Source organism: Planococcus sp. RAB007_Raresut, from assembly GCF_057369535.1.
Window position 1 is genome coordinate 461,187 of the sequence record NZ_JBXYIF010000001.1, and the last position, 57,671, is coordinate 518,857.

At 44.2% G+C, this 57,671-nt stretch carries 56 protein-coding genes and 1 other annotated feature (2 of these 57 cut by a window edge); of the genes, 9 read left to right on the forward strand and 47 right to left on the reverse strand.

The features are described 5' to 3' along the window. The 3 genes in view from AC2Q9J_RS02265 to AC2Q9J_RS02275 are tightly spaced (at most 41 nt apart) and all read right to left on the reverse strand, a layout consistent with a single transcriptional unit that may run on beyond the window. Positions 1 to 228, reverse strand: partial view of a heavy metal translocating P-type ATPase gene (locus tag AC2Q9J_RS02265; protein WP_499036870.1) — the 5' end (the start) only. Its footprint begins 2,232 nt before the window's first position; the window shows 228 of its 2,460 coding nt (coding positions 1–228); it begins with the start codon at positions 226 to 228; its stop codon lies beyond the left edge, outside the window. Positions 229 to 246: 18 nt separating this feature from the next. Further along, complete coding sequence (copZ, locus tag AC2Q9J_RS02270) at positions 247 to 462, reverse strand: copper chaperone CopZ (protein ID WP_101803400.1); 216 nt, start codon at positions 460 to 462, stop codon at positions 247 to 249. A 41-nt stretch (positions 463 to 503) separates the two neighbouring features. Next, positions 504 to 962, reverse strand: a complete 459-nt coding sequence (locus AC2Q9J_RS02275; RefSeq protein ID WP_101803399.1) for a CopY/TcrY family copper transport repressor — start codon at positions 960 to 962, stop codon at positions 504 to 506. Between the two features lie 833 nt (positions 963 to 1,795). Between AC2Q9J_RS02275 and AC2Q9J_RS02280 the strand changes: the two genes are divergently transcribed. After that, entirely contained in the window at positions 1,796 to 2,005 is a 210-nt protein-coding gene (locus AC2Q9J_RS02280) for a YbbN family protein (RefSeq protein ID WP_233208658.1), read from the forward strand. A 496-nt stretch (positions 2,006 to 2,501) separates the two neighbouring features. Beyond that, complete coding sequence (locus tag AC2Q9J_RS02285; RefSeq protein ID WP_101803398.1) at positions 2,502 to 3,995, forward strand: multicopper oxidase family protein; 1,494 nt, start codon at positions 2,502 to 2,504, stop codon at positions 3,993 to 3,995. Between the two features lie 294 nt (positions 3,996 to 4,289). Here AC2Q9J_RS02285 and AC2Q9J_RS02290 read toward each other — a convergent pair whose 3' ends face one another. Together AC2Q9J_RS02290 and AC2Q9J_RS02295 are read right to left on the reverse strand one after the other, a co-directional pair. Continuing rightward, on the reverse strand, positions 4,290 to 4,724 hold the full coding sequence (locus tag AC2Q9J_RS02290; protein ID WP_282019650.1) for a GNAT family N-acetyltransferase: 435 nt from the start codon (positions 4,722 to 4,724) through the stop codon (positions 4,290 to 4,292). A 1-nt stretch (position 4,725) separates the two neighbouring features. After that, positions 4,726 to 5,388, reverse strand: a complete 663-nt coding sequence (locus tag AC2Q9J_RS02295) for a tetratricopeptide repeat protein (RefSeq protein ID WP_281863759.1) — start codon at positions 5,386 to 5,388, stop codon at positions 4,726 to 4,728. Between the two features lie 513 nt (positions 5,389 to 5,901). On the opposite strand from AC2Q9J_RS02295, the gene AC2Q9J_RS02300 reads away from it, so the two are divergent. Next, positions 5,902 to 7,788: an LTA synthase family protein gene (locus AC2Q9J_RS02300; RefSeq protein ID WP_499036874.1), complete on the forward strand. Its 1,887-nt coding sequence runs from the start codon at positions 5,902 to 5,904 to the stop codon at positions 7,786 to 7,788. A 97-nt stretch (positions 7,789 to 7,885) separates the two neighbouring features. Here AC2Q9J_RS02300 and AC2Q9J_RS02305 read toward each other — a convergent pair whose 3' ends face one another. From AC2Q9J_RS02305 to AC2Q9J_RS02340, 8 genes are all read right to left on the reverse strand, one after another. Next, positions 7,886 to 8,401, reverse strand: coding sequence for a lytic transglycosylase domain-containing protein (locus AC2Q9J_RS02305; RefSeq protein ID WP_282019864.1), 516 nt, complete (start codon positions 8,399 to 8,401; stop codon positions 7,886 to 7,888). Between the two features lie 239 nt (positions 8,402 to 8,640). Next, positions 8,641 to 9,177, reverse strand: a complete 537-nt coding sequence (gene resA / locus AC2Q9J_RS02310; RefSeq protein ID WP_282019648.1) for a thiol-disulfide oxidoreductase ResA — start codon at positions 9,175 to 9,177, stop codon at positions 8,641 to 8,643. Positions 9,178 to 9,219: 42 nt separating this feature from the next. Beyond that, positions 9,220 to 9,927: a cytochrome c biogenesis CcdA family protein gene (locus AC2Q9J_RS02315; protein WP_101803391.1), complete on the reverse strand. Its 708-nt coding sequence runs from the start codon at positions 9,925 to 9,927 to the stop codon at positions 9,220 to 9,222. 119 nt (positions 9,928 to 10,046) lie between these two features. After that, positions 10,047 to 10,961 carry a COX15/CtaA family protein gene (locus AC2Q9J_RS02320; RefSeq protein ID WP_499036876.1) on the reverse strand — a complete coding sequence of 305 codons (915 nt, stop codon included), beginning with the start codon at positions 10,959 to 10,961 and terminating at the stop codon, positions 10,047 to 10,049. Between the two features lie 144 nt (positions 10,962 to 11,105). Beyond that, positions 11,106 to 11,546 (reverse strand): disulfide oxidoreductase, encoded by a 441-nt coding sequence (locus AC2Q9J_RS02325; protein WP_282019646.1) that lies wholly within the window; start codon positions 11,544 to 11,546, stop codon positions 11,106 to 11,108. Continuing rightward, positions 11,546 to 12,229: a DsbA family protein gene (locus AC2Q9J_RS02330; protein ID WP_282019645.1), complete on the reverse strand. Its 684-nt coding sequence runs from the start codon at positions 12,227 to 12,229 to the stop codon at positions 11,546 to 11,548. Before AC2Q9J_RS02330 ends, AC2Q9J_RS02325 begins: the two co-directional genes overlap by 1 nt. A 28-nt stretch (positions 12,230 to 12,257) precedes the next feature. After that, a complete protein-coding gene (locus AC2Q9J_RS02335) occupies positions 12,258 to 13,352 on the reverse strand; it encodes a CopD family protein (protein WP_282019644.1) in 1,095 nt (364 codons plus the stop codon). Continuing rightward, positions 13,353 to 13,910 (reverse strand): copper resistance CopC family protein, encoded by a 558-nt coding sequence (locus AC2Q9J_RS02340; RefSeq protein WP_282019643.1) that lies wholly within the window; start codon positions 13,908 to 13,910, stop codon positions 13,353 to 13,355. A 196-nt stretch (positions 13,911 to 14,106) separates the two neighbouring features. On the opposite strand from AC2Q9J_RS02340, the gene AC2Q9J_RS02345 reads away from it, so the two are divergent. Both AC2Q9J_RS02345 and AC2Q9J_RS02350 read left to right on the forward strand, forming a co-directional pair. Then, positions 14,107 to 14,484 (forward strand): ArsR/SmtB family transcription factor, encoded by a 378-nt coding sequence (locus AC2Q9J_RS02345; RefSeq protein WP_282019642.1) that lies wholly within the window; start codon positions 14,107 to 14,109, stop codon positions 14,482 to 14,484. Beyond that, on the forward strand, positions 14,481 to 16,589 hold the full coding sequence (locus AC2Q9J_RS02350) for a heavy metal translocating P-type ATPase (RefSeq protein ID WP_282019641.1): 2,109 nt from the start codon (positions 14,481 to 14,483) through the stop codon (positions 16,587 to 16,589). Before AC2Q9J_RS02345 ends, AC2Q9J_RS02350 begins: the two co-directional genes overlap by 4 nt. Before the next feature lie 89 nt (positions 16,590 to 16,678). Here AC2Q9J_RS02350 and AC2Q9J_RS02355 read toward each other — a convergent pair whose 3' ends face one another. The 5 genes from AC2Q9J_RS02355 to AC2Q9J_RS02375 all read right to left on the reverse strand — a co-directional run bounded on the left by AC2Q9J_RS02355 (position 16,679) and on the right by AC2Q9J_RS02375 (position 23,276). Further along, a complete protein-coding gene (locus AC2Q9J_RS02355) occupies positions 16,679 to 17,269 on the reverse strand; it encodes an SCO family protein (protein WP_345740452.1) in 591 nt (196 codons plus the stop codon). A 255-nt stretch (positions 17,270 to 17,524) separates the two neighbouring features. Continuing rightward, positions 17,525 to 18,952, reverse strand: coding sequence for a murein hydrolase activator EnvC family protein (locus AC2Q9J_RS02360; RefSeq protein WP_282019639.1), 1,428 nt, complete (start codon positions 18,950 to 18,952; stop codon positions 17,525 to 17,527). A 414-nt stretch (positions 18,953 to 19,366) separates the two neighbouring features. Further along, positions 19,367 to 20,812 (reverse strand): alpha-amylase family glycosyl hydrolase, encoded by a 1,446-nt coding sequence (locus AC2Q9J_RS02365; protein ID WP_499036881.1) that lies wholly within the window; start codon positions 20,810 to 20,812, stop codon positions 19,367 to 19,369. Positions 20,813 to 21,468: 656 nt separating this feature from the next. Further along, the gene (locus AC2Q9J_RS02370) at positions 21,469 to 22,413 is read right to left on the reverse strand and encodes a cation diffusion facilitator family transporter (RefSeq protein ID WP_282019637.1); all 945 of its coding nucleotides are present in this window, start codon (positions 22,411 to 22,413) and stop codon (positions 21,469 to 21,471) included. 26 nt (positions 22,414 to 22,439) lie between these two features. Further along, positions 22,440 to 23,276, reverse strand: a complete 837-nt coding sequence (locus AC2Q9J_RS02375; RefSeq protein WP_282019636.1) for a cation diffusion facilitator family transporter — start codon at positions 23,274 to 23,276, stop codon at positions 22,440 to 22,442. Positions 23,277 to 23,671: 395 nt separating this feature from the next. Here AC2Q9J_RS02375 and AC2Q9J_RS02380 point away from each other — a divergent pair, with 395 nt between their 5' ends. Further along, complete coding sequence (locus AC2Q9J_RS02380; RefSeq protein WP_101803378.1) at positions 23,672 to 24,091, forward strand: VanZ family protein; 420 nt, start codon at positions 23,672 to 23,674, stop codon at positions 24,089 to 24,091. A gap of 213 nt (positions 24,092 to 24,304) precedes the next feature. Here AC2Q9J_RS02380 and AC2Q9J_RS02385 read toward each other — a convergent pair whose 3' ends face one another. From AC2Q9J_RS02385 to AC2Q9J_RS02395, 3 genes are read right to left on the reverse strand one after another with little or no spacing between them, the layout of a single operon-like run. Continuing rightward, complete coding sequence (locus AC2Q9J_RS02385) at positions 24,305 to 24,478, reverse strand: hypothetical protein (protein WP_282019635.1); 174 nt, start codon at positions 24,476 to 24,478, stop codon at positions 24,305 to 24,307. A gap of 2 nt (positions 24,479 to 24,480) precedes the next feature. Next, the gene (locus AC2Q9J_RS02390) at positions 24,481 to 24,726 is read right to left on the reverse strand and encodes a hypothetical protein (protein WP_282019634.1); all 246 of its coding nucleotides are present in this window, start codon (positions 24,724 to 24,726) and stop codon (positions 24,481 to 24,483) included. After that, positions 24,714 to 25,013 carry a hypothetical protein gene (locus AC2Q9J_RS02395; protein WP_499037335.1) on the reverse strand — a complete coding sequence of 100 codons (300 nt, stop codon included), beginning with the start codon at positions 25,011 to 25,013 and terminating at the stop codon, positions 24,714 to 24,716. The genes AC2Q9J_RS02390 and AC2Q9J_RS02395 overlap by 13 nt, the downstream gene beginning before the upstream one ends. A gap of 463 nt (positions 25,014 to 25,476) precedes the next feature. On the opposite strand from AC2Q9J_RS02395, the gene AC2Q9J_RS02400 reads away from it, so the two are divergent. The 3 genes from AC2Q9J_RS02400 to AC2Q9J_RS02410 all read left to right on the forward strand — a co-directional run bounded on the left by AC2Q9J_RS02400 (position 25,477) and on the right by AC2Q9J_RS02410 (position 29,208). Then, positions 25,477 to 26,856 (forward strand): N-acetylmuramoyl-L-alanine amidase, encoded by a 1,380-nt coding sequence (locus AC2Q9J_RS02400; protein ID WP_282019633.1) that lies wholly within the window; start codon positions 25,477 to 25,479, stop codon positions 26,854 to 26,856. Positions 26,857 to 27,373: 517 nt separating this feature from the next. After that, positions 27,374 to 28,258, forward strand: coding sequence for a cation diffusion facilitator family transporter (locus tag AC2Q9J_RS02405; RefSeq protein ID WP_499036884.1), 885 nt, complete (start codon positions 27,374 to 27,376; stop codon positions 28,256 to 28,258). Positions 28,259 to 28,392: 134 nt separating this feature from the next. Then, complete coding sequence (locus AC2Q9J_RS02410; protein ID WP_499036886.1) at positions 28,393 to 29,208, forward strand: ZIP family metal transporter; 816 nt, start codon at positions 28,393 to 28,395, stop codon at positions 29,206 to 29,208. Between the two features lie 134 nt (positions 29,209 to 29,342). On the opposite strand, the gene AC2Q9J_RS02415 is transcribed toward AC2Q9J_RS02410, so the two are convergent. From AC2Q9J_RS02415 to AC2Q9J_RS02540, 26 genes are all read right to left on the reverse strand, one after another. Further along, complete coding sequence (locus tag AC2Q9J_RS02415) at positions 29,343 to 30,305, reverse strand: arsenic resistance protein (RefSeq protein WP_117314052.1); 963 nt, start codon at positions 30,303 to 30,305, stop codon at positions 29,343 to 29,345. Positions 30,306 to 30,597: 292 nt separating this feature from the next. Next, complete coding sequence (merA, locus tag AC2Q9J_RS02420) at positions 30,598 to 32,238, reverse strand: mercury(II) reductase (RefSeq protein WP_282019631.1); 1,641 nt, start codon at positions 32,236 to 32,238, stop codon at positions 30,598 to 30,600. Between the two features lie 3 nt (positions 32,239 to 32,241). Then, entirely contained in the window at positions 32,242 to 32,643 is a 402-nt protein-coding gene (gene merR / locus AC2Q9J_RS02425; protein WP_117314050.1) for a mercury resistance transcriptional regulator MerR, read from the reverse strand. Positions 32,644 to 33,126: 483 nt separating this feature from the next. Further along, positions 33,127 to 33,906: an acetoin reductase gene (locus AC2Q9J_RS02430; protein WP_341201916.1), complete on the reverse strand. Its 780-nt coding sequence runs from the start codon at positions 33,904 to 33,906 to the stop codon at positions 33,127 to 33,129. A 367-nt stretch (positions 33,907 to 34,273) separates the two neighbouring features. Beyond that, positions 34,274 to 34,951: a leucine-rich repeat domain-containing protein gene (locus AC2Q9J_RS02435; protein ID WP_341201917.1), complete on the reverse strand. Its 678-nt coding sequence runs from the start codon at positions 34,949 to 34,951 to the stop codon at positions 34,274 to 34,276. Positions 34,952 to 35,304: 353 nt separating this feature from the next. After that, positions 35,305 to 35,934, reverse strand: a complete 630-nt coding sequence (pyrE, locus tag AC2Q9J_RS02440; protein WP_282020751.1) for an orotate phosphoribosyltransferase — start codon at positions 35,932 to 35,934, stop codon at positions 35,305 to 35,307. Continuing rightward, on the reverse strand, positions 35,934 to 36,626 hold the full coding sequence (gene pyrF / locus AC2Q9J_RS02445; RefSeq protein WP_282020752.1) for an orotidine-5'-phosphate decarboxylase: 693 nt from the start codon (positions 36,624 to 36,626) through the stop codon (positions 35,934 to 35,936). The genes pyrE and pyrF overlap by 1 nt, the downstream gene beginning before the upstream one ends. Beyond that, the gene (locus AC2Q9J_RS02450; protein WP_282020753.1) at positions 36,623 to 37,537 is read right to left on the reverse strand and encodes a dihydroorotate dehydrogenase; all 915 of its coding nucleotides are present in this window, start codon (positions 37,535 to 37,537) and stop codon (positions 36,623 to 36,625) included. The genes pyrF and AC2Q9J_RS02450 overlap by 4 nt, the downstream gene beginning before the upstream one ends. Beyond that, positions 37,534 to 38,301 (reverse strand): dihydroorotate dehydrogenase electron transfer subunit, encoded by a 768-nt coding sequence (locus AC2Q9J_RS02455; RefSeq protein WP_282020754.1) that lies wholly within the window; start codon positions 38,299 to 38,301, stop codon positions 37,534 to 37,536. The genes AC2Q9J_RS02450 and AC2Q9J_RS02455 overlap by 4 nt, the downstream gene beginning before the upstream one ends. Continuing rightward, positions 38,298 to 41,486, reverse strand: a complete 3,189-nt coding sequence (gene carB / locus AC2Q9J_RS02460; protein ID WP_499036890.1) for a carbamoyl-phosphate synthase large subunit — start codon at positions 41,484 to 41,486, stop codon at positions 38,298 to 38,300. The genes AC2Q9J_RS02455 and carB overlap by 4 nt, the downstream gene beginning before the upstream one ends. Then, a complete protein-coding gene (locus tag AC2Q9J_RS02465; protein ID WP_499036892.1) occupies positions 41,479 to 42,573 on the reverse strand; it encodes a carbamoyl phosphate synthase small subunit in 1,095 nt (364 codons plus the stop codon). Before AC2Q9J_RS02465 ends, carB begins: the two co-directional genes overlap by 8 nt. Beyond that, positions 42,570 to 43,850 carry a dihydroorotase gene (gene pyrC / locus AC2Q9J_RS02470; RefSeq protein ID WP_499036894.1) on the reverse strand — a complete coding sequence of 427 codons (1,281 nt, stop codon included), beginning with the start codon at positions 43,848 to 43,850 and terminating at the stop codon, positions 42,570 to 42,572. Before pyrC ends, AC2Q9J_RS02465 begins: the two co-directional genes overlap by 4 nt. A gap of 3 nt (positions 43,851 to 43,853) precedes the next feature. Beyond that, positions 43,854 to 44,723, reverse strand: coding sequence for an aspartate carbamoyltransferase catalytic subunit (locus AC2Q9J_RS02475; protein WP_499036895.1), 870 nt, complete (start codon positions 44,721 to 44,723; stop codon positions 43,854 to 43,856). A gap of 124 nt (positions 44,724 to 44,847) precedes the next feature. Continuing rightward, positions 44,848 to 46,137, reverse strand: coding sequence for a solute carrier family 23 protein (locus AC2Q9J_RS02480; protein ID WP_341201763.1), 1,290 nt, complete (start codon positions 46,135 to 46,137; stop codon positions 44,848 to 44,850). Positions 46,138 to 46,161: 24 nt separating this feature from the next. After that, the gene (gene pyrR, locus AC2Q9J_RS02485; RefSeq protein WP_499037336.1) at positions 46,162 to 46,698 is read right to left on the reverse strand and encodes a bifunctional pyr operon transcriptional regulator/uracil phosphoribosyltransferase PyrR; all 537 of its coding nucleotides are present in this window, start codon (positions 46,696 to 46,698) and stop codon (positions 46,162 to 46,164) included. A 192-nt stretch (positions 46,699 to 46,890) separates the two neighbouring features. Continuing rightward, positions 46,891 to 47,802: an RluA family pseudouridine synthase gene (locus AC2Q9J_RS02490; protein ID WP_499036897.1), complete on the reverse strand. Its 912-nt coding sequence runs from the start codon at positions 47,800 to 47,802 to the stop codon at positions 46,891 to 46,893. After that, positions 47,802 to 48,278, reverse strand: a complete 477-nt coding sequence (gene lspA, locus AC2Q9J_RS02495) for a signal peptidase II (protein ID WP_341201761.1) — start codon at positions 48,276 to 48,278, stop codon at positions 47,802 to 47,804. The genes AC2Q9J_RS02490 and lspA overlap by 1 nt, the downstream gene beginning before the upstream one ends. A 399-nt stretch (positions 48,279 to 48,677) precedes the next feature. Then, positions 48,678 to 51,440, reverse strand: coding sequence for an isoleucine--tRNA ligase (gene ileS, locus AC2Q9J_RS02500; RefSeq protein WP_499036899.1), 2,763 nt, complete (start codon positions 51,438 to 51,440; stop codon positions 48,678 to 48,680). A gap of 43 nt (positions 51,441 to 51,483) precedes the next feature. Continuing rightward, positions 51,484 to 51,700, reverse strand: a binding site (T-box leader). A 55-nt stretch (positions 51,701 to 51,755) separates the two neighbouring features. Further along, positions 51,756 to 52,277: a DivIVA domain-containing protein gene (locus AC2Q9J_RS02505; RefSeq protein ID WP_112222926.1), complete on the reverse strand. Its 522-nt coding sequence runs from the start codon at positions 52,275 to 52,277 to the stop codon at positions 51,756 to 51,758. Between the two features lie 93 nt (positions 52,278 to 52,370). Then, complete coding sequence (locus AC2Q9J_RS02510; RefSeq protein ID WP_499036901.1) at positions 52,371 to 53,156, reverse strand: YlmH family RNA-binding protein; 786 nt, start codon at positions 53,154 to 53,156, stop codon at positions 52,371 to 52,373. Positions 53,157 to 53,222: 66 nt separating this feature from the next. Then, on the reverse strand, positions 53,223 to 53,483 hold the full coding sequence (locus AC2Q9J_RS02515) for a YggT family protein (protein ID WP_341201758.1): 261 nt from the start codon (positions 53,481 to 53,483) through the stop codon (positions 53,223 to 53,225). A gap of 20 nt (positions 53,484 to 53,503) precedes the next feature. Further along, positions 53,504 to 53,971, reverse strand: a complete 468-nt coding sequence (locus tag AC2Q9J_RS02520; protein ID WP_499036903.1) for a cell division protein SepF — start codon at positions 53,969 to 53,971, stop codon at positions 53,504 to 53,506. Further along, a complete protein-coding gene (locus tag AC2Q9J_RS02525) occupies positions 53,971 to 54,639 on the reverse strand; it encodes a YggS family pyridoxal phosphate-dependent enzyme (protein ID WP_281862904.1) in 669 nt (222 codons plus the stop codon). The genes AC2Q9J_RS02520 and AC2Q9J_RS02525 overlap by 1 nt, the downstream gene beginning before the upstream one ends. 110 nt (positions 54,640 to 54,749) lie before the next feature. After that, a complete protein-coding gene (gene ftsZ / locus AC2Q9J_RS02530; RefSeq protein WP_499036905.1) occupies positions 54,750 to 55,931 on the reverse strand; it encodes a cell division protein FtsZ in 1,182 nt (393 codons plus the stop codon). Between the two features lie 126 nt (positions 55,932 to 56,057). Next, the gene (gene ftsA, locus AC2Q9J_RS02535) at positions 56,058 to 57,344 is read right to left on the reverse strand and encodes a cell division protein FtsA (protein ID WP_499036907.1); all 1,287 of its coding nucleotides are present in this window, start codon (positions 57,342 to 57,344) and stop codon (positions 56,058 to 56,060) included. A 104-nt stretch (positions 57,345 to 57,448) separates the two neighbouring features. Further along, positions 57,449 to 57,671: the 3' portion of a small basic family protein gene (locus AC2Q9J_RS02540; protein WP_084244998.1), read on the reverse strand. It continues 140 nt past the right edge of the window; 223 of the gene's 363 nt are visible here — the last part of the coding sequence; the start codon falls outside the window, past its right edge; the stop codon is at positions 57,449 to 57,451.

Consider the following 57,671-nt stretch of genomic DNA (forward strand, 5'->3'; position numbering starts at 1 on the left):
AAATGACTTCTGCTCAGTCACTGTTAATGCCTTATACCCGGCCTTATCAACAGCCGCTTGGATATCCGGTACGGATACCTCGCTCTCGTCAAAACTGACATTCAATTTTTCAGTAGCCAAGTTTACATTGGCTTCTTGTACACCCGGCAATTTCCGGGTTGCTTTTTCTACTGTCTGCACACAAGAGGCACACGTCATGCCTTCTATTGTCAATGTTTCTGTTGTCATTCTTTTTCAACTCCTTTTCTAAAGAACCGGTTCAGCTTCATATCCGGCTTCCTTTACGGCAGCCGTCAAGTTGTCCACCCCTTGGACTTTATCATCATATTTAACCTTGGCAGTCCCTTTTTTCAGGTTGACTTTCGCTTTTTCAACGCCTTGAAGGTCTTGCAATGCCGTTTCAATTTTATTCACACAATGAGCACAGCTCATTCCGGTAATTTCCAGAGTAATTTTCTTCATGATTCTCTCTCCTTTTTCACCTTTTTCTTTTCGGTGCCAGTTTAGTGCCTCGATGAACAAGTATGACCCTTGCATTTACACTGTCCGGGAACACAACTGCACGGGACTTCTTCAACGGCCTCTTTTTTCTTCAATTCAAGTGCCTTTTCCAATTTTTCGATATCCTGAAAACTCAACGTTGCTTTTGAAATTAAGTCAACGATTGTATTGCCTACGTCTCTATTGCAGATATTCTCGAATGTTTCATAGAGGGTACTCTTGATAAAGTCTCTTTCACTGACCGTAGCGGAATAGATAAACTTCTTTCCGTCTATTTCGGTATGAAGCATGCCTTTAGTTACAAGCCTTCCAATGAACGTTTTAGTCGTCGCCGGCTTCCAGTCCCTTTTTTGCTGCAACACTTCCCTGACTTCTTTGCTGGTAACGGTCTCTTGCGCCCAAACGACACGCATGATTTCCCATTCGGAATCGGTAATTTTAAAATCGGCTTCAGTATGCATGATTTCACTCCCTTTCTTCTTTAGCAGTTGTAATCCGGCAGGTGGTCATAATTTCCATCTGTCATCACTATTTGTAAAAGCCTCATAAAAGCTTACATTTGTAATCGACTTCATGTTATTAGTTTACATTTGTAATCGGTTGTTGTCAAGTCTTTTAATTACCTTTGTCAAAAACCATAAAAGCACCTTGAAAATAAGGGTTATTTAAATCTATACTTTCTTTTTTACTATGCAAATTGTCAACTCAAGTCGAACGAATTAAACAAAAATCGGCTGGCATGAGCCAGGTGCCATACCGGACTCGTGCCAGCCGATTAGCTGCACGACTCAAACTTTAACTTTAAGGATCACTACCGTCCCTGCTTCTCCTATAAGTCGGATGTTAACAGAGTACTGAACTCCTGAATTTTTCTTCTTTCATTTATTTATGAAATCATTGGCCTCTAAAGTTTGATGAATCAAATACATCTGGCAAAGCGAATAGAATCCGGAGCATATAAAGTAAGTTAATTATATCCAGACAAATTTGAAACCCATTTGATAACCTTTCGCCCATCTGGGGATCGCATATTCAAAGCCTGCTCTCAATTGTCTTCCTACTTTGAAGGGTATAAATGAGCCTCCACGGATAAAACCTTCCGCTCTCCTTAGTCGCTTTACCTTCTCCAAAGAGGGTATATAAGTAAAAAGAATTTAGGAGTGAAAAAATGAAAGAACTTGCCTCAATGGAAGAAGTGAAGTCTTTTAGTGAAGAACCGGGATTGCAGTTTCTCTATGTCTTAACAACTCATTGAAGTGTCTGCCACGGTTTACTTCCTCAGGTGGAGGAAGTTATGCATGACTTTCCGCGTATCCAAACAAGTCTTGCAAATGCCGAGGACATTCCCGAACTTGTCGGTTTTCTCTCTATTTTCACAGTACCGGTCCTCATTTTATTTGCTGATGGAAAAGAGATGCTAAGAGAAGCTAGAATTGTTCATGTAGAGGAATTTAAACGAAAAATCGGCAAAATATATGAGGCGTTCTACTCTTCGGATCAATGAAAAATACCAGAGACGAACGGTTTTTCTGAAATCGTTTGCTTTTTTATGCACATATTATCGATTGATTGTTACAATTTCTGTTCAACAAATGTGGCTCATCATATTGCTGGTTTGTTTGAATCTCATTCTTGATGCTTACTCGATTGATAAAAATATTCTTTTCACTTATTTCTCCATACTTTTTCAACAAATTGCGCGTATACTGCATTAATAAAATCATAGAATGGAGGATAAGCGAGAAAATTTTAAATCTCTCACCCGATTATCGAACAGAAAATGCTGAGAGAGCCCAGATTTACGTGAAAGTAGATAAATCCTTTTTGTATGTATCGTATCTACTAGACTTCATTAAACATCACAATCAGCTCTGCGCGAGCTTGCTCGGTTCCTCAATGCCAGCAGTATCCCTACATGCCGCCGGCAAATGAATAAGCTTCCTGCAAACAAAGCTTAAAGATTCACCTAAAAATACTTGCAATGAAAGGAAATCAAAGAAATGAGAAAAATGATTTTAGGTTCAGTCGCCCTCAGTTTCATCTTAATGGGCTGCAGCGACAATGAAAGTTCTAAACAATCACAGGAGTCACCGATGAGCAATGGAAATATGGATGGTCAGAGCATGGGCGGCATGAATCAAGAAGGCGCGATGGACCATGGGAATGTGCCGTCCCTCGAATCCTCCGAAGGGATTAACGAGCTGCTTATCCCCCCTGTCTTGGAAAAGCAACAAGGCCAAGAATTCGATTATGAAGTTACCGCCCAGGAAGGCGCCACTGAATTTTTCGAGGGCGTCTCGACTGACACCTACGGGTATAACGGCAATCTGCTGGGTCCCACGCTTAGGCTGGAAGAAGGCGAACGTGTAACTGTCAAAATCACAAATGAATTGGATGAGCCGACAACATTCCATTGGCACGGTCTTGAAGTTCCTGGTGAAATAGATGGCGGCCCACGCGGTGATATCCAGCCGGGTGACAGCCAAATCATCACTTTAGAAGCGGATCAGCCGGCTGCCACCCTGTGGTACCATCCCCATGTCCATGGCTCAACAGCTGAACAAGTTTTCAAAGGCCTTTCCGGGATGCTGCTCATTGATGAGGCATCTGGCTCTGAGCCCGAGCTTCCTAATGAGTACGGAGTTGATGATATCCCCCTCATTTTCCAGGACCGCTTGTTTGATGAAAACAAGCAATTGAACTACGATAGCCTCATGGATGTTGACGGAACCTTAGGCGATACCTCTATCGTCAATGGAACCGTTAATCCCAAACTGACCGTCACTAAACCCGTCATGCGCTTTCGGCTTTTGAACGGAGCGAATGCGCGAAATTACACATTCCGCTTGAGCAACGGCGCCAGCTTCACGCAAATTGCTTCTGATGGTAGCTTGCTGGATGAACCGGTTGAAACCGAGACGCTGACACTAGCCGCTTCGGAGCGCGCTGAGATTCTGATCGACTTTTCATCCATGACTGATGAGGAGTCCCTGGCCATCATCAATGAGGAAGGCGCAGAATTACTGCCGTTTGATGTAGCTCTCGATGATTCTCCGGCTGGTTCGGCTGAAACGTGGACAGCGGATGAGCCATTCCTGAGCGAACAGGAAAAGGCGATGCCTGTCGCGAAGGAAATTGAGTTGTTCGGAATGATGGATATGGTGACGATCAACGGCAAGAAATTTGATCCGGACCGCATCGATCTGCGCCAGGAACAAGGCGTTACGGAAGTATGGGAAGTTTACAATAAGCCGGATATGATGGGCGGCATGATCCACCCCTTCCATATTCACGGCACTCAATTCAAAATCATTTCCCGTGATGGCAAGGAACCCCAGCCGAACGAACAAGGGTTAAAAGATAGCGTGCTGGTCGAGCCTGGTGAAAGGGTGAAATTACTTGTCACGTTCCCTGAAGAAGGTATTTTCGTTTTCCATTGCCATATTTTGGAACATGAAGATAATGGCATGATGGGGCAAGTTGAAGTGTATTAGCCATTTAAAGGACAGATGGAGAAATTGAGCGACAGGATAAAGTGTGCAAGGAAAAAACGTCCCGATTGTTATATGCAGTAACCAGGGGCACGGACCTAAAAACATAAAACAACTAAAAACGCCTTGCATTGAAAAAGGGGATGGAAATACCCAAAGTTCAATACATGGCGTTTTTTTGTATGGATTCAAAAAAGGGTCAAAAAAAGGATCAACGAAAAGGGCTTTGATTCTTTCCTCATATTATATTTAAACAACTTACGGTAACCTCATGAAATGTTAACTAATATAGTATTATTATTTATTAAATTCAATCTCAAACTCGGGTGTTTCTTCATCGTACCCTAAGCTCTTGCATCCAATCCTTTCATAGAAGTGAACCGATTCCTTGCTGGCATTCCATTGGAGCCACGTTGCATTGACCGATTTGCACCAATCACACGTCGCTTCCATCAGCTGACGTGCAAGTCCTTCCCTCCTGTGTTCAGGCAAGATATATAAATCATGCAATCGACAAGTTTTTTTTCCAAGGCGCAGGTGGAAGCCATAATCTTGCGCTATCGCATAACCTACCGCTTGTCCTCCGCGAAATACACCAATAAACATATAGTTTGGGTTCTGCACAGTTTCTTTAAATCGTTCTTGCAAACCTCGTGTTTCCACTTTTCCCATGTTCATTAACAGCCCCGATATAATCTCGAATTCTTCTTCCTGAACGCTTCTAATGGTCATTCTATGCTTCTCCCTCTTTCGATACCTCATCTCCATGCAGTTCCAATAAACCTTGAATTTCCTCTACAGCTACACGATCTTCAGCTTCTTTAAATGCTGAGAGGGCTTTTTGGAAAGCATTTTCTGCTTCATTAAACTGGGATGTAACTACTCCTAATTCCCCCATCCCTCTATACGCACAGCCTTGGGCTACCAAACTTTCCGCCAAGACCGCATATTCCAGCGATTGATTCAATAGGATGGTTGCTTCCGTGTACTTTTTCTCTTTTATGGCGATGGAACCCCGTTCATAAAAGTTGGCAGCAAAGCCAACGTAGAAGTCGGGGAAATGACGAGCCCAAATTTCACCTTCAGTAGCAAAAAAGTCCGCGGCCAGTTGATAATTTCCAGCCATTCGCTCCACCATTCCCAATTGATGCAGAGCCATCGCTTCTTCTTTCAAGTTGGATTCCCTCTTAGAAATCTCCAGTAGTTCCTGATAGTATACAGTGGCTTTTCCAAACTGCCCTTGAAAGCTTTTGACATAGCCAAGTCCATTTAAAGCCGCCTTATAGGACGTTGAGGTTTTATCGGGTATGCTTCTCAAACATGAAAGATAGATCTCTTCGGCTTGCTGAAATTCTCCTTTATCGAAAAGGTCGAATGCCACATCGAGTTCCTGCATCTACTTCACTCCAATCCTTGAACCCAACCTGTTCTTTGTTTGGTTCCAATCTTTAACAAAAACAGTGGATACTACTTAAATAGATTCGAGGTATTACTAAATATTTCCTTTATTGATCAATAAATTAGTGTTAGAAAAAATTTTGTAAAACTACACTTTCATAGACAAAAAATATGAGACTGGTACTTGAGCCTCTTTTCTTCCGATAAGCGATCATATGTTAACTTTGGATGCTATAAGAACTCCTTGTTTAGTCATCTACACAAGATACTTCACGCTTTCTTCTTTTTACAATTAATCACATAAAAACATATACTATTGAAGGACTGAACTGAACCTGCTGGAAACGATTTTTCGTTGTACTTATGTTACGCTAAAGACAATTTATTAAACACAGAATGTTACCTTGAGTTACTAGGCTGGCGCAAAATGCCTGCCAGAAGTCTCAAGACTTTCATCATTAACTGAAAATCGAGAAACTCTTTCCCGACAGAATTACAAAGGAGAATTTTCATGTTAAAAAAAGAATGGCCAAAGCATTCAATCTTGGCACTCGCTATCGTTGCAACCTGGCTCAAAACTTATACAGTTTATAAAACCAGTTTTTCAATTCCAATCGATAATCCCCTTCAGGAACTCATCCTTTTTTTGAGTCCTTTAAGTTTATTGTTATTTTTTTATGGACTGTCCCTGTTTTTAAAAAGTGTGAAAAATCAAAACCGTTATTTATTCATTGCATCTCTTCTTACTTCCGGTATTTTGTATGGAAATGTCGTCTTCTATCGATTTTTCACTGACTTTATTACATTGCCTGTTCTCTTTCAGACAGATAACTTCGGTGATCTTGGTGCAAGTACAGTAGCCAGCATTTACATTACCGATGTATTTTATTTCATCGATGTTATTGTATTGTTGCTGGCCATCAAATTTATTCGAATAAAAACCCGGGAGACAACATCCTCTGCGGTTCAGCGTAAGGTCTATTTCATCTTATCTGCCGCTGTGCTTTTCTTGAACTTGGGCCTGGCTGAAACGGAAAGACCTCAACTTCTGACACGCAGTTTTGACCGGGAAATGCTGGTGAAGAATTTAGGGATGTACAACTATCACCTCTACGATCTTTTTATCCAGTCCCGTTCTCAGGTACAGCGAACATTCGCTGAGAGTTCGGATCTGGTGGAGGTGAATAATTATATACGCAGCAATCAAATAGCTCCGTCAGCTGAAATGTCGGGTATAGCCGAAGGAAAAAACCTGATTATAGTAGCCTTGGAATCCATGCAGTCGTTTCCGATCAATAATGAAATGAACGGACAAACCATCACACCTTTCTTGAATGAATTGACCGAAGATGAAGACACTATTTATTTCCCAAACTTCTATCATCAAACTGGGCTTGGGAAAACTTCAGATTCCGAATTTCTGCTGGAAACGTCCTTGTATCCTCGAAGCGGCGGTGCCGTATTCTTCACTCATAGTGGAAATACATTTAATTCCATGGCTGAAAAGCTTGGAAGCAAGGGCTATTCCACCAGTGTGCAACACGCGAATACGAAAAGTTTCTGGAATCGTGACATGATGTATGACTCACTGAGCATCGATGAATTTTTAGATTTGGACAGCTTTACTGTAGAAAAAGGCCAAGCCGTCAACTGGGGCTTGAAGGATATTCCTTTCTTTGAACAATCTGTTGCGAATATGACTGAAATGCAGGAGCCTTTCTACAGCCGCTTAATTACCTTGACTAACCATTACCCATTTACGCTGGACGAAGAAGATAAGATGATTGATGCGTTTGACTCGAATTCGGGGACGTTGAACCGCTATTTCCAAACAGTTCGTTACTTGGATGAGGCTGTTAAGTCCTTGTTCGAGGAGTTGAAAGAAAATGGGCTTTATGAAAATTCCGTCATTGTAATGTATGGTGACCATTATGGGATTTCAGAAAATCATAACGAAGCCATGGCCCAATACATGGGCAAGGAAATTACACCTTATGAGTCTGCCAAGCTGCAACGGGTACCATTTTTCGTCCACATTCCCGGTTCAGGGAAAGGCGGTATCAATGAAGAAATTGGCGGTCAAATCGATATGCGTCCGACAATCCTTAGCTTGATGGGCATCGATACTTCGACAGATTTGCAGTTCGGCGATGATTTGTTTTCAGAAGAGCGAGAGGAATTTGTTATCTTTCGCGATGGACGCTTTGTAACTGATCAATACGTCTTTGCAGAAAATATTTGTTATGAGAATGGTACTGCTGAAGAGGTTGATAAACAGTTATGTGCGCCTTACATCGAACAGGCTCTTACAGAACTGCAGTACTCGGAATCGATTATTGCGGGAGATTTATTGCGGTTCTATGATAAAGAAAACGGTGAACTTTTGCTTGGCGATTAATATTAGCAATACAAAGAGGACAGATGGCTGGCTCCAGCACATCTGCCCTTTTTGTATTGTCCTGCATTTAACATAATTGTGAAGCTGTTTATTCTTTTTAATACTGTTCTTCGTATTTATAGTAATAGAAGAGTACGTCTTTCAAATACTCATCACTGTGATTATAGGTGGAGATCGCCTGCTCCAGATCCCCTTCAGAGGCGCCATGCTGGGATAAATAATTAGCTGCACTGTATAATGCATCTTGCAGATCATACGGATCTGCTATCCCGTCCTTATTGCCATCCACTCCGTACCCGCCATATTCCTGAATGATAGCAGGATCCGTTTTTTCACTTTCGCTTATGTTGCCCTTCCCCAAATCCTTGCAGGTCGGATGACTCCATCCGACAAATGTACATGGCATAAATTGCATATGCCCTTCCGCACCGACTGGTGACAAAAGAGGATCCATGGCAGAGAATTTGGTTTCCACGCGATGGTGTGCAGCCAATAAGGTCCAAGGGATATCGTATGCATTCGCAGCTTCCTTATAAAGTGGAATGTTTTCCTTTGGCATTTCCGGCTCGAACATTTGTTGAGCAAAGTTTTTAACCGGATTATCACTTGTTATGCTGAAGAAGAGAACCGATGAAAAAATTATTATTATAAACAGGACAGCGGTAAAACGACTAAGATTGCCAAACCATCTACTTTTCGTGGCTTCTGGTCTTTTTGTTACTTTTGACTTCCTTTTCCTCAAACTTGCCACCACTTTTTCTGTTAGTCTATTCAGTCTGAAAATCCTGCAACTTTTATTTGCATCGCTTTGATAATTCGGTCCTCACGCTGGTTCTAAGATTTCAACTTGAATTAGCTGGGTTTGATTAGTTCCATATAGTTTATAATATCCTCCTCAGACATCTCACCAGTTATGATTTTCACGATTGCTCCTTCTGGATTCACCAGGATCGTCGTTGGAAGTGGCCGAATATTGTAAGCTTGCATTACGCTTTTATCTTTGTCGATGACAATTGGAAATGTTAAGTTTTTCCGTTCAGCATATTGTTCCACTTCATAATCGGACTGGGCAATGTTGACGGCCAGTATCTGCACACCTTGATCTTTGTAAACTTGATACTGTCTGTCCATCAGTGGAAACTCTTTCTCACACGGTTTGCACCAAGTCCCCCAAAAGTTCACAAACACCCCTTGGCCTTTATAATCAGACAGCTGATGCCGATCCCCGTTCAAATCAGTCAGTGCAAAATCTGGTGCCTGATCGCCAACCTGCAGCAATTCATTTTTCTCCTTTATCACCCCGTTATAGATGGTAAAAGCAATAGCGCCTACCATGACAAGCAGAATGGCTGTCCTCATGAATAAACGATTCTTCTTTTTTGTAGCCATGTATTCGAAACCTCCTTTTTCTTAATTAATCTTGCTGATTTATTAGAACCCAGTGAATCCACCCGTAAACTGCGATAGGAAATTAATAATTTCAGTCATCATATCAAAGTAGAGTAAAACACCCATTAGAATCATCAGTGCCCCGCCAACTGACATGAAAAGAGCACTTCTTTTCTTTAAGAAGCTCATTTTCTCAATAAATAATGACATCAGGAGAAAAGGGATCGAAAACCCGAGGACATAAAATAGCATGTAGAGAAGTCCCCGGTCCGGATCTGCGACACCTAGCGCAATCACGCCCGCCAGTATGGGACCGGTACACGGCGTCCATCCAGCTGCGAAACCGATGCCGATCAAGACAGAACCCACGTATCCGGATGGCCTTTTCTGAAATTGAAACTTCTTATCCGAAAGCAGAAAATCGAATTTTAAAATCCCGGTTAAGACCAAACCGAAAAACACCATCAAAATGGCGCCAAGCTGTCGTAAAAGGACTTGATATTCCAAGAAAAAGTTTCCAATAAGTGACGTTGACAAGCCCAATGCTAAAAAAATGATGGAAAACCCGAATAAAAATAAAATAGTGTGAATCAAAGCCGTGCTCCTCATCATTCCCTTTCCAGCTTTTAGGTCATTGACTGACACCCCGGTAATATAGGATAGAAAAGCCGGGTACAAGGGAAGGGAACAAGGAGAGATGAACGATAAAAGTCCTGCGCCGAAAGCGAGGAGTAAACTGACTTCTGCCATGCGGACACCTCCAGTGTATTAATTGTGCCTATCGTTCCACATTGAGCTGGATAGGATTGATGACGGTGCCGAAACGTATGCTCTACTGTTACTTGCAAATAAATATGTTAATTGCACTCTTAAATTCCGTCCGCCGCTAACTTAGCTATATAATAGGGACCAAAATAAGATTTTGAAAGTAGATATGCCCCTTGAAACACGGTTACAATGACAATAATCATATGCAAAGAAGAAGTCCATCCTTCAAGTCCTGAGATTTGTGTTAAGTAGCCTGTTACCCCATTTAAAACCAGGAGCACAAAAAATGAAACCGACTCTTTAACAAGTACTCGGCGACGGACGGACCAGAACAGCAAATACGCTGCGCTAATCAGGATGATTGCATTGCTTATTCCATGGACATTGTAAATGAATTGCGAGAGGGAAGCCGAACTTATCAGTAATTCGTTGGCAGCGATGTTGTGCAAAATTTTGCTGGCTCCACTGTGTTTGTAGAAAGCTCCTACAATGATTTCCAGGAAAAACAGACTGAACGCCAAAAACGCCGGTGTAATTAGGATGCGATAGCGGCTGTTTTCTGCTCGGGCTTTTTCATCTGAGCGGATGCGCGTACGCTGTAACGCTGTTGTTAAAAAAACAGTGCTCATTAACAGAAACAGACTGATGGTCACGTCTATTGTGGTAAAACCGGGTGGCGTTCCCCACACTACATTCAGCGCGCCAACCAGTGACTGGACTAGCAGTAGGATCATTGTGAGTAGCGCCCATACTTTAACTGAAGATTCTTTTGGGTGTCTTCTTTTCCATGCAACTATAAAATTAAGCAGGATTACGAAACCCAATAAGCTGGTAAATACGCGATGGGAATATTCAATCAGTACTTTATATTGGGTAAAATCGGGAATAATTTTTCCGTTGCATATCGGCCAGTCTGTTCCACATGCATCACCAGCATTTGTTGCTACAACTAAGTTTCCTAAAATTAGGGCGAATACGGTCATGTAAGCCGTATATAAAGCAAAACGGTGTCTCATATCTCTCCTCCAAGCAGTAAATTGTCCTTTTCCTGCCTCCCTCCCTTATTAATTCTGTGATATTATTTTTTCTTAATTAGTTTGACCGATTACTTTTATTCATCTTCCCAATTCAGCAGAAAAATGATTAAAAATGAATGAAAATCAAACATCTTTTCTTCTAAACGTCAGTATCAGCATCGCAATGGAAATCAATAGAAAAGCTGTAAATGCCAAAAATGGAATGGTAATGAATCCCATCCAGTTGATATACTCCGAACTACACGGAACACCATTCACACAAGGCTTTATCCCGCCGAATCCCGGCACTTTCTGTTCAAGGTAATGCAAGACGGAGATGCTTCCTCCTAAAAGAGACAAAGGCAAAACATAACGGGGTACCTTCAGGTCATACTTGAATGTCGCCATCCCTAAAATCAGAACCAATGGATACATCGAAATCCGTTGGTACCAGCAAAGTTCACAAGGGATGAAGCCCTTGATTTCACTGAAATACAGGCTTCCGAGCATGGCAATTAATGAAACGAACCATGCTCCGTAAAGCAGCATGCCATTTATTCGAGATTCGGTCTTTGTTTCTTCCATTACTCTCCACCTGCCAATTCTTGATCAATTAAGGCTTTTATTGCATCGTAATCAAACGGATCTTCAAGTTTTTGACCATTGATTACAATAGTCGGTGTTTGAGTAACCCCAGCTTCCTCCACTAAGGCTTCATCTGTTGCAAGTTCTTCTTGCTGCGCCACTTGCTCTATATCTTCTTGTAACTGTGCTTGATCAATGGCAGAGAATGACGATGCCACTTCTAACACTTTCTCAGGTGTAATCCAGGCAGCATCATGATCTTCAACCGGTTGTGCCGCGAATAATGCTTTATGGAAATCCCAATATGCTTCCGGACTATGCTCGAAAACAGATTCTGCAGCCAAAGAACCTAAAACTGATTCATTTCCATGGAAAAAGACGTTGATATAAGCAAATTCCACTTCTCCTGTATTGACATAGTCCTCAACCAATTGAGGGTAAATCATTTCTCCCCAAGCTTTACAGGATGGGCACTTAAAATCGCCAAATTCGACCACCGTCACTGGTGCATCACTTTCACCCAGAGTCGGCTGACCGGCTATATCCGTTTGTGCTGTTTCCATAACCGGTGCTTCTTGCTGATTCATTGCAATTACAATTGCCGTAATAATTCCTAATGCCACAACAGTCGCCAGAACCGCCCATTTCATTCCAGAATTATTTTTTTTATTTTTCTTTTCCATTTCCATCCTCTTTTCTGTAGTTGGTTACTTATTGAATACTTGACATTAAACCTACATGGAAAGCTAAGACACAAAATAATCCCATTATCACCGAAAGATAGGCAGGTACTTTTTGCTTGTAGCAATAAATAACAAGCGCGCCGAAAGCAAACCCCAGCATCAAAAAAAACAGTCCCAGCAAATTGAAATCGAATTGCAGGTGCATGGCAGGATCAATTGGACCTCCATGTAAATATTCAAAAAGCTTAGATGCCCCGTTCCCTTTCAAATATGCTTCGATAGAGTGAGGAGGCTCTTGTTGGCCCAATACTCCTGTTGCTGCAAAGATAAAGAGAAGGGTCAGGCTTTCCGCTTTTGCCCATGGTATTGGATTTATTTCGTCACCACGCTGCAACTTCCGTCTGATTAGGATACCGTTTATAAAAGCAAACAGCAAAAGTGGGATGACCAACAAATGTTTAATCAAAATTGCTTGACCATAAGGCATCATCCAAGCATCCTGGTACTCCACTATCTCAACGGCCAATGTCATAATGAAAATTCCGCTTGCGCCGATGACCGTCAGGCAAATAAGAGCGACTGGTGTAAACCACTTAAGAAACGGCAGCCAGTTCTGGGACGAAATTGAAAACCAACTCACTGTTAGCAGAATTCCCATCCACACAGTCACGGCTGTAAAATGCAATGTATGAAAAACAAACCCACTCCAGTCTGTTAAGGAAGCGGCATGGCTTCCCCATCCCAAAGCCATAAGAAGTCCTAAAGTGAAAAGAAGAGAGATTCCGATGAAAACTTTCTTTTCAAATACAGGAGTAACAGATATAAAAAGATAAAAGAAGATTGAAAGAATCAACGTGATCGACCAGGCTTGTCCTACCTCGAATTCCCCGATGACATTTTGAATGGTCAGTATTAATCCTATATCTTCATATAAAAATAAAATCAGTCGGATGACAGGCGCCGCTGACAAGACAACGATTCCCAAAATGGAAATCTGCAGAACACGTTTGTTGATTTGCAGTTTCGGTTTCCGGTGGTCAGGAACCAGGTGAATCAGCAAAGAGCCCATTAAAAGCGAAAAACAAAGGTAGAGCAGCGTCTCGGTTGTGTAAATCCAGATCATTTAATTCCCTCTTCTCTTCGCTGCCCACATCAATGTCCCCCCGGCAATTACCGCTAATACCATTAGCACAATCACCATCACATATGGCGCATTAGAGGACTCTTCTTGATCAATTGACTCTTCCTCAAACAGAGACGTAGTTTCTTTCACCGGATCTTCAGAGACAGATTCCACTGTCTCCTCATTCTCTTCCGCAGGAAACGTTTCTTCCGCCGTCTTCACCGTAAAAGTATATGCCCCTTCAATCGGATGTCCGTCAGCTCCAATGATTTTCCAGTTGACGGTATATTCACCATCTGCCATGGCAGCCCCTAGTGTTCCGATCATTTTTTGTTCCTCAAGCGTAATGCCAAAAGGAATTTCCTCTCCTTCAGCATTTTCTACTGTAAAAGAGCTCGCTTCCTCCAGGGGTGTATTGAATTCCAGTATAATTTCTCGCGGTTCCTCAGTCATTACCTCTCCGTCAGAGGGTGAACTCGCTTCCAATGCTGTGTGGGCGGAAACGACAGTAGACGAAAGCAATAAAATAAATAGCGTTAACAATAGGATTTTCTTCATTTTCGTACTCCCTTCTCTAATGATTAGGCACCAGACTATAACGTCATTCAATGTTCACAGTAATTTCTTTGCCTCATTCATTTTAACAAGTATCGATTAACATTAAAACAATGCTTTGAATATTAGAATTGACAAAGCAATGAATTTTTCCTACACTGAATATAATCAAATGACCATTTGAATGAGGTGGATACCAATGAATGAAATTGAAATCAGCAAATCTCCAGAAGCTTGCCAAACCTTTTGTTATGACGAAGAAGTAATTGAAAGAGTTCAGCCTAAACTTGTCGGTATTCGAGGGGCAGAACTAATTTTCAAGGCTCTTTCCGATGCAACACGTTTAAAAATCGCTTATGCGCTAACACTGGAACCGGAACTATGTGTGTGCGATGTAGCAAATATTTTGGGAACGACCACCGCTACTGCTTCTCATCATCTTCGCTACTTGCGGAATATGGGGTTGGCGGATTATGAGAAGAGAGGGAAATTGGTTTTCTATTCGCTTACCGACGAACACGTACATCAATTAGTCCGAATTGCATTTGAACACGCTGAGGAGGATCGATATAAATGAGCGAAAACCAGAACGTTTACCAACTGCAAAACCTGTCCTGTACGAACTGTGCCGCTAAATTCGAAAAAAACATCCGTGAAATTCCGACAGTCGAAGATGTAAAACTGAACTTTGGTGCTTCAAAAATTACAGTCGCTGGTGAAGCTTCAATCGAACAATTGGAACGAGCAGGATCTTTCGACGGTATTCGGGTTTATCCGGAAAAACAACGAATTATCGAAAAAAAAGACCCTTTTTGGAAAAAGAGAGAAAATCAAGCCACACTGATTTCACTTCTTTTTCTCATATTCGGATACATTTCTTCCGTTCAAGTTGGTGAAGAGCATACAATGACCATCGGACTTTTCGCTTTGGCGATTCTAATTGGAGGCTTTAGCCTTTTTAAAGAAGGGGTCAAAAATCTGGCAACACTCCAATTCGATATGACCACGTTGATGACCATCGCCGTGATTGGAGCAGCCGCAATTGGCGAATGGGGCGAAGGTGCAGTAGTTGTTTTTTTGTTTGCCATCAGCGAAGCTTTGGAAACATATTCGATGGACAAGGCAAGGAATTCTATCCGTTCACTCATGGACATCGCCCCCAATACAGCCATCATTAAACGTGGGTCGCAAGAGTTGGAAGTTGATGTGGACGATATTCAAATCGGCGACATTATGGTCATCAAACCCGGCCAGAAACTGGCGATGGATGGAGAAGTGGCCAAAGGCGCTTCCTCGATCAATCAAGCAGCCATCACCGGGGAGTCCGTTCCTGTCCATAAAGCAATCGGCGATGAAGTGTTTGCCGGCACGCTCAATGAAGAAGGCGCATTGGAAGTACGGGTAACGAAAAAATCTGAAGATACTACTATCGCCAAGATTATTCATTTAGTGGAGGAAGCACAGGCAGAACGTGCACCTTCCCAACAATTCGTGGATAAATTCGCAAAATATTATACACCTGCTATATTAGTAATTTCGATGTTGGTTGCCGTGCTCCCTCCTCTTCTTTTTGGCGGTGAATGGAGTGAATGGATTTACCGTGGTCTTGCGGTGTTGGTAGTAGGCTGCCCTTGTGCTCTCGTCATTTCGACGCCTGTAGCGATTGTAACAGCGATCGGAAATGCTGCAAGAAATGGTGTTTTGATCAAAGGCGGCATTCATTTGGAAGAAACCGGCCGTTTAAATGTCATTGCTTTTGATAAAACCGGGACACTTACACAAGGAACACCTGAAGTCACTGACATCATCTCCTTGTCGGATATGAGTGTTGATGAAGTTTTGGAAACCGCAGCATCTATCGAAAAAATGTCTCAGCATCCCTTAGCTTCTGCTATTTTGCGCAAAGCAGAAAAATCCAGTATCGAATTAACCGAAGTGGAGAATTTCCAATCGATTACCGGAAAAGGCGCAAAAGCAGAGATTAAAGATCAAACCTATTATATCGGCAGCCCGAATCTTTTTGCAGAAACCTTGAAGGTGTCCAGTGACATCCAAAAAGAAGTGGAAACTCTTCAGGCAGTCGGCAAAACGGTTATGCTGTTGGGATCCCGCGATGAAGTCAAAGGCTATATTGCAGTGGCAGACCAAATCCGACCAAGCAGTTCCACAATCATTCAAAAACTGTATGACTTGGGTATTCAAAAGACAATCATGTTGACCGGTGACAATCAACTTGCCGCAAACGCCATCGGAAAACAGCTCAATTTAACAGATGTCCAGTCAGATTTGATGCCGGAAGATAAATTGGCAACCATCAAATCACTCCGCGAGCAGTTCGGCAAAGTAGCGATGGTCGGTGACGGAGTGAACGATGCACCGGCATTAGCGAGTTCTACGGTAGGCATTGCCATGGGAGGCGCTGGCACAGATACAGCACTCGAAACCGCTGATATCGCCCTTATGGCAGATGACTTGGATAAACTGCCTTACACCATCGGCCTCAGCAGAAAAACATTAGCGATTATTTACCAGAATGTTGCGTTTGCATTGGGGTTAAAAGTACTTGCGTTATTGCTAATCATTCCAGGCTGGCTGACACTTTGGATGGCCATCTTTGCGGACATGGGTGCTACGTTAATCGTTGTACTGAATTCTCTTCGCCTGATGAAAAGCAAATATTAGCCTTCGTCGAGGAAAAATCTTTTGAATCTCACAATATAATGAACGAAAAGCCGCTGATTCAGTGATACTCGAATCGGCGGCTTTTTTCATTACTTCTCAATCAAATTTTCAAGGTCTTCTCGTATCTCATCCACCGGTACATCTTTAAAACCGTCGTAATTATTTGTTACTTTTCCTTCCTGGTCAACCAAATAAAAAGACGTTCCATGGATAACTTGATTGCTGTTAGGATCCTTTTTGACAAATGACTCGAAATTTTCACTGGCAAATTCCGTTATTTGTTCCGGTGTATACCCCGTCAGCAAATGCCATTTCGATTCATCCGGAACCGAGAATTGTGTCAAATATTCCTTCAGTTTTTCGGGCGTGTCTACGGCAGGATCTACGCTGAAGGCGACAATTTTGTAATCTTCAATACCACTAGCCTTCAATTCTTCTTGGATCTCGGTCATATTGAACATCATCGGCGGGCAAACCGTCTCACAACTAGTGAAAGCGAACGTGGCAATCCAAGGCGTTCCTTTTAACTTTTCCATAGATATCGTTTCATTTCGATGATCGGTATATGAAAAATCCTTAACCCCAGAGCTGCCGCACGCAGAGAGAATCAATATTGCACTCAATCCTATTACTGCCAGAAAAAAAAACCTCAACTCAGTTCCCCCATTCGTCTGTCTCACTTCATCTTATGGAAAAGACCATTTCATTACAACAGATGCAAAGGTGATATTGTTACAAATACTTGAAGATTATATAGCTTTAAGCGAGTGAACTTTATAGATATAGCCACTGCATTTATACTCGTCCAATACGCAGAGAAGAGAGTAATTGTACAATCGGAAATTCAGCTTCCCGGATAACTTAAATACCTTTACTTTTCAATCAGTTAATCAAAATAAAAGCCGGCACCTCGAAGGTTGCCGACTTTTTATAAATTATCCACCGATGTAATTAAAAGGGTTTACAGCATTTGAACGTGCGCCGTTCCACGATCCAATGTGGATTTCGAAATGAAGATGCGGACCTGTAGATCGCCCTGTGTTTCCGGATGCCGCAATTTTTTGTCCTTGAGAAACGGATTGTCCCTGAGAAACACTGATGGAGTTCAAGTGAGCATAAACAGTTGTAAACGTTTGGCCATTGATCGAATGGGTCAGCATGACGACATTCCCGTATGTTCCCATTGGTCCTGCATACGATACGTAACCTGAAGCAGATGCTGAGACTTGTGTTCCAGTTGGAACCGCCGCATCTATACCTTTATGGCTCTCTAGACCAGCTCCAATATTCCGTCCGCCAAAACTGGACGTCAGGCGACCAGTTAAAGGTGCAATGAACCCAGAATTACTTGCCGGTGCCGTATAAGAAGCTACAGCAGAGCTCGTTGATTTTTGTGGAGCTGCTTTTTGAGCAGTTGATTTCTGGCTTTCAGATTTCTCACTAGCTATTTTTTCTTGAGCTGCTTTTTCTTGAGCCGCTTTTTCTTGAGCTGCTTTTTGTGCAGCTGCCGCTCTTTCTGCCGCTGCTGCTCTTTCTGCTGCTAACTTGCGTTGTCGCTCTTCTTCAGCTTTCCTGGCTAATTCAGCGAGACGCGCTTGCTCTTTGCTAATTTCTTTTTCCAATTCTGCACTGATATCTACAGTTTCGGCCTGTTCACTTTCCAGACTTGTTTTTTCTTTAGCCAAACGGGTTTGTTCAGCTTCTAACTCTTTTTGCAGACCCGCCTGCTCTTTCTTCTGGCCATTAAGAGATTCTTTTAATGTCACAAGTTCTGACCGGCGTTTTTCCTGCTCAGCAAGCTTGGTTTCCACTTCTGCCTTTTGTTCCGACAGCAACTGCTTGTCATCTGCTTGTTCTTGCATGATTTCCCGGTCTGCTTCAATTAAGGTGTTAACCGCCGAAAAGCGATCGATAAAATCAATAAAACTGTTTGCGCCCAGTAAAACGTCTATATAGTCAACGGATCCGCCGCTCAACTGAATGGCACGGGCACGCTCCTGCAGCAACTCTGTCCGCTCAGCAATTTTGCGTTCCAGTTCCCCAATTGAACCTTTCAATTCCTCAATTTCCACTTTCGTTTGATCAATTTCAAGTTGGACACCATTAACTTTGCCTTCTGTTTCTTGTATTTTAGTACTTAACTCTGTAATTTTAGCCATAATTTTTTCTAAATCAGACTGATTTATGCTGATTTCATTCGATTTTTCCTGAATTCCGGAATTCAATTCGTTTTGTCTTTGTTCAATTTCCTGTTTCTTTTGTTCAAGTTCAGTCAGTTTATCCGCGTTGGCTGCCGGCACTAAAATCGACAAAGCCAAGACTGACGATAAACCCGTCAGTATTATTTTTGATTTCAAGTTCATATTCCCCTCTCAGTTTTCATCTCTATCTCTCTATTCAAACTTCTCTATTTGTATACTCTAGAATAACAATATTCCGCACTAAGGTTCGCTTAATTTGATAGTTTCGTTAAAATTCAACTATTGTATTGTAACACTTGAAACGCTGTGCTCTATTACAATAACTTTACAATTTGACTTTGATATTGAAATTATTTTGGATATAATATCCATTTACTTGCGAATGCAGTTCTCTTCCTCCCAATTCTCAAGTTTCGTCTATTAGCCAGACATCACATTCCCCAAAATAAAAGCCCGGATATGCAGATGCATATCCAGGCCTCGTTCTCCAGAAACGTTGGAGTAGGGACAATCCAATTGTTGACCATTGTAGTTTTGGCGATTAACAATTTTGTAGCAGTAAGTCTTATCACTACTTCAAAGTTTCTTCTTCTCCGTCATCGATCTTTTCTTGCCTTTCCGCCATGCGAACCACAAGAAAACCATAAACGTGACATACAAAACGACTAATGCTGCTATGTAACCTTTATTCAATCCTCTTTGTTCAATAATAGTGAACGCTTCGCCGACTTCTCTATCCAATGTAATTTGGTATTTGCCCTCATCATTTTCGCGGATAATGTCATTTTCAAATAGTCCGCGCATCTCTTTCCCTGGACCAATTACATCGGCTGGAATGGCGAAATTTTTAGTGGAAGAAGAATTATTGATCGCAATTATCCACGTGTCCTTTTCATCGGAACGCTTATAGACGAGCCACCCTTCCTCATCATACAATATCTCCATTTCACCTGTGCGGAGCGCTTCCGATTCGTTTCGAAGAGAGGTTAAATTGGTAATATGATCAATTAATTCTTCCCCCACACCCATATCCAGAATTGGGTGGGAATCTGGGGCCGCAGCTCCATTCACCGCAATTTCGGAACCGTATTGAATAACGGGGGTACCCGGCATCGTCAATAATTGAAACATCAGTAAATTCCATCTTGTTGGGGGGAACCCTCTTTCCTCAATTACATCAGATGTAAAACGAGAACTTAACAGGGAATCCACTTGAGTCAGATTGCCCTTCGCCTCCGCCCAATAGTCGGAAGGAACGCTTGAATCGGGATCAAAATTTTTATAGCTGTTCCGGAGTGCTTCTTCAATCCCCGGCAGTACAACTGCATCCAATCCCGAAACAGAATCCATTGCACCGTCACTCAATATGTACATACTACGAATATCTTTCATGCTTTTTGAAAAGCGATCGATAAAAGAGGGATCTAATTCATCAGTGGTTTGCAACCGAATTCCATCCACCTCAAATTCAGTGACAAACGAGCTGAAACGTTCAATCAACTTATTTTGCACTTCTGGAATGCTGGTATCCAGCGAAACCGTTCCATCTTCATTTTCAGTGAACCATCCAGGATTACTTGCCCGCCATACATGATTGTTGCTGATTCTCTGAGTGGGAATGTCGACAATAATTTTCATCTCCAGCTCATGTGCTTTTGCAATTACTTCCTGCCATTCTTCCTCTGTTCCAAAACTTGGTTCAAGCTCCTCGTAGTCCAACACTTCTTTCCCGTCATAAGTCGCACTGGAAAAAATAGGACCTACGGAGAGTGCTGTAAAACCCATGTCTTTTAGATACTGCATTTCACTGCTGAGACCTGCGAAGTCCCCACCATTAAATGCAGTGGAATCCACAGAATTCACCTTACTATCATTTTGGATTACTTTATTAAAATAGCGGTCTACCAGCAGATCATATATTATTTCGTCTTGTAAAGATTGTTTTTCTGCAGCCATGCTGGGGGTAATCAAACTAATGGATAATAATCCAGTTAACACAGCTGAAATCAATTTCCGTTTCACTTCGGCTTCCTCCTTCAGAATGCCGAATTCCATTCCTGCATTCGGTTCAGTTTATCAGAATCATTGCTTTACTTCTATGTGATCCCGCATCAATTCAGGAATCTGTCGTAAATTTTCAACGATATTGTGAATGCTGAACAATAAAACCTCCTGATTTAATAAAGACAAGCTCTTACAAAAATTAACTTTTTCTTTCTTTAAAAAGACATAAAAATTGGTTGATTTTCAATTTCTGTAGATTAAAGTTAAGAAGTATGCAGAAAGAAAGTATCCATGGAACTGCAGGCAGCTGTTTATTACAGCTGCAATACTTGGTGCAAAATTAAATACATATCAATCACTTAATTTGAAAGGAGAACCACATGAATCAAAAAAAGAAAATACTGAGGGATAACTCTTTTACTTACGGATTCCTTTTTTATAGTGTGGCGTTGCTCGCTTGGTTTATATACGATTTCTTCGTTAATGACATAATCGGTTTGCAACTGCCGATTTTACTTATTGGCTTTGCAATTTTTTTATGGTCAAAGTTTTTCTATCTGCAAAAAAGCACAAAAGAATCTTCATGATTTTGTCAATCAATAAATGGACAAAATGAAACGAGGGACGGATTTTTCCATTCCTCGTTTTTGCCACAAAAAATAAGTTATTTTTAGTTAATGATGATTGTGTTTCATAGCCTCAGAATCCATCTCATTTTGACATAATTGCGATTCTGGATGCAGATGATCCGGGGTTTCAAGTTGAACAGTGACATGCCCGATTTTGTGGGCTCCCACTGTTTTTTCAATTTCTTTCAAAATGTGCTGACTTTCTGTAAACGAGATTCCTTCTTCAATGACTGCGTGGGCCGATAATGCATTTTTCCCACTGGTAATACTCCAAATATGCAAATCGTGAATATTTTGTACGCCTGGTATTGCTTCGATAGCTGCTGTTACTTCATCCATGCTTACATTTTTAGGTGTACCTTCCATTAAGACATGGAGGGCCTCTTTTGTAACCCGCCATCCACTGATTAAAACCAGTATTGCTACAACTACACTCGCTAATGGATCGGCCCATGCCCAGCCAAAGAACATAATAAGGAGCGCGGCTGTGACGGCGCCGACAGATCCAAGTAAATCGCTCATGACATGAAGGAACGCAGCCCGAAGGTTTAAATTCTCTTTGGTATCGCCACCCCGCATCAGGATCCACGCAACCAAAATGTTCACCAGTAACCCGATAACTGCAATAAATAGCATGCCCGTTGTCGCAACTTCTGGCGGATCGGAAAATCGGTGATAAGCCTCATAAAAAATATACAGGGATACCAAAACAAGTGTGACCCCGTTAAATACTGCCGCCAATATTTCAAATCGCTTGTACCCATAGGTTTTGAATTGATCCGCTGCCTTTTCGCCGATTGTAAAGGCCAGTAAACCAATTCCCAATGAAATGGAATCACTTAACATATGCCCTGCATCAGCGATTAATGCCAGACTGTTTGTCAAAAAACCACCTATCGCTTCCACAAACATATAACTGGTAATAATCACAAATGCGATTAACAATGTTTTCTTATTATTACCGTGAGAATGGTTGTGTTCGCTCCCCACATGACATCCCTCCTTCGCTGTACCCATTATTCCACTTCGATGGTAGAATGTTTAATTTTCAGACCGGATGTGGCCTCTCTCACTTTCTCTTTGATGGTATTTGTCTCACCAAGACTTTTTGCTTCGACAGAAAGATGCAAGTTCAATGCATTTTCTTCACCATCGATTGACCAGATATTCAACTGCCGGACCGACTGTACACCTGAAATCCCCTCAATCTTCGATTGGACTTCCTTAATGTCTATCCCTTCCGGAACCCCTTCTAATAGTATCTTCATCGTTTTGATAAGATTCCGGATTACATTGAACAGGATAAATAATGCAATTGCAAGGGAAAGAATGGGATCCAGGATATGAATATCCTTGAAAAGCAATACGATGCCGACAATCAGTACAGCGACCCAGCCTAGTACATCTTCAAGCATATGCCATGAAAGGACCCCTTCATTCACCGATTTGCCTTTATGCAGTTTAAAAGCCGCATAGCCGTTTAATACAACTCCTGCAAGTGCAAACCAGATCATCCCTTGTGCATTCGAATGTTCAGGGTTAAACAATAATGGAATCGCCTGGAAGAAGATATAGACGGAACCAGCTATCAATACTGCAGCATTCAATAAGGCCCCCAAGAGTGAAAACCGCTGATAACCAAAGGAAAATTTTTTGTCTTGATCTTTGTTGGAAATCTTTTGAAGAAACCAAGAAGCTCCCAAAGCAATCGCATCTCCCAAGTCATGAACAGCATCAGACATAATTGCCACACTGTTGATTAGAAATCCGCCGATAAATTCTCCGATTGAAAACAGCAGATTGATTACAAATGCCAGTTTAATATTTTTTGAAGAACGGTCGACTTTTCCCATAAGTACGCCCCTTTCTTTGGTAGTTTTCAATGTAGATAATTAGTTCTCTATTCCCCGTCAACAGATGAGATACACGTCTGTTGCTTTATTTGACGTTTCTTTCTGCAAAAACATTTCTTTATTTCTTAAAGAATCTTTTAGGCTAAGCTGCCTATTGCTACTATAAAGATACATAATAAATAGAGTTGGCACACACCCTAATAAAGTACGGAAAGCAGAAATTTTGAATAGCAACTGGATTGAAATTATTTACAAAATGGACAAAAAATCATCATCAGCAAAAGATTATAGTAAAGAACCATTAGCAGCAGCCTGCATAACTAAAAGGGCAGCACTTGTTTGTTCTGTAGTTAACAGATTTATACAAGAGCATCTAGGGAAGAAAGGAGTATAAAATGCATTTTAAAATTTTTTTAGTCATCTTTTGGGCAGCAGGAATTTTGGTGGTGATGACTACCAGTAATGCAGAAGCTTTTCTATATAATCAGATTCTGCATTATGAACTGGACCTCTCTCCGAATTTTATTGATTTATTTCGATTAAATGATGTAGCACTTACTGACAATTTTTATCTCATACAGAAATTAGGGCATCTTTTGTCGTTCGGAATTCTGTACATGCTCCTCTATAACTGGCTCCATACACATAGCAAAGCCTTATGGTATTGTATAGCCTTTGCAATCTCATCAGAGATCATTCAGTTATTTTTTGAAAGGAACGGCCGTATTTTTGACATGGGAGTAGACTTTATAGGCATTCTCTTAGCTTATATAATCACCGTCATAGTTACCGCACGTAAAACAAAAGTACAATGAAACTATTCGAAATAACCATTTAATTGTTGCTCTTTGAACATTTTGTGAAAGAGAAAAGGTGGGCTAAATCGAGCTAGAGATCCGTTTTTTGATTGTTTAATCTTTCTGGGTTATTAGACAGTTAGGGATCCAAATCAATCTGGAAAATTTTTTTTGAAATCAGCTAAATCTTTGATCAAGGTCTATTGATAAAATGTATATTAGAAAACTTGCTTAATTTTCATCTTTTCTAAACATAAGCAATAATTGCGATACAATTTCAAGTAAAGGCAATTCAATCAATGGGCCAATAACCAGAGCTAAGGCAGTCAGCGGTTGATCTGGAAAAGCGATGATCGCAATTGCTAAAGAAACGGGCGAATTCCGGGCAATAATGGTCAAACTCAAGCTTACTTTGCCCCAAAAGGAAATTTCAAGGCTTTTTCCATAGTGTGAGCCACCACAAAGTTAACGATGAAGAAAAGCCCACTTGGGAGGATCAATACCGCAATAACGATTAGGTTGTTTAGTAGGTATTTCCCTTGTGAAGCAAACATCGCCAAAATGGCCAGAGATAAAAAGAGGGTTTGCATCATCTCGAAAAAAGGGACAACTTTTTCATTCAGCAGGGTTCTGTTTTCTTTTATATCACACACCGTGTCACATGTGGCAAGACGAACGGAATCACTAACGCCAATAAAATATTTTCTCCAACTACCGATAGTGGCACACGTTCAATGGTTCCGGCGAAAATGAACAGATAAACGGGCAGAAGCAGGACCTGCAGAAGTACATTAACGGGCAAGACGGAGGTGGATAAAAGAAGATTTCCCTTAGCTAAAGAAGAAAACATTAAATACCAGTCCGTGCAAGGAATAACCATTAACATGAGGAACCCAATCCATAACGCCGGATAATCGGTTAAAAAGACAGCACCCAGCAGCCAAGCGAAAAGAGGCGTTCAGGTAAAATTGATTAAGACATTAGTTAGTAAATATTTTCGATTGTTAAAGGGACCTTTTAAATCCATCAATGGAATTGATAGAAATAATCCGTACAGCATAAGCAATAAAAATGAAATGATGAAAAATTCACCATAAAATTTAAAACTTACTCACCGGTTAGCAAGAGATTTCCAAAATTTCTCTATACTTGTTTTCACCCAACACAATATTTAAAAAGATACGCGTTCTTTCTATATGATAATAACAGTATGATTAAAAAGGGGAAATCGAGAGTCTATTTACCCATAAAATAGGTAGACACATTGTCACTTTTTTTATTTTGACTTTTAAACCAGACTTATTGCTTATTTTATAAAAAAATACATAAAATAGCATAAAAAAGTGCTAATATCATCAGAGATAGAAAAATTACAAGAACCGGAAGGGGAAAATGAAAGACAAATGAATAGTTTTTTTAGCAAGGTTACATTATTTCTAGTCGCTGCTGTTTTAGTGATTTCCAGTATAGGGATGAGCCCCGCATCCGCTTGGACACCATTTAAGGATGTATCTTCAAATGATGTTGAAATTGATTACTTATATGATAAAGGGCTCATCAAAGGAATCTCCAGCAACCAATTTGGACCTGACTATTCAGTAACACGCGAACAGGCGGCTACATTGATCGGACGCGCACTCGGATTAAGTGGAACAGAGAGAAAAACCAAGTTCTCCGACGTAAGCTCGACAAGCTACAGTTCCGGCTACATTCAATCAGCTGTAGATAAAGGGATCATCACCGGTTATCCTGATGGTACATTCAAACCGAAACAGACCATGACCCGCGGTGAGATGGCTTACTTATTAAGCCGTGCCTTCAACCTCACGAAGACAAGCGCTGTGTTTTTTACCGACATCAAACAAGATTCAAGCAACACAAGCCTTTATACTGCCGTAAATAAAATCGCGACAGCTGGCATCTCCAACGGAACCGGCGGCGGGAGCTACTCCCCGGATAAAGATTTGGTTCGTGAAGAATTTGCAATCTTCCTGGCACGCGCATTGGAACCGAAATTCAAAGTCGCTTTTCAGAATGCGACGATCGCCAAATTATATTCAACTACTGACAACCTAAACGTTCGTTCAGGTCCATCCACAAGCTATAAAGTGGTCGGCCAGATCCACACAAACAATGAAGTTCAAGTCTATGGCTACAGCGGCAACTGGGTTTATGGCAAATCTGGAAACCTTACAGGTTATTTCAGCCTCTCTTATTTAGCTAAATCCGCTGCTAAAGCATCTCGTGTTATGGTAATTGATGCCGGACACGGTGGTAGTGATCCAGGTGCTTCCGGATATGGTTTAGTTGAAAAAGAAGTGAACCTTGATGTATCCCTTCGCGTCGAGAGAATGTTGAAAGCGAAAGGCATCAACGTATTGATGATCCGCAGAACGGATGTATTCTACAGTCTGGATTACCGCGCTGCCTATGGTGTGAAAAATGGTGCAGATGCTTTTGTCGCTATCCATTCCAACTCTTATACCCCAGGAACAAGTGGTTCTGAAACGTTCTATTCGGCATCTGTTGCGAACGACAGTAAACAGCTGGCAACGTTCATCCAAAGCCGCCTGTACAAAGCGATGGAGCACCCTAACCGTGGCGTAAAAGAATACGATTACCGTGTTCTTGCAGCAAATCCGCTTCCAGCAGCTCTTGTGGAACTTGGATTCCTGACAAACTCTGGTGATGCCTCTAAATTGGCAACATCCACTTACAGAGAACGTGCAGCTTCAGCCATCGCTGAAGGAATCGAAGATTATTATGATTGGAAACAACAATAAAAAATATTATTTTTTCAAAAAACGGACTTTAAATAGTCCGTTTTTTTTTTGTATGTTGAGAAGCGCCGCTTTTATTCTTTTTTTCCGACGATTTATTGGGAAATAGAATGAAGTCCTAAGGTTCTTAGTCCCTTTGCTAAGCAGGAGGGTCATTTTTTAATATTTTGCGTTGCGGCTTTCATATGAATCTATTCCCCAACAGACGTGGTAGAGCCGCCCATTCAACAGATCATAGATTTTTGACTGACGGTATCATCAAAACGAACATCTTTAAGGGGACCAATCACAAAATTTAGTTCCTTAAATTTCTTTCAGATGATTTCAAAAAATATTAAAACAACTTAAAAAGTAGCTGTTTCGCAAGCTTTTCGATACCCTAAGAAAGGATTTCTAAATGGATGGAAACATCTTTTAAAATTCATAGCGATGCTTATAAATTCTTGAACTTCGTCCAATTAGATTTCAAGACAGAGGGTATGGACTTTAATGAGAATCATTTTAACTAGAGAACTCAAAAATGAAATTTACTAAAGGAGTGGATGAAATGGGAGCTTTAAACGCAAGCATCGGGGCATGGATCAGCACGGTCGCTTATTTGATTGTTTCCGTAGTGAAAATTTTCGTTGCATGGCAAGTGGATTCTGTTGCTTTAATGGCCGATGGTTTCAACAATTTCACTGATATCATTACATCGATCGCTCTTCTGATTGGACTTTGGGTAGCTAAAAAAGACAAAGATGCAAACCATCCTTACGGTCATTTAAGGGCAGAAAATATCGCTTCGCTGGTGGCAGCATTTGTGATTGCGGCCATTGGATTGCAAATTTTAGTGAATACAATTTCTTCTATTGTTAACCAAGACTTCGTTACACCTGATCAGCTGGCGATATGGGTAGGAATGGGCAGCGGTCTGTTCATGATTTTAATCTATTTCATCAATCGAACCATTGCAGTAAAAGCAAATAGCCAGGGCTTGCGTTCCATCGCAAAAGATAATTTATCAGATGCAATTGTCAGTTTTGGGACCGTGATCGGCATCACAGGAGCGCAGTTCGGAGTGGCGTGGCTTGACCCTGTCACCGGTCTGGTTGTCGGACTCATCATCCTTTGGGCTGCCTGGGGTATCTTCAAAGAGACAGCCTTAATTTTAACTGATGGCATCGATCCGAAAAAAATCATAGAATACAAAGAAACACTTGCTGAAGTTCAGGAAGTCGCGCATGTCCATGACGTAAAAGCCAGAGTCTCTGGCAATAAAGTGATTATAGATATAATTGTCACGCTACAAAGCGGGTTAAACGGAAAAGAGAACATACACGCGATTGAGAAGGTTAAGGAATTAATGAAACAGCGCCATAATAGTCTAATGACTCTTGTCGAAACCAAACCTCCAGTGAGATGAAATTTGCGATGAAGCATTTGTTTTTTCAATTCTAGCTTCACTAAAAATGATACAAGGATATGGAGGAAAGAAATAACTTTGTTCGCCTTAACAAACGCTGTTCATTCTAAAATTATTGAAAGAGGTGATATAAAATGCTGGAATCGTTTAAAAATTTGGACCCGATTATTCAAGCATTCATAGGTACATTGTTCACTTGGGGAATGACCGCTTTGGGAGCAGCACTAGTTTTCACTACAAAAAATGTCAATCAACGATTTCTCGATAGTATGCTGGGATTTGCTGGAGGAGTGATGATTGCAGCAAGTTATTGGTCGCTTCTTGCTCCTGCCATTGACATGGGAGAAAGTGGCTCTTTACCAGCTTGGATGCCTGCGGCCATCGGATTTTTACTGGGTGGCATATTTTTATGGGCGGTAGATAAAATCCTCCCACACCTTCATCCCAATACATCCTTAGAAAAGGCAGAAGGATTCCACTCAGCTAAAAGAAAGAAGAGCTCTTTGCTTGTATTTGCCATTACACTTCACAACATTCCTGAAGGGCTAGCAATCGGCGTTGCATTTGGAGCCGTAGCTGCTGGATTTCCGTCGGCCTCTCTAGCAGGTGCTATAGCATTGGCAATCGGCATCGGTATCCAGAACTTCCCAGAGGGTCTAGCTGTCTCCATGCCTCTTCGACGAGATGGATTTTCGCGGCGAAAAAGCTTTCTTTACGGTCAATTTTCAGGAATGGTTGAACCGGTCGCCGCCATCATCGGTGCATTAGCAGTAGTGTTTATAGAACCTTTACTGCCTTATGCATTAAGCTTTGCAGCAGGTGCAATGATTTTTGTAGTCGTCGAAGAAGTAATTCCCAGCTCCCAAGAAAAAGGCAACTCTGATTTGGCTTCGATGAGCTTAATGGTCGGGTTTACAATCATGATGATTCTTGACGTTGCCCTCGGCTAATTTCAAGTAGCCTTCGAACCAAGGCTTACTATATGGATATCCTATTGGTCGACATTACCAGCCCATTTTAGAGATTGTGTAAATTTATTGCTTTTGCCCTTCCAATCAATATGCTTTTTCAATGAGTTACTAGTTCAGATTTCTCCTATGCTAGCTTTCCTTAAAGAAAGCAACAGCTGGGAGACGAGTGCTAGAATGGGTAATTCAATCAATGGGCCAATAACCAAGGCCAAAGCGATTAAAGGCCGGTCTGGAAAGGCGACAACTGCAATGGCCAGCGAAACAGGCGAATTGCGTGCGATAGTCATCAGGCTTAAGCTCACCGTGTCTTCATAGGAAAATTTCAGGACTTTCCCCATCGTTTGCGCCACGATAAAGTTGATGCCAAAGAACAGCAGGACTGGCAGCAGCAAGGTGGAAATGACTTCAAGATTATCGAGTAGGTACTTCCCTTGCGAAGCAAACATCGCCATAATCGCCAAAGATAAAAAGAAAATTTGTGCTGTAGCGAAAAAAGGGACGAGTTTCTCATTCAAGAAGGCTTTTCTCTTCCGCAAGGGAAAGCGCGTCAAATGCGCCAGGGCAAATGGAATGACCAGTACCAGGACAATGCTTTCGCCGATGATCGACAACGGAATCGGTTCAATCGTGCCAGCGAAAATGAACAGGTAGACCGGCAACAGCACGACCTGCAAAATCAAATTAATCGGCAAAACGGACATGGATAAGGGCACATTCCCTTTGGCAATGGAAGTGAACAGTAAGTACCAGTCGGTACAAGGGGTCACCATCAGCATGATAAAACCAATCCATAACGCTGGATGATCAGCGAGAAAAATAGCCCCCAGCCCCCACGCCACCAGAGGCGTCCAGACAAAGTTGATAAGGGTGCTGGTATTCAAGAACTTGCGATTTTTAAAAGCATCCTTCAGGTGCTGCAATGGAATGGTTAGAAACAACCCATAGAGCATCAGCAGTAAAAATGGAACGATAAAAGACTCTGCGTACGTTTCAAAAAAAACAAACTGTCCCAGTAAAAGTCCGATACCTACTGCCGATAAAATGATAACAGTTTGAAACTTTTCGAATACGTTCATGATGGCACTCCTTTATGGAAAGAGAAAACTAAATATATGAGCGACTCCCTATTAAGATTAACTAACTCCAAAATTTTTAGCCAGCACTTTTGCACACAAAAAAGAGAGAAGATAAGCTTCGATGAGCCTCTTGGCTCCCATAACATGATAGAGACTCTAATCAAGCAAGTACTTGCTCCAATCCAGTCAAATAATTGAACGGCTGTCGCAATGTGACTGATCTATTCTTCTGCTTCCCAGTTGTTCAAATGGGTTCCCAATCAACAGCTTGAATCTCCATCAATGGGCTTTTTTATCCGGCACAACATGACAACTGGGAAACATCGTTGTCGAACGTTAGCGCAGCCAGTTTTACACCTTCGGCCATGGTTAGATACGGCGCGAGGGTGTCGCTAAGGTTTTCAATGGTCAAACCGAATTTTACGGCAAGCGTCACCGCATAGATGACATCTCCAGCATTTTCCGCTACGATATGCCCGCCCAGCAGCTGGCGTGTTTTCGCGTCCGCCACCAGTTTGAATACCCCGGTCGTTTCCCGGTTCACTTGCGCTCGCGGAACAGCCTCCAATGGCAGGATGGATGTGAGGACGTCATAGCCGTTTTCTTTCGCCTGTTGCTCCGTCAAGCCAACCGTGGCAACCGCCGGGGCTGTAAACGTGACGCCCGGCACGACCGCCAAATCCAGTTTTTCACTCCGTCCACCGACCGCGTTTCCTGCCGCCACTCGCCCTTGATAAGCCGCGACATAGACAAACTGGGGACCTAATGTGACATCGCCCGCTGCGTATATTCGTGCATTGGTGGTCTTGGCATAGTCATCAATCCGAATTTCCCCAAAGCGTCCTGTTTCGACACCCGCCGCCTGCAGATTCAAGCTTTCCGTATTGGGTTTTCGGCCAGCTGCAATCAGCAATTGTTCGGATTCGATGATCCGCTTCTGGCCATCCACCTCGACATAAACTTTTTTCAGCTCTCCGACCTGTTCAATTCGCTCGTACGTGGCACCGGTCACTAACCGAATGCCTTGCTCGGTCAACGCTTTCGTGAGGGCTTCCGAGATTTCCGGATCGTATTCCTTGAACAAACGTGAACTTCTTTGCATCAGTGTGACTTCGGATCCGAGATGGTGAAATAACTGACCCAATTCCACGCCAATATAGCCGGACCCGATGATTGTCAGGCGCTTCGGCACTTTCTTTAGCTCCAATAAAGTCGTGCTGGTCAGGTAATCCACTTCTTCCAGACCGGGAATGGCTGGCACAGCAGGAGCTGCCCCCGTCGCAATCAGAAACCGTGTGGCAGAAATCTTTTTTCCGTTCACTTCAATGGTGTGTTCGTCTATAAACCTGGCTTCCCCTTTGATCAACTCAAAACCGTAGTCTTCAATCAAATCGACATATTTCTTGTTCCGGAGATCCGTCACCAATTCCTTTTTCTGTTTGACCAGCGAAGCCAAATCCACTTCCCCCGCTGAGGTATGCAGCCCGATAAACGGGTTGTTCCTGGCCAAGTGATTGATTTCTCCCGCCCGCAACAAGGTTTTGGAAGGAACACAGCCAATGTTCACACAGGTACCGCCTACCGTTCCCCGTTCAATCATCGCCACTTTCGCCCCATGTTTCACAGCTTCGATGGCGGAAGAAAAGGCAGCCCCCCCGGAACCGATGATGATGTAGTCATACTCGCCTTCTTCATCCGGACGGACTGCTTCTTGGGCTCGGACTTCTTCTGCTTCCCCCGGCTGATACTTCGCTTCAGCAATTGCTTTTTTTGCCTTTTCAACCTCCATGTCTTCCGGCAGTTCAAACACAGCTTCACCTTTTCGGAAATCGGCTTGGATTTCTTTTGCGCCAATCGCTTCAAGCGCGACTGCAATGTATGCTTCGCACCCTGTACAGGTCATCCCCTGGACATCCACTCGGTATTTGTTCATGTTCTACTCCTCCTCCATCAATACATCAATAATCGGGCATTCATGCAGCGCTTTTTCATTTGGACACCGTTCTTTCAACTCACTCAGCATCCGTTCCGCACGCTTTAAATCCTCAATCTGCTTTCGGACTTCCACTTCTTTTCCGGAAACAAAATCGAACATATCTTCACAGCGCACATCGTCTTTGTCGACCACCCCTAACAATTTATAAACCTCATTCAACGAAAATCCCAGTTCCTGCAGCCGCCGGATAAAGCCTACCCGTTTGACCGTTTCCTTTGAATAAATCCGATACCCCGAATTATTCCTGACCGGTTCTTGCAATAGCTCTTTTCGTTCATAGTATCGGATGGTTTCCTTATTCACTTCACACAGGGTTGCAAGTTCACTGATTCGATAGCTCAATTTTCTTCACCTCAGAAAAAGTATAAACCATGTACTTAGGTACATGGTCAAACATCTACACTTCAATGCTTTCTTTTTATATATAAAATCTCAAGTTACTAAAACTAGATTCAAAATAGTCGTTTATTAAAAATAAAGCGTTCGTAAAAGTACACTTTCACACACAAAAAGAGAGAAAATAAGCTTTAATCAGCCTCTTCTCTCCCCTTGTATACATGCAGCTTCCGATAATCCCTCATATGTAAACCGAAAATTTCTCTACTACAACTCGGTGTACATCTAACTATGCATTTATTCAAGTTATATATTATCTTAGAAAACATTAACCATCAGCAGCTTGAAAATGGCTTATTATTAATCTGCAAACTAACAATATTAAATAGGACATCGACTTGTAAAATTCGCGCCAAACTTTGAAAGAAATTAGGTTTTCAAAAACTGGTAATATCCTCGTTTCCATGACGACATCCCTGGAAGTTCCACTTAATTAAACACCATACCACCATCTGTAATGATGTTTTGCCCAGTCATATAATCAGAGTTCGATGAAGCCAGGAATGAGACAAGATTAGCGACATCTTCAGCAGTTTGAGATCGACCGAGGGCTATACCTTCAGTAAATTTAGCGAAAGCTTCCCCTTTTTTTGTACCCATATGTTCCATCATTTTTTCATCTAAACGTTCCCACATACCTGTACCTACAATGCCTGGGCAGTAAGAGTTAACTGTAATTTTAAAAGGTGCAAGTTCTTTTGCGGCAGTTTGTGTTAAACCCTTTACTGCGAATTTAGAAGCAGAGTATACGCCTAACATTTCAAAACCTTCTTGCCCTGCAATAGAACAAGCGTTAATAATTTTACCACCAGATCCTTGTTTTTTCATTTGATTCGCTGCGGCTTGAATGCCATAGATAACACCTTTGACGTTGACATCGAGGGTGAAATCAACAGCTTTAGGATCTGCGGATGTAAGTGGCCCAACTTGTCCCTCCACACCAGCATTATTAATGAAAACATCTAATCTGCCAAAAGTATCCACAGCGTGTTGTACTAATGCAGCTTGGTCTTCTGGTTTTGCGACGTTGCCAATGAATGATGTAACTTCAAATCCATTTTTTCTAAATTCATTTTCGGTTTCCGTCAAAATTTCTTCGTTAATGTCGCTTAACACAATTGTAAATTCTTCATTCGCCAAACGCTCAGCTAACGCTTTCCCTATTCCTTGGCCTGAACCTGTAATTACTGCTACCTTTTTTTCGCTCATTATAAATTCCTCCTTTTTCGCAATTGAGTGACAATTCAATTGTATTCTTTAAAATTTAGGATTTCAATGAATATGCAATATACATTTTTAATACTAAAGCAATTCTTAAATTATTATAAATTCTATAATCGACAGGAACGCTTAGAGTTAGATTGGCAAAATAATTTATTGCAGCAGGAACAACCAAAAAAATGGATGAGTTTAATCAACGTTTAATTGGTATTTAGCTTATGCTTAAAGAGGTTGAATAAAAAGAATTGAGGAATGCAACTTCATTGATTGCATACCTCAATTTTTTTCATATTCATTAAACACTTCCGATAAACTCATGATATGTAAACTATTTTTAAGTTAAAGGATGAGATTTTCACTTCTCTAAATAACGAAATGTTTCCCATTTCCCTTTTTTTACTACTGATCGGTATTCTTGACCTCCACCCTTTTGTTCGAGCAGGTAATTTAGTTTCTCAGAACTCATGTTGTGATGCCTTTTATCCATGGTTCCTGCACTACGTATAGTAGGATGCTCCAAAATTGGTGTTAGGTCCCCATCAACTACTTTTGTATCTACAAATCGGAAATCAATGAGTTGCGGGAAATGTTTTAAGAAGCCTAAGTTCGGCAAGTCTGCACAAGAGTTCAAACAGAGAACTCGAAGGTTCTTCAACGAAAGAAGTTCTTCGCTCATCTCAAATTTCTTTGATTGGTTGATATGCAGGTGTTCCAATGTCGATGCTAAGTTGGATATCCCATGATCACTAGCCAACTTGGTACAGTAATGAAGCTCCAGGCGTTTGAGGGCAGGAAATTTCTCGGCACCAAAAAAGTCATGCTGGTTAGACCAGTTCAGTTTAAGGTACAAAAGCTTTTCCATATTGGGAAGCTCTTCAAAGTTATGAAGCTTGCTTTTGTAATGCCACAGCGTCAAATATTCTATCTCCGACAAAGATTCGATTTCCATTTTTTCCTCTTTTAAATTTATATAGCCCTGTAATTCAGTAGGAATATCTTCAAACCATATCGTATTATTCTTCCAATTATCCAATTTATCACTCCTTCTCCCTCCGTAATCCCCTCAAAACTACCAATAGGATGGGTGAAATCGAAGACATGGTTTTTACTAATTTTAACATAGCGAGAATAAATTATTTATGGAGTATAACTTTGTATGAGAATTTGTTTACAAAGCGTTCGTAAAAGTACACTTTTCCGAACACTTTTAAACCAGCTTACATACGGCAAAATAAGCGTTCGTAAACATGTCAAAACACTTTACGAACGTTCGCCATCCATCTCGGACTTTTCCGAACAGAAAACTGATTTTTAAATTACTAAAATAATCATTTCTTTCCTATTCTTCACACAATTTTCCCCAAAAAGAAAAAGCCGACCACATGGTCAGCCCTTCAATGTTCCTGCCTTTAATCCTTCATGCCATTCCCGTAGCATCGGCAAATCCCCCTGCTCGATTGCTCCTGTACTTGCCGCTTGTTCGACAAGTGCCGGGAAGTCGGTGAGCGTGTGGAATGTGAATCCTGCCGCTTCGATCGCTTCGACGGATTGGGGTAAGTCATATGTAAAAATAGCGACGATACCAAGTACTTCGAAGCCTGCTTGCTGCAAGCCTTGTGCTGCCTGGATCACCGAGCCGCCTTTAGAAATCAGGTCTTCTACTACTACGACTTTTTTGCCGGGTTCCACTTTTCCTTCGACCATATTGCCCTGGCCGTGTTCTTTCGGCTTGGACCTTACGTAGACCATCGGCAGCTCCAGCAGGTCACTGACCCATGCCGCGTGCGGAATACCGGCCGTTGCTGTGCCTGCCACGATTTCGCATTGCGGGTAGAATTCCTTGATCTTGGCAGCCAGCCCTTTGGCGATTTCTTTGCGCACTTTCGGATAGGACATCGTCAGGCGGTTGTCACAGTAAATAGGTGATTTGATGCCGGATGCCCATGTGAACGGATTCTGGGGACGTAATTCAACTGCGCCGATATCCAATAAATGCTTGGCTGTTTCCTTCTTCATCATTGACCACTCCATTCCGCTCGAATTTGATTGTAACTGTCTTGTGGATTTGCCGCTTTTGTGATGGCACGTCCGACGACAATATGTGTCGAGCCCTGTCTGCTCGCTTCTGCAGGCGTCGCAACTCTCTTTTGGTCATCTACAGAAGCTTGTGCCGGGCGAATACCCGGTGTAACCCGCAAGAATTCTTCACCACACGCGTCGCCAATCGCTTCCGCTTCATGGACGGAGCAGACCACCCCGTGGAGACCTGCCTCGTCTGCCAATCTTGCATAATGGACGACGGATTCTTCCAGACTCGCAGATATCAATTGCTCCCTTTGCATCTGTTCTTCACTGGTTGACGTCAATTGTGTCACAGCGATCAATTGCGTATCACTGCCTTTGAGTCCGCGTTTGGCAGCCCGCATCATCTCGATGCCTCCTGCCGCATGGACATTGACCATGGCGACATCCAATTTCGCGATCCCGCGCATGGCGGATTCAACGGTATTCGGAATGTCATGAAGTTTTAAATCAAGAAAGATATCATGGCCGAGCCGGTTGATTTCACGTACGAGCTCCGGTCCTTCCTGATAGAACAATTCCATACCGACTTTCACGAAGAGACTTTCCTCAAACTGTCCCAAAAATTGCAATGCCTGCTCTTTCGCTGGAAAATCCAAAGCGATGATCGGTCTTTCATTTCTCATAGACGGTGGCTCCTTCCGATAAGTTCCTCTACAGAATCGTATCCCAATTCATGCAACCGCTCCGGCAATTTGCCGATGATTTCCGGACACACGAACGGGTTGACGAAATTGGCTGTTCCAACTGCTACTGCACTGGCGCCGGCGGACAGGAAATCGATGACATCATCCACGTCTGTGACGCCGCCCATTCCGATGATCGGCAAATTCGTTTGCTTGCTGACTTCGTAGACCATTCTGAGAGCCACCGGTTTGATGGCAGGACCTGATAAGCCACCTGTGATATTGGCGATGACCGGACGCCCGGTTTTCGGGTCGAGCCGCATTCCGAGCAGCGTGTTGATCATCGTGATGCCGTCTGCTCCGCCTTCTTCGACCGCTTTGGCAATCGATACGATGTCCGTCACGTTCGGTGACAGCTTGATGTAGACCGGAACAGATGAAACTTCCTTCACGGCTCTTGTCAATTCTCTCGCGACTACAGGATCGGTGCCGAATGTGATGCCGCCTTTTTTGACATTCGGACAGGAAATATTGATTTCAAGTGCGTGTACATTTGTTGCTTTTGAGATTTCACGCGCCACTTCCACGTAATCTTCTGTTGTCGTACCCGCAACATTGGCGATGATCGGCACATCGAATTGTTCCAGCCAAGGCAGTTCGGAATTAGAGACGCTTTCCAGACCCGGATTTTGAAGCCCGATCGCATTGAGCATACCTGAAGAAGTTTCCGCCACACGCGGCGTCGGATTTCCGAGCCGCGTTTCCACCGTTGTCGCTTTGATCATGATGGCGCCGAGCTGTGAAAGGTCATACAGCTGGGCATATTCTTTACCGAAACCGAAGCAGCCGGATGCCGGCATGATCGGATTTTTTAATTCGAGTCCAGGGATCTTTACTGTCATATCAATCATGAAATCACCACTCCCGCTGGAAATACAGGTCCGTCCGAGCAGACTTTGATATAATCCGTTTCTGATTTGGTTGTCCGGCAGACACAGGCAAAACAAGCGCCGATGCCGCAGCCCATCCGCTGTTCATAGGAGAGAAATCCTCTCTTCTGCGGATATGCCCATTGCACCGCTTCAAGCATGGCGGTCGGTCCGCAGCTGAAATACGTATCGAAATCATGCGGCAATTCATTCAGGATATGCGTAACAAATCCTTCCGTGCCGTGTGAACCGTCAACTGTCGCTATATGGGTGTCACCCAGTGCTTTGAATTTTTCTTCATAGAATATCGCCTGTTTGCTTTCAAAGCCTAAAATATGGACCGTCTCGATTCCGCGGCTGTTCAATTGCTTCGCCAATTCATAGAGGGGAGGCACACCGATCCCCCCGCCAATCAGAAAGGCTTTTTTCTCTGCCTGTTCCACTGGGAAGCCGTGGCCGAGCGGGCCCAGCACATCAATTTCGTCCCCGGCTCTTTTGTCAGCCAGGATTTGTGTGCCGCGTCCTTCTGCTCGATAAATCATTGTGAACCGCTTGCTTTCCTTATCGATGGAAGCGATGGAAATTGGCCGGCGCAGCAATGGTTCAAAACTGTCCGCCACACGGACGTGGACAAATTGCCCAGGCTCTGCCATTTCATCGACCAAGCTGCCTTCAACCGTAAGTTCGAAAATATGCTTGGCAATGGACTGCTGGGCGACCACTTTCATCCGTTCTTGTTTGATCATCTGCCCGCCCCCATTTCTTCTGCTGAAAATGTCATCGATTCAATAACACGGAGCATGGCTGCCGCTGTATCAAGTGAAGTTAGGCAAGGAATGCCATTTTCCACTGATTCCCGGCGTATCCGGAACCCGTCACGTTCAGGCTGTTTGCCTTTCGTCAGCGTGTTGATGACGATCTGTGCGTCTCCGCTCTGGATCACGTCGAGCAAGGTTCTGCCTTCAGCCCCGATTTTACCAATCGGTGCAACCGCAACTCCTGCTTCTTCAAAAGCCGCCGCTGTTCCGCCGGTCGCCATGATCTGGTAGCCGATCGATTTGAAACGTTTGGCAAGTCCGACCGCTTCCGTTTTATCTTTATCCGCCACCGTCAGCAAGACCGTCCCGTGATCTTTGATTTCCATTCCGGCAGCCGCCAATCCTTTATACAGCGCTTTTTCGAGTGTCGTGTCCTTGCCCATGACTTCCCCTGTCGATTTCATTTCAGGCCCTAACGTAATGTCGACACGGCGCAGCTTCGCAAATGAAAAGACTGGAACTTTTACAAAGACGCCATTGACGCGAGGCGCAAGTCCTGGCGTATAGCCCTGGTCGATGATGCTTTGCCCGAGGATCGCTTTGGTGGCGATATTGGCCATCGGAATTGACATGATTTTGCTCATGAACGGCACCGTCCGGCTTGAGCGTGGGTTGACTTCGATGACGAACACATCGCCTTTTGATATGACATACTGGATATTCAGCAAGCCGACAATGTTGAAGCCTTTTGCCAATCGCGTTGTGTAATCCACCAGTGTATCCAGCAATTCCTGGGAAATGTTTTGTGTCGGATAAACCGCGATCGAATCACCCGAATGGACGCCGGCGCGTTCGATGTGTTCCATGATCCCAGGTATTAATACGTTTTCACCGTCAGAGATAGCATCCACTTCGACTTCAATGCCCGTCAGATAGCGATCGACCAGCACCGGATGCTCAGGGCTCGCTTCCACCGCATGCTCCATGTAATGGTTCAGGTCTTTTTCGTTATAGACGATTTCCATCGCCCGGCCGCCGAGCACGTAAGATGGCCGCACCAATACCGGATAACCGATATTATTAGCGATGACCACTGCTTCTTCTTTAGATACCGCTGTTTTGCCCAGTGGCTGCGGGATGCCGATTTCATTCAATGCCGCTTCGAACTTATTGCGGTTTTCCGCACGGTCTGTGTCTTCAAGCGTCGTCCCGAGAATTTTGACGCCGTTCTGTTCCAGCTTTTCAGCCAGGTTGATAGCCGTTTGCCCGCCAAATTGCACCACGACACCTTTTGGCTGTTCCAAATCGACGATGTGCATGACATCTTCAATTGTCAGGGGCTCGAAATACAGTTTATCGGAGATCGAGAAATCCGTGCTGACCGTTTCCGGGTTGTTATTGATGATGATCGCCTCGTAGCCCGCTTCTTTGATGGCCCAGACGGAATGCACGGTTGCGTAATCGAATTCCACTCCTTGCCCAATGCGGATTGGGCCTGAGCCCAATACGATGACGCTTTCCTTGTCTGTGCGGGTGGATTCGTTTTCGTCTTCGAAAGTACCGTAGAAATAAGGTGTTTCCGATTCAAATTCCGCGGCGCATGTGTCGACCATTTTATAGACCGGCATCAATTTCTGCTCCTTGCGCCAGTTGTAAACCTGCTGTTCTGTCGTATTCCACAGTTTCGCGATGGTGCGGTCTGCAAAGCCCATTCGTTTCGCCTTTTTCGTCGTATCGAAATCATATGGCTGTTCTGCCAGCACCTGTTCGTACTGAACGATGTTCTGGAACTTTGTCAGGAAGAACAGATCGATTTTACTCCAGTCGTAAATTGTTTCAATCGTCACCCCGCGGCGCAATGCTTCGCCAATAAAGAACAGGCGCTCATCACCCGCTCGGCGGATCCGTTTTTCGATCCATTCATCGCTCATGGCATCCGCGTTTTTCAAGTCGAGATGGAATTGGCCGGTCTCGAGTGAACGGACCGCTTTCAGGATCGACTCTTCAAAAGTACGGCCCATTGCCATAACTTCGCCGGTCGCTTTCATTTGTGTACCAAGATTGCGTTTTGCCGCTTCGAACTTATCGAACGGCCAGCGCGGAATTTTCGTAACGACGTAATCAAGTGCTGGTTCGAACGCTGCGTATGTGCGCCCTGTCACCGGGTTCATCATTTCATCGAGCGTCAGACCGACAGCAATTTTCGCCGCCAGTTTGGCGATCGGATAGCCTGTCGCTTTTGAAGCGAGGGCTGATGAGCGGCTGACCCGTGGATTCACTTCGATGATGTAGTAATTGAAGCTGTCCGGGTCGAGTGCCAGCTGGACGTTGCAGCCCCCTTCGATTTTTAAGGCGCGGATGATTTTCAATGATACATTGCGCAGCATCTGGTATTCGCGGTCAGACAGGGTCTGGCTCGGTGCTGTGACAATGGAATCTCCTGTATGGATGCCGACCGGGTCGATGTTTTCCATATTGCAGACCACAATGGCTGTGTCGTTGGCGTCGCGCATCACTTCATACTCGATTTCCTTGAATCCGGCGATTGATTTTTCAAGAAGACATTGTGTCACCGGGCTGTATTTCAAGCCGCTTGAGACGATTTCTTTCAGTTGTTCATCGTTGTGGCAGATGCCGCCGCCTGTTCCACCCATTGTGAAAGCAGGGCGGACGATCACCGGGTAGCCGATGCGTTCGACAAATCGTTTCGCTTCATCCAGGTTGTGGATGATATCGGAATCAGGAACCGGCTCCCCAAGTTCATTCATCAACGTACGGAACAGATCCCGGTCTTCCGCTTTGTGGATCGCTTCCAATTTCGTACCGAGAATTTCAATTCCGAGTTCATCGAGGATTCCGGATTCATCCAGTTCAATCGCCATATTAAGTCCCGTCTGCCCACCCAGTGTTGCCAGTACTGCGTCCGGACGTTCTTTTCGGAGGATGCGGCTGACAAATTCCAGAGTGATCGGTTCAATATAGACTTTATCGGCGATTTCCGTATCTGTCATGATGGTCGCCGGATTCGAGTTGATCAGGATGACGCGGTAACCTTCTTCTTTAAGGGCCAAACACGCCTGTGTACCGGCATAGTCGAATTCGGCAGCTTGTCCGATGACGATCGGGCCGGACCCGATTACGAGGATACTTTGGATGTCTTGTCTTTTAGGCATATTGCTGCTCCTTTCGAGTTGCACTCATCATTTCAATAAAACGGTCGAACAGGTAATTGGAATCTTCCGGTCCTGGTGAGGATTCCGGATGGTATTGGACGGTGAAAGCCGGATAATCCAGATGGGACAGCCCTTCATTCGTGCCGTCGTTCAATGCCTGGTGGGTAACTTTCAAACGCGTGCCTTGCAGTGTTGCTTCATCAACCGCGTAACCGTGGTTTTGGGAAGTGATTTCGATTTTTCCGGTTGAAAGGTTCCGTACCGGATGATTTCCGCCGCGGTGGCCGAATTTCAGTTTGAACGTGTCCGCTCCGCAAGCCCTTGCGAATAATTGGTGGCCGAGGCAGATTCCGAAAACAGGTACTTGGCCGAGTAATTCACCGACCACTTGGACGCATTCTTCGACATCTTTTGGGTCTCCCGGGCCGTTCGACAACATGACGCCGTCCGGTCCCCATGCCAGAATATCCTGCGAGCTTGTATTATAAGGAACGACGATGACATCACAATCACGGTTATTGAGCTCGCGCAAAATGCCGTGTTTCATTCCGTAATCAATCAATACGACGCGTTTGCCGCGGCCCGGACTCGGATAAGGGCGGGCTGTCGACACTTGCGCGACCTGGTCCGTCTGGAGAGGCGTCGTTTTCAGTTTGCTTACGACTTCATCAACATTCACTTCTTCACCGGCTGCAGTCAGAAAGCCTTTGATGGATCCTTTTGAGCGGATGAGGCGCGTCAATTTGCGTGTGTCGATTCCCGAAATTCCGGGAATGCCTTTGGTTTTGAACAGCTCACAAAGCGTCGATTTGCTTCTGAAATTCGATGGAAACTCCGCCAATTCGCGAACGACCATTCCTTTGACTGCCGGTTCGATCGATTCGAAGTCGTCGCTATTGATGCCGTAATTGCCGATCAGCGGATACGTCATTGTGACAATCTGTCCGCAGTAAGAAGGATCCGATAAGATTTCCTGGTAACCCGTCATGCTCGTGTTGAAGACGATTTCTCCTACCGAGGCATCGTCGCTTCCGAATGCTGTACCTTCAAATACTGTGCCATCTTCCAAGATCAAATAACGTTTCATTGATGAGCCTCCTCCTGCCATACGATTTGTCCACCGAATATAGTCATTGCCGGCCAAGCCTTGCATTGCCAACCGCCAAATGGTGTGTTCTTCCCTTTTGATAAAAATTGTTCCACTTCGATTGCCTGCTCTTTTTCGAGGTCGATCAGCACCAGATCAGCTGTCTGACCAATTTTCATCGTGCCATATGGCAAGCCGAAGACTTCCGCCGGTTTCCGCGTCATCCAGTCGATCAATTGCTCAAGCGTCCATTTTCCGGTCTCAACAAACTTTGTATGGAGCAGCGGAAACGCTGTTTCAAATCCGACAATGCCGAACGGCGCCTTGTCCATGCCGTTCGCTTTTTCTTCTGCCGTGTGAGGTGCATGATCCGTTGCAATAAAATCGAGCGTGCCGTCAAGCAATCCTTCATGCAGCGCGTCGTAATCTGCTTTCGCGCGAAGCGGCGGATTCATCTTGTAGTTGGCGTCGTCTCCCGGAATATCATCTTCGGTCAGCAATAGATGATGCGGCGTCACTTCCGCTGTCACTTTCACGCCAGCGCGTTTTGCGTCGCGTATCACACGGACCGATTCTTTCGTCGAGACGTGGCAGACATGGTAATGCGCGCCTGCCGCTTCTGCCAGCAGGATGTCGCGTGCGATGTGAACCGATTCTGCGATTGCAGGGATGCCTTTCAAGCCCAGTTCGCGGCTCCGCTTGCCGTCATGCATGACACCGCCGTAGATCAGGCTGTTGTCTTCACAATGGGCAACAATCGGCATGTCGATGGCTGCAGCTTCTTTCATCGCTTCAAACATCATGCCCGCTTCCTGGATCCCGACTCCATCATCTGTAAACGCAAAAGCACCGTATTCTTTCAGTTCTTTTAAATTTGTCCGTTCTTTTCCTGCTTCCCGTATCGTGATGGAAGCATACGGCAAAACTCGGATGTGCGCATTTTTTTCGATCAGTCCGTTGACGTGCTGGAGGTTTTCTTTCGTGTCCGGCACCGGACGCGTATTCGGCATTGCGCAGATTGTTGTGTAGCCGCCTTTTGCCGCCGATTTCGTCCCACTTTCGATCGTCTCTTTCTGTTCGCCGCCCGGTTCACGCAAATGAACATGGACATCAACAAATCCTGGTGCGACCATCCGGCCTTTGCCGTCAATTTCTTCTTCTCCCTGTGCGGTAAGTTCTGCTCCGATTTCCTGGATCTTTCCTTCAGCGATACGAATGTTAACCGGAGTTAATTCCCCGTCCTGCAGCATGTTTACATTTTTGATGAATAAATTCATATCTCAATCTCTCCCTTTCATTGCGTATTCAAGAACTGCCATCCGGATAAATACTCCGTTTGCCATCTGTTTGAAGATCCGTGAGCGCTCGCATTCGACCAGGCTGTCGGCGATTTCGACGCCTCTGTTGATCGGAGCCGGATGCATGATGATCGCTGAGCTCTTCATCTTCTGTTCACGTTCAATTGTCAGTCCGTATCGCTCATGGTATTGCTCTTTCGTCATTGATTCACCGTCCGTATGACGTTCGTGCTGGACGCGCAGCAGCATCAGCACATCCGTTTCTTCTATATAAAAATCTATGCGGTCTGAAGATTCGAACCCGCCGCTCCATTCCGGCGGACAGACAAAGCTCACTTTGGCACCCAATTGCTTGAGCGCTGCGGCGTTCGATTTGGCCACTCGGCTATGTGCGATGTCGCCGGCAATCGTTACGTGGAGATTTTCGAAACTGCCGAATTCCTGCCGGATCGTGTAAAGGTCAAGCAGTGATTGTGTCGGATGCTGTCCTGAGCCGTCGCCGCCGTTGATTACCGCAAGCCGGATGCCTTCCAGCTGCCTGTAATATTCTTCTTCGCTGTGGCGGATAACTACCGCATCCACGCCAATCGCTTCCAGCGTCTTCACCGTATCGTAGAGCGTCTCACCTTTCAGCACAGAGGAGAAGCCGGTTTCAAAAGGCAATGCAGCAATCCCCAGTTTATGCTCCGCCATTTCAAAACTCATTTTTGTGCGGGTGCTCGGTTCAAAGAACAGATTGGCGATCGTTCCGCCAATTTGAAGCTGTTCGCCCGCTTCAAAAGCAGCGGCCCGATCAATCAAGTTCAGAATGGTTTCATTCGTCAAAGTGTTCATAGTCAATAAATTCGGCATGTTCTTGTCCCCCTCCATAAAAAAACACCTCCCTGAGAGCAGGAAGGTGTGAGGAAATAAGGGCATACTTCCCTCTTATCATTCAACCCTTTCCATGCCTCTCTGGACATTCATTAAAAGGTGTTTATTCTGTTCCGTCGTCAAGTTCTTCCTTATCCAGTCCCGGCAGCACCAGGTTCAGGATCACTCCGATGATCGCTGCGAGCGCCATCCCTTCGATGACGAAGGTTTCGCTGAATTCCAGTCTTGCCCCGCCGATCCCGATAACCAGGATGACAGATGAAATGACCAGATTGCGTTTATTGCCGAAGTCGATGTTGTTGTCCACTAACATCCGCAAGCCGGATGAAGCGATGATTCCAAAGAGCAGGATCGAAATTCCGCCAAGCACTGCGGTCGGAATCGTTTCAATGGCTGCCATCAATTTACCGGCAAATGAGAAGACGATGGCGAAGACAGCCGCTCCGATGATGACATACACGCTGTATACGCGGGTAATGGCCAGGACACCGATGTTTTCACCGTATGTCGTTTTCGGCGGCCCGCCGATTAATGAAGAAATAAATGTTCCGATGCCGTCACCCAGGATCGAGCGGTGAAGGCCCGGATCTTTTATGTAATTCCGGTCGACAATTTTGCCAAGCACCAATTGGTGGCCGATGTGTTCCGATATGGTTACGATGGCGATCGGAACCATGATGAATAATAATGTCGGTGTGACTTGGAAAGAATAATCCACACCAGGTATCAAAAAGTCCGGCACCGCAAACCAGCTTGCTTCCCCGATTTTCGTAAAATCAATGATGCCTATTGCTGCCGAGTAAGCATAACCTGCAAGCAAACCGATGAGGATTGGCATCAGAGAGATAATGTTCTTGAAGTAGATCGTGCAAATGATAGCAGTTAGCAAAGTGACAATAGCTGCTGAAAAGTGCAGCAAGCTGTATTCAGAAGTATTGTTTGCTGCAGGAATTGTCATTGCCATATCCACCGCAGTCCCTGCCAAAGCCAATCCAATCACGATAATGACCGGTCCGACAACGATTGGCGGTAAAATTTTCATCAGCCAGAGATAACCGGTTTTCCAAATGATCAGCGATACGAGCGCATACACAGCAGAAACGAACATGGCTCCAATCATCGCTGAGCCGATACCTCCTGATTCGGTTGCAACCTGTATCGGCACGATAAAGGCGAACGATGACCCCAGATATGCTGGCACTTTAAACTGTGTGATCAGTACAAATATGATGGTGGCGATGCCGCTTGTCAGAAGCGCGATTGCCGGACTCAGTCCGACCAGCTGCGGGACAAGGATCGTTGCGCCGAACATGGCGAACATATGCTGCAGGCTCAGTGAAATCCACTGGCCGGTTTTCGGTTTATCCTGTATATCGAGTACTGCTTCGCTCAAATCTTTCTCCCCCGTCTCTCTCTACTATTCGTGTATGGCCACACGGTCTTTGCCGTCGCTTTCCTTCATCTCGACAACGATGCGTTCGCTGCTTGAAGTCGGGATGTTCTTTCCGACATAATCCGATCGGATCGGCAGCTCCCGGTGTCCCCGGTCAATCAGCACTGCCAATTGAATCTGTGCCGGCCGGCCGATATCCATGACCGCGTCCATTGCCGCCCGTACCGTCCGTCCCGTATAAAGCACGTCGTCGACCAGCACCACTTTCTGCCCTTCAATGCTGTGGCTGATATCCACCTGCTGCACCAGTGGTTCATTGTTCGTATTTTTGACGCTCAAGTCGTCCCGGTACAATGTGATATCGAGCTCTCCTGTCTTGATGGCCTTGCCTTCTATCTTCTCAACTTTTTCTGCCAGCCGCTTGGCGATGAATGCACCGCGCGTTTTGATGCCGACTAGGATGATGTCATCGATTCCTTTATTGCGTTCGATAATTTCATGGGCGATCCGTGTGATGGCTCTTGCCATTGCCTGCTCGTCCAATATATCCGCTTTTTCCACCATATTCTTCTCTCCTTTTAGGCAAATAAAAAACCTCCTGCCAGAGGGCAGGAGGATATATGCGCAGAAAATTCCAGCACGGAAGAAAGACTTCCGGCTTGCGTAAATACCTTCTCAGCCTCTCTGGACTGTTTTTAAAGGTGTTGTTATTCGATTGGTTTTTTCAAGTATAAAGAACAACTTCGGGTTTTGTCAATCCTTCTTGCGAAGAGATTCCAGAAGTTCTGCAAATTCCTCAGGCATTTCTGCCGAGTATTCCATGTATTCTCCCGTTTTCGGATGATCAAAGCCGATCACTTCAGCGTGAAGCGCCTGGCCCCCGATATCCATTGTTTTCTTCGGTCCGTATTTCGGATCGCCGACTAACGGATAGCCGATATATTTCATATGGACACGGATTTGGTGCGTGCGTCCTGTTTCAAGACGGCATTCGACCAATGTAAAATCACCGAAACGTTCAAGAACGCGGAAATGTGTCACCGCATGCTTGCCTTTATCCACAACCGACATGTTCTGGCGTTCTTTCGGATCGCGTGCAATCGGTGCTTCGATTGTTCCTTTGTCATGGGGAATATGGCCATGTACCAGCGCAATATATTTACGGGTCACACTTTTTCTGACCAATTGATTGACCAGTGAAGTATGCGACGCGTCATTTTTTGCGACCATCAGCAAACCGGATGTATCTTTATCGATCCGGTGGACAATGCCTGGACGGACGATTCCGTTAATGCCGGATAAATCGGTGCAATGGTGCATAAGACCGTTGACCAGCGTGCCGTGTGAATGGCCTGGTGCCGGATGGACGACCATGCCCTTCGGTTTATTGACGACGAGTACATCGGCATCTTCATAAACAATTTCAAGATTCAAATCTTCCGGTACTACATCAAGTTCTTCTAGAACCGGAGGTGTAGCGATGATGACGTCTTCAAGACGCACTTTGTAATTCGGTTTGACGATTTCACCATTGACCCGGACTGCCCCGTCTTTCACCCAATTGGCAATCTGTGAACGCGACCAGTCTTCGTCCATAGCAGAAACTGCTTTGTCGATTCGCTGGCCCGCCATTTCTTCTGTTACCTGTATAGTTAAATCTTCCATTAAGACACCTTTTTCTTTTGTTGTTTTTCGTCATAGATCACGAATATGATCATCAGGATAACCCCGATTGTCAGTGCAGCGTCGGCAATATTAAAAATCGGAAAGTCGTAATTGATGACTGGAATCAGTACATCCACAAAATCGACGACTTCGCCGCGAAGCATTCTATCGATGAAATTGCCGATTGCTCCGCCAAGGATAACCATCAGGCTCAACTGAAACAGCGGCTGCCCTTTGGCGTGCTTATGGAAATAATAGAGGATTCCCACAATCACTGCAATGGTGATGATGGCAAAAAGCCACATCTGGCCTTCAAGCATCCCCCATGCCGCGCCTCTGTTGCGATGCGACAGCCAGCCGAGATAAGGCTCAATGACCGGAATTCTTTCCCCGATTTCCATGTTCTGCAGGACCAGCCATTTCGTGAATTGGTCTGCTGCAATAATTACCGCTGCAATTGCATAATAAATAAACATATGTTTCCCCCGTCAAATCATCTGTCATTCTATTTTAACACAATCCGCCACAAAAAAGTGAAGGCCCGGAGAGCCGGCTTTCCGGTTCTCCAGACCTCAACAATTTTTTACTAGTTGAATAAAACTTATGATAACCGATATTCCGCAAAACAGCTTCGCTTGCCTGGTGGCTTGCGCTGAGCTAACTCGTGCTCAGTACCTTCGCCCGAGTGGATCTCAGCACTTCGCTTAGTCACCTGGGCGTCTTCGCTGTTTTGCTCCATATCTCTAGAACATTCTCTCAGCGCCAGTGCGTCCATGGACTGAGCGAAGCAATAAGACGAGTGTTCTTCTCGGCTTATTGTGGGAGCTTTGTCCTAAGCGCTGAAGCGTTACTAAAATGCTCATATATAATTCACCTTAGCTGTAGTGCTTCTCCACAACATCCGCACATCTCGGGCATAGGGTCGGATGGGCTTCGCTTTCACCGATCTTGTCAGAGATTGTCCAGCAGCGTTCACATTTTTCACCTTGTGATTTTTGGACTGCAACTGTCACGTTGTTCAAGACAAGAGCATCAGCCGGCGCATTGTCAGGCGATCCGCCAAACTCGTAGTTGGACACGATCAACAGCTGCGCTACATTGTCATCAACAGACTCCAGAAGATTTTTCGTTTCTTCTGAACCGTAAACTGTAACTTTCGCTTCCAGCGATTTACCGATTGTCTTCGCTGCACGCGCTTCTTCCAATGCTTTCAGTACATCATCACGGACATCCATGAATTTCTCCCATTTCACTTCAAGATCTTTGAAGCTGCTGTTTTCCACAACTTCCGGGAAGTCCGTCAACTGGACACTGTCTTCTTCGACAAATCCAAGATACGACCACATTTCATCAGCTGTATGCGGAATGATCGGCGACGCCAATTTCAGGATGGCCATCAATGAATCGAACATGACCGTCTGCATTGCGCGGCGATGCGGATGGTCGGCTGCTTCGATATAAACGACGTCTTTTGCAACATCCAGATAGAATGAACTCAAATCGTTCGCACAGTAATTATTCAAAGCATTGTAGATTGTCGCAAACTCGTAGTTTTCGTAACCTTTTTGTGCTGTCTCAATCATTTTCTGCAATTTCATTGCCATATACTGATCCATTTCACGCATGTCTTCGTAAGCGACGCGATCCTCTTTTTCATTGAAATCAGCAAGATTTCCGTGAAGGAATTTCAGTGTATTGCGGATTTTGCGGTATACTTCTGAAACTTGTTTGAAGTTCTCATCGGATACGCGAACATCAGCCGTATAGTCAACAGACGCAACCCACAGGCGAAGAATGTCGGCACCCATCTGGTTCATGACTTTTGCAGGAACGATGACGTTGCCGAGAGACTTACTCATTTTGCGGCCATTGCCGTCGAGTGTAAAGCCGTGGCTCAATACGCCTTTATATGGCGCGATTCCGTTGATTGCAACACTTGTTGTCAACGAGGAGTTGAACCAGCCGCGGTATTGGTCAGAGCCTTCAAGATAAAGGTCTGCCGGGTATTGAAGATCATCGCGTTCGTCAAGAACCGCCTGATGGGACGATCCTGAATCGAACCAGACGTCCATGATATCCAGTTCTTTTGTGAAGATGCCGTTCGGGCTGCTCGGATGTTCGAATCCTGGCGGCAATAGTTCTGCAGCCGGACGTTCGAACCAGACGTTCGATCCATGTTCACGGAACAAATCGGCGATATGCGCGATCGTTTCTTCTGTGATGATCGGGTCGCCATTTTCTGCATAAAATACAGGAATTGGCACGCCCCATACACGTTGACGGGAAATGTTCCAGTCACCGCGGTCACGCAGCATATTGAACAGGCGCGTTTCGCCCCATGCCGGTGTGAACGTTGTTTCTTTGATCGCTTTCAGGATATTATCACGGAATGCATCAATCGATACGAACCATTGTGCAGTTGCACGGTAGATGACAGGCTTTTTCGTGCGCCAGTCATGCGGATATGAGTGCGTGATGAACGTCAAAGCTTCTAAAGCGCCTGCAGCATCCAATGCTTCAGTGATCGCTTTATTGGCTTTATCGTAGAACTGGCCTTCGAATCCTGGAGCTTCTTCTGTAAAGACCCCTTTTTCATCAACTGGGCAAAGCACATCAAGCCCGTATTTTTTACCGACCAAGAAGTCGTCCTCCCCGTGGCCAGGTGCTGTATGAACACAGCCTGTCCCTGAATCGACAGTTACATGGTCGCCGAGCATAACAAGCGATGTGCGGTCATATAGAGGATGCTTCGTCAGGATGTTTTCCAACTCTGCACCTTTCATTTCGCGCACGACTTTATGATCTTCCCAGCCCAGTTCAGAAGCTACGTCATCCAATAATTCACGTGCAATCACGTAAAGGGAGCCTTTCGCTTCCACTTCCACATAATCCAATTTCTCATGGACCGTGATTCCAAGGTTTGCAGGAATCGTCCATGGAGTCGTCGTCCAGATGATCATTTTCGTTCCTTCAGCAAGAACGCCTTTTCCGTCCGTCACCGCGAATGAAACATAGATGGATGGAGATTTTTTATCGTGGTATTCGATTTCAGCTTCCGCAAGTGAAGACTCACTCGAAGGAGACCAGTAAACCGGTTTCAAGCCTTTATAGATATAGCCTTTATTCGCCATCGCACCAAACACTTCAATTTGGCGGGCTTCATAGGAAGGTTTCAAAGTGACATAAGGATTCTCCCAGTCGCCGCGTACTCCAATGCGTTTGAACTGGCTGCGCTGGCTGTCGATTTGCTCATAAGCGTATTCTTCACATAACTTGCGGAATTCCGCCAATGTCATTTCTTTGCGGTTCACGCCTTTATTGGTCAAAGCTTGTTCGATCGGCAGACCGTGTGTATCCCAGCCTGGAACATAAGGTGCGTTGAAGCCCATCATTGAACGTGAACGCACAATCATGTCTTTCAGCACTTTGTTCAGCGCATGGCCCATATGCAAGTCGCCATTGGCGTATGGAGGTCCATCGTGAAGTACGAAGAACGGCATATCTTTCGTCCGTTCCTGTACCTTTTTATAAATCTCCATCTCTTCCCATTTCGCTTGCATTTCAGGTTCCCGGTTCGGCAAATTGCCGCGCATCGGAAAATCTGTTTTCGGCATCAATAATGTGTCTTTGTAATCCATCAAAATTCCTCCTGTAAGCATAATAAAAAGCCCCTCATCCCTGGAAAGGGACGAGAAGCCAGACTCGCGGTACCACCCTTGTTGCAGTTTTAAAAAACTGCCACTCGAACACCGTATCGTGGTGAAACGGAACCGGCTACTGGGTTTCCCCGGTTCTGCTCAGGAGTGATTTTCTTCATAGCTTTCAGCACCGGGCTTCCACTGGCCCCGGCTCGCTTTCCTGAATCGGCTATGCTTACTGTCTCCGTCAACGCATTAGATCATATAATTGCTGTTGCTAGTATGCCGTAATTATAAAGAGTGTTGCTTCCTTAGTCAAGGACGGTAGTCTTCGTTGTTGTCTTCCAGTTTATCAAGTGTCGTCGTATCGACGTCATATTCCATCAATGATTCCCAGTCGTCTGTGTCGATCAGGTCAAGCTGCGCTTCCACGATCATTTTGAAACGGTTGCGGAAAACTTTCGACTGTTTTTTCAACTCTTCGATTTCCATCGCGATGCGGCGTGCTTTTGTCAAAGACTCGTTGACGATGCGGTCTGCATTCTTTTCCGCTTCGCGGACGATGAGCTTCGCTTCCTTTTGCGAGTTGCGGCGAACTTCTTCCGCTGCCTCCTGGGCGATAACGATCGATTTCTGCAAAGTTCCTTCGATTGTCGTGAAATGGCCGACACGTTCGTCCGTCTGTTTCAAGCGTTCTTCAAGATCTTTTTTGTCTTTCAGCAGGATTTCGTAATCCTTAATGATCTGATCCAGGAATTCGTTCACTTCATCTTCCTGGTATCCGCGAAACGCCTTGCTGAATTCTTTATTATGTATATCCAACGGGGACAATGGCATTCAGTGCACTCTCCTTAAATTATGTTTGTTACTTTCCATTATACCGCCCATTGCATGAAATATCAGTATAATTTTTAATATTCCATGCGCGGGCTATTTCCGTTGTTCCAAACGTCCGATCTGCAGCCGTACTTTATCTTTCTTCGTTCTGCCTTCAATCATGAGGACCTTGATCCGGCCGAATCCCCTCGACGAAATCATATCCGACTCATGCAATTCGAATGACGGCTGTTCCTGCACCGTCCAATTCACTTTCACCTTGCCTCCATGAATCAAAGCGGCAGCTTTTTGGCGCGAAATATTATAGACCGAACTCATCACAGTATCGAGCCGCATCGAACTGACGGTATGGGATTCTTCATGCCATTCTTCCGTCGCTGTGATCATTTCGGCAACGTCTTCCACTTCGATCAATTGCACTTTCACTTTTGCCGCTGAAACGAAATTGGTTTGCAGATACAAACTCACTTCATCCGCCACTGCAAATTGGATCTTTTCGCCGTCGATCCGGATGTCGCCGAATTTGCTGCGGTCGAGTCCCACAGACATCAGCGCTCCAAGGATATCTGGATGGCGCAGTGTGACGAATTTCACCGGATATTTTAATTCGAAGACAGTTATATTAAAATCTTCGTCGGTAGGTTGGTAATAGGAAGGGTATAATAAAACCCGTTGCCGTTCTGCATCCGGAAACAAACCGCGTGATTCCATCCGGATTTCATTTGACCCAAGCACCGATTTAACGATGAATCGCTCACGGGGATCCAGAAAGTCCGTAAGTTTAGGCGTATAGCGGTCTTCGACTTCATTCATCCAGCCGGATACCTGTTCGATGAATTGCTGTTCTTCTTTTCTGAAATGCTGAAATATGGAATCCATTGGGCTGCTCCTTTCCGAACTAATCTTTTATCAAGAAAAAAACCCCACTTTACGTGAGGTTTATGGTTAAAGCATTCCGAATAATACTGAAATCCCTCTGCTCGCTAATAGCAATGTGTAAATGGCGATGATAGGTGAAATGTCAATCATGCCAAGCGGCGGGATGAACTTTCTGAAAATATCAAGATAGGGATCCGTCAAACTTGTAATAAATTGTCCGAACCGGGATTCTTTGATACTTGGAATCCAGCTCATCAGGACACTGGCGATTATTAGATAAAAGTAGATATTTACAGCAGTTAAAATAAACAGTTCAATATATGCCATCAGTTAATTATGCACCTCTTTTATTGTTCTTCATCGTAGTAGAAATCGGAAATGGCTCCATCAACTTCCACAGTATCCGGCACGCAAAGGAAAATATCCGTTCCGATTCGCTGGATATCGCCGCCAAGTGCATAAACTGTGCCACTCAGAAAATCGATGATACGAAGACCTTGGCTTTTTTCGATGCGCTGCAGATTTACGACAACAGCACGTTTGCTTTTCAAATGTTCTGCAATATCCTGAGCTTCTGCGTAAACACGCGGTTCTGCCAAGTGAACCTTTGAAGATTTGGAAGCAGCAGTCTGCAGGCTTACCAAATTAGGGACATTAGCTTCAGTCGCCTTTTGGCGTCGCTCTTTTGGTGATTTGCGGATTTCAGGGCTGGCTGACTGTTCTTGGCGCGGAGCCTGCTGGTTTTGCTGCTGCGGCTGATCTTCTTCATATTCCTCTAAATAAAAGAAATTTTTGAATGAATTTTTAATGCTCATCATTCTGCCTCACTTTCTGAACCTATTAATGCAGTCCCGATGCGAACAAAAGTCGCCCCTTCCTGCGCTGCTATCAAATAATCATTGGACATGCCCATTGAAGTTTCTGTGCACGGGGCATGCGGCCATTCCCGTTCAGCGACATCCAGCTGCAAAGCCTTCAAGTCACGGAACACTTTTCTCAAGACTTCTTCATCTTCGACATTCGGGGCCATTGTCATTAAGCCTACTACATTAATTTTATCATAATGCTCCAATGTTTTGATGAAATCAAGCGTATCTTCCGGAAGGATTCCGCTTTTGCTGTCTTCTTTCGACACATTTACTTGAACAAAACAATCGATGACATGCTCTGCACGTTTTTGAATCTCTTTTGCAAGACTTAAACGGTCCAATGAATGCAGATAATCGATATCATTGATGATTTCCTTAACTTTCCGGCTTTGAAGATTGCCGATGAAATGCCATTCCGCTCCATGCTGAATCGCTTCGAATTTCTTTTGAAATCCTTCAGGACGATTTTCCCCTAAATGCTGGATGCCGGCTTCAATCGCTTCCTTCGTGCGTTCGATTCCGACCTGTTTTGTGACAGCGATCAGGTTGATGCCTTCCCGGATGGAATCCAATTCTTCTTTTATATTTTCATAAACTGGTTTGATAGGTTTCATATATTCACAACTTTTCCTGGATGTTCAGTTAATTGTACCAAGTCTGCAGTTATTTATCAATTACGCCATTTTACAGAAAAAAACAGCTGCCAATTTGGCAGCTGTGTGGATTAACGTCGTTTTTGTCTGTTGCGCAGGAAAGTAGGGATATCGAGTGCATCATCCTGTGGTTTTTCCTGGCGTACAGGCTCCTGCTGATAAACCGGCGCCTGTTCTTCACGGCGTTGATCTTCGCGGCGCGCTTCGCGCAGCGTCGGCTGTGGAGCTTGCTGCTGCTGGATCGATTGGACACGGCTTGTATTCAAACCTGAGCCTCTAGGTGTTCTTGGCTGAAGCTGTTCTTCGTTGAATCCTGTAGCGATAACCGTAACAACGATTTCATCTTTCAAATTATCATTGATCACCGATCCGAAAATCATGTTCACATCTTCATCAGACGCAGATGCGACGATATCGGCTGCTTCCTGAACTTCATAAAGGCTAAGATTCGATCCGCCAGTGATATTCATGAGAACACCTTTCGCGCCATCGACTGATACTTCCAATAACGGGCTGGATACCGCTTTTTTAGCAGCTTCAGAAGCACGGTTTTCACCTGAAGAAACACCGATCCCCATCAATGCTGAACCTTTATTCGACATGATCGTTTTCACATCCGCAAAGTCAAGGTTGATAAGTCCAGGCACTGCAATCAGGTCCGAGATGCCCTGAACACCTTGGCGAAGTACGTTGTCAGCTTCTCTGAACGCTTCAAGCATAGGTGTGTTTTTATCGACGATTTCAAGAAGACGGTCATTCGGGATGACGATCAACGTATCGACTGATTCTTTCATCTGGCCAATACCGCCGATTGCCTGAGTGGAACGCTTGCGTCCTTCAAATGTGAATGGACGCGTCACAACACCAACAGTCAAAGCGCCAAGTTCTTTAGCGATTCCTGCGATTACAGGAGCTGCACCAGTACCTGTACCGCCGCCCATACCGGCAGTTACGAATACCATATCGGCTCCGCGCAATGCTTCTTCAATCTGTTCCTTGCTTTCTTCAGCCGCTTTTTTACCGACTTCCGGATTTGCGCCTGCACCAAGTCCACGCGTCAATTTACCGCCGATTTGAAGGCGGACTTCAGCTTTTGAAAGGTTCAATGCCTGAGCATCCGTGTTTACCGCGATAAATTCGACACCTTTTACTCCGTGTTCAATCATGCGGTTAACAGCGTTATTTCCGCCGCCACCGACACCGATAACTTTAATTACTGCCATAGCATCTACTGTTGTATCAAATTCCAACATTCTTTTTCCTCCTAAAATTGCTCTGCTCTGTGAGTAAGCATGATGCAATGTTTTTTTAAGCTCAAGAAAGTATACGTTTTAAGATTAAGCGGTTTTGGGGAAGTGAAACTGTACTTCCGCATTTCTTTATTCAAAAAATCTGTCAAACATTTTTTTGGCTTTTGTAACGACGCCATCGCCGTTCTCTTTTGGCTGTTTTTGCTGTCTCTGCTTCTGCGGCTTCGGTTCCTGCTCGACTTTTTGCTGGGTGCCGAGTGCAGCGCCGCTTCCAATGCGCCCGTAGAAAACGTCTTCCATATAAGCGTATTGGATCAAGCCGACAGAAGTCGTGTATTGCGGTTCCCTTACTCCGATATATTCAGGAGTGAACAAACGCACACGCGTCTGCAGAATGTTGCGCGCCAATTCAGGAAGGCCTTCAAGCTTCGCCATGCCGCCTGTTAAAACGACGCCTCCTGGAAGGTCCTGAACACCAAGGCGGTAAAATTCATCCAAAATCAATTCGAAAAGTTCTTCCAGGCGAACTCCGATTATTTCAGATATGTATTTCTGACTGTATTGCTCTTTCGTATCAGATCCGATTACCGGGACCTCGAATAATTCGTCTTCAGATGCATTATCGTAGAAAGCATGACCATATTCAAGTTTAATCTTTTCAGCTTGGTCTGTAGGCGTTTTCAGAACAATGGAAAGATCCTTTGTCACATGGTCGCCGCCGACAGGAATGACTGTTGATGCTACAAGATGGCCATCCTGGAAAATAGCGATGGATGTTGATCCCCCCCCAATATCGATGCAGGCGGTGCCATGATTTTTCTCATCCTCTGTCAGTGCATAATATCCTGCTGCGAGCGGTTGTGGATAAATATCCCGGATTTGAAGACCGGCTCTTTCCACGCATCGCAGAACATTATGTAAAATCGTCTTGGATGTTGTCACCATTGTACCATCCATCTCAAGGCGAATCCCAATCATACCCCGCGGATCTTTAATTTCATCCAAATGGTCCACGATATATTGCTCAGGAATGATATTCACCAATTCGCGTTCTGGGGGAATAGACATAACCTGTGCAGCTTCGAGCACCCGATCCATATCATCATCCGTAATTTCACGGTTTTCACTGTTTACTGCGACTACACCTTTAACGCTTTGCAGCATCATCTTATTTGCGGGAATGCCCAATACCACTTCGTGAATAGATTTGCCGATCATCCGTTCAGCCTGATCGACAGCTTTTTTGATAGATTGCACAGTCGCATCTATATCAACGATAGCACCTTTTTTAATGCCTTTGGATTTTACGTTCCCTACACCGATGACGTGCAACGATTTATTCGCCATTTCTCCGATCAATACTTTAACCGACGAAGACCCGATATCTAAACTTACATACAATTCTGATTGGCTCAATTCGTGGCACCTCCTTATTTTATTCCAGTTATTATTATTCTATTGTAAATTATACACCTTGTCTAAGTAATTTGATGCAATATTTTTTCATTTCATCAGAAAATTCAAACTGATTCCCGGACACTCTTTTTTTCTGTCCATTTGCTGAGTAATATGCGCCGGATAACTGCAATGTTCTGGAATAACCTGACCCCGAAAGCGAAAATCGCTGCGAGATACAGATCGACTCCAAGATGGACTCCGAGAAATGCCAGCCCGGCTGCCAGCAAAATATTGAAGAAAAATCCTGAAACAAAAACTTTGTCATCGTAGACCTGCTGCAGATGA

Excerpts from the sequence above, each read along its gene's own strand:
- AC2Q9J_RS02415 (WP_117314052.1), bottom strand. The coding sequence starts at position 30,305 with ATGAACGTATTCGAAAAGTTTCAAACTGTTATCATTTTATCGGCAGTA.
- AC2Q9J_RS02330 (WP_282019645.1), bottom strand. The coding sequence starts at position 12,229 with ATGGAAAAGAAAAATAAAAAAAATAATTCTGGAATGAAATGGGCGGTT.
- AC2Q9J_RS02360 (WP_282019639.1), bottom strand. The coding sequence starts at position 18,952 with ATGAACTTGAAATCAAAAATAATACTGACGGGTTTATCGTCAGTCTTG.
- AC2Q9J_RS02380 (WP_101803378.1), top strand. The coding sequence starts at position 23,672 with ATGCATTTTAAAATTTTTTTAGTCATCTTTTGGGCAGCAGGAATTTTG.
- merA (WP_282019631.1), bottom strand. The coding sequence starts at position 32,238 with ATGAACAAATACCGAGTGGATGTCCAGGGGATGACCTGTACAGGGTGC.
- AC2Q9J_RS02410 (WP_499036886.1), top strand. The coding sequence starts at position 28,393 with ATGCTGGAATCGTTTAAAAATTTGGACCCGATTATTCAAGCATTCATA.
- AC2Q9J_RS02525 (WP_281862904.1), bottom strand. The coding sequence starts at position 54,639 with ATGAAACCTATCAAACCAGTTTATGAAAATATAAAAGAAGAATTGGAT.
- AC2Q9J_RS02285 (WP_101803398.1), top strand. The coding sequence starts at position 2,502 with ATGAGAAAAATGATTTTAGGTTCAGTCGCCCTCAGTTTCATCTTAATG.
- AC2Q9J_RS02320 (WP_499036876.1), bottom strand. The coding sequence starts at position 10,961 with ATGAGACACCGTTTTGCTTTATATACGGCTTACATGACCGTATTCGCC.
- AC2Q9J_RS02280 (WP_233208658.1), top strand. The coding sequence starts at position 1,796 with ATGCATGACTTTCCGCGTATCCAAACAAGTCTTGCAAATGCCGAGGAC.
- AC2Q9J_RS02465 (WP_499036892.1), bottom strand. The coding sequence starts at position 42,573 with ATGAAACGTTATTTGATCTTGGAAGATGGCACAGTATTTGAAGGTACA.
- AC2Q9J_RS02510 (WP_499036901.1), bottom strand. The coding sequence starts at position 53,156 with ATGGATTCCATATTTCAGCATTTCAGAAAAGAAGAACAGCAATTCATC.
- pyrC (WP_499036894.1), bottom strand. The coding sequence starts at position 43,850 with ATGAATTTATTCATCAAAAATGTAAACATGCTGCAGGACGGGGAATTA.
- pyrE (WP_282020751.1), bottom strand. The coding sequence starts at position 35,934 with ATGAAGAAGGAAACAGCCAAGCATTTATTGGATATCGGCGCAGTTGAA.
- AC2Q9J_RS02315 (WP_101803391.1), bottom strand. The coding sequence starts at position 9,927 with ATGGCAGAAGTCAGTTTACTCCTCGCTTTCGGCGCAGGACTTTTATCG.
- AC2Q9J_RS02350 (WP_282019641.1), top strand. The coding sequence starts at position 14,481 with ATGAGCGAAAACCAGAACGTTTACCAACTGCAAAACCTGTCCTGTACG.
- AC2Q9J_RS02505 (WP_112222926.1), bottom strand. The coding sequence starts at position 52,277 with ATGCCATTGTCCCCGTTGGATATACATAATAAAGAATTCAGCAAGGCG.
- pyrF (WP_282020752.1), bottom strand. The coding sequence starts at position 36,626 with ATGAGAAATGAAAGACCGATCATCGCTTTGGATTTTCCAGCGAAAGAG.
- lspA (WP_341201761.1), bottom strand. The coding sequence starts at position 48,278 with ATGTTTATTTATTATGCAATTGCAGCGGTAATTATTGCAGCAGACCAA.
- carB (WP_499036890.1), bottom strand. The coding sequence starts at position 41,486 with ATGCCTAAAAGACAAGACATCCAAAGTATCCTCGTAATCGGGTCCGGC.
- AC2Q9J_RS02340 (WP_282019643.1), bottom strand. The coding sequence starts at position 13,910 with ATGAAGAAAATCCTATTGTTAACGCTATTTATTTTATTGCTTTCGTCT.
- AC2Q9J_RS02515 (WP_341201758.1), bottom strand. The coding sequence starts at position 53,483 with ATGGCATATATTGAACTGTTTATTTTAACTGCTGTAAATATCTACTTT.
- AC2Q9J_RS02335 (WP_282019644.1), bottom strand. The coding sequence starts at position 13,352 with ATGATCTGGATTTACACAACCGAGACGCTGCTCTACCTTTGTTTTTCG.
- AC2Q9J_RS02300 (WP_499036874.1), top strand. The coding sequence starts at position 5,902 with ATGTTAAAAAAAGAATGGCCAAAGCATTCAATCTTGGCACTCGCTATC.
- AC2Q9J_RS02520 (WP_499036903.1), bottom strand. The coding sequence starts at position 53,971 with ATGAGCATTAAAAATTCATTCAAAAATTTCTTTTATTTAGAGGAATAT.
- AC2Q9J_RS02345 (WP_282019642.1), top strand. The coding sequence starts at position 14,107 with ATGAATGAAATTGAAATCAGCAAATCTCCAGAAGCTTGCCAAACCTTT.
- resA (WP_282019648.1), bottom strand. The coding sequence starts at position 9,177 with ATGGCTACAAAAAAGAAGAATCGTTTATTCATGAGGACAGCCATTCTG.
- AC2Q9J_RS02475 (WP_499036895.1), bottom strand. The coding sequence starts at position 44,723 with ATGCCGAATTTATTGACTATGAACACTTTGACGAATGAAACCATTCTG.
- AC2Q9J_RS02450 (WP_282020753.1), bottom strand. The coding sequence starts at position 37,537 with ATGATTGATATGACAGTAAAGATCCCTGGACTCGAATTAAAAAATCCG.
- AC2Q9J_RS02405 (WP_499036884.1), top strand. The coding sequence starts at position 27,374 with ATGAAATTTACTAAAGGAGTGGATGAAATGGGAGCTTTAAACGCAAGC.
- ftsZ (WP_499036905.1), bottom strand. The coding sequence starts at position 55,931 with ATGTTGGAATTTGATACAACAGTAGATGCTATGGCAGTAATTAAAGTT.
- copZ (WP_101803400.1), bottom strand. The coding sequence starts at position 462 with ATGAAGAAAATTACTCTGGAAATTACCGGAATGAGCTGTGCTCATTGT.
- AC2Q9J_RS02325 (WP_282019646.1), bottom strand. The coding sequence starts at position 11,546 with ATGGAAGAAACAAAGACCGAATCTCGAATAAATGGCATGCTGCTTTAC.
- AC2Q9J_RS02490 (WP_499036897.1), bottom strand. The coding sequence starts at position 47,802 with ATGGAAGATTTAACTATACAGGTAACAGAAGAAATGGCGGGCCAGCGA.
- AC2Q9J_RS02400 (WP_282019633.1), top strand. The coding sequence starts at position 25,477 with ATGAATAGTTTTTTTAGCAAGGTTACATTATTTCTAGTCGCTGCTGTT.
- ileS (WP_499036899.1), bottom strand. The coding sequence starts at position 51,440 with ATGGATTACAAAGACACATTATTGATGCCGAAAACAGATTTTCCGATG.
- AC2Q9J_RS02430 (WP_341201916.1), bottom strand. The coding sequence starts at position 33,906 with ATGAGCGAAAAAAAGGTAGCAGTAATTACAGGTTCAGGCCAAGGAATA.
- AC2Q9J_RS02455 (WP_282020754.1), bottom strand. The coding sequence starts at position 38,301 with ATGATCAAACAAGAACGGATGAAAGTGGTCGCCCAGCAGTCCATTGCC.
- AC2Q9J_RS02375 (WP_282019636.1), bottom strand. The coding sequence starts at position 23,276 with ATGGGAAAAGTCGACCGTTCTTCAAAAAATATTAAACTGGCATTTGTA.
- AC2Q9J_RS02275 (WP_101803399.1), bottom strand. The coding sequence starts at position 962 with ATGCATACTGAAGCCGATTTTAAAATTACCGATTCCGAATGGGAAATC.
- AC2Q9J_RS02295 (WP_281863759.1), bottom strand. The coding sequence starts at position 5,388 with ATGCAGGAACTCGATGTGGCATTCGACCTTTTCGATAAAGGAGAATTT.
- AC2Q9J_RS02290 (WP_282019650.1), bottom strand. The coding sequence starts at position 4,724 with ATGACCATTAGAAGCGTTCAGGAAGAAGAATTCGAGATTATATCGGGG.